This is a genomic window from Streptomyces sp. NPDC052043, from assembly GCF_044548235.1.
In the GTDB taxonomy this organism is placed as follows: domain Bacteria; phylum Actinomycetota; class Actinomycetes; order Streptomycetales; family Streptomycetaceae; genus Streptomyces.
In genome coordinates this window covers 1-53,999 of sequence record NZ_JBIUBT010000021.1, presented here as the reverse complement: position 1 = coordinate 53,999, position 53,999 = coordinate 1, and the positions used below count along the sequence as shown (strand labels likewise).

61 protein-coding genes and 5 pseudogenes are annotated in these 53,999 nt (G+C 69.5%); 37 read left to right on the top strand and 29 right to left on the bottom strand.

Translation table 11 applies throughout. From position 1 onward, the window contains the following. The first annotated feature begins 68 nt into the window (after positions 1–68). Both ACIHCX_RS35795 and ACIHCX_RS35790 read left to right on the top strand, forming a co-directional pair. A complete protein-coding gene (locus ACIHCX_RS35795; RefSeq protein ID WP_400037118.1) occupies positions 69–1,856 on the top strand; it encodes a carbamoyltransferase in 1,788 nt (595 codons plus the stop codon). Beyond that, a complete protein-coding gene (locus ACIHCX_RS35790; RefSeq protein ID WP_400037116.1) occupies positions 1,849–2,958 on the top strand; it encodes an LLM class flavin-dependent oxidoreductase in 1,110 nt (369 codons plus the stop codon). Before ACIHCX_RS35795 ends, ACIHCX_RS35790 begins: the two co-directional genes overlap by 8 nt. 16 nt (positions 2,959–2,974) lie before the next feature. Here ACIHCX_RS35790 and ACIHCX_RS35785 read toward each other — a convergent pair whose 3' ends face one another. The 4 genes and pseudogenes from ACIHCX_RS35785 to ACIHCX_RS35770 form a co-directional block, all read right to left on the bottom strand. Further along, positions 2,975–4,882, bottom strand: a complete 1,908-nt coding sequence (locus ACIHCX_RS35785) for a BTAD domain-containing putative transcriptional regulator (protein ID WP_400037114.1) — start codon at positions 4,880–4,882, stop codon at positions 2,975–2,977. A 29-nt stretch (positions 4,883–4,911) separates the two neighbouring features. Then, complete coding sequence (locus tag ACIHCX_RS35780; RefSeq protein WP_400037112.1) at positions 4,912–5,115, bottom strand: hypothetical protein; 204 nt, start codon at positions 5,113–5,115, stop codon at positions 4,912–4,914. After that, a pseudogene (locus ACIHCX_RS35775) lies at positions 5,112–5,573 on the bottom strand (flavin reductase family protein); the annotation flags it as partial. The gene ACIHCX_RS35780 and the pseudogene ACIHCX_RS35775, both read right to left, overlap by 4 nt. A gap of 96 nt (positions 5,574–5,669) precedes the next feature. Continuing rightward, the gene (locus ACIHCX_RS35770) at positions 5,670–6,077 is read right to left on the bottom strand and encodes a hypothetical protein (RefSeq protein ID WP_400037110.1); all 408 of its coding nucleotides are present in this window, start codon (positions 6,075–6,077) and stop codon (positions 5,670–5,672) included. A 58-nt stretch (positions 6,078–6,135) separates the two neighbouring features. Here ACIHCX_RS35770 and ACIHCX_RS35765 point away from each other — a divergent pair, with 58 nt between their 5' ends. Continuing rightward, positions 6,136–6,414: a hypothetical protein gene (locus ACIHCX_RS35765; protein WP_400037108.1), complete on the top strand. Its 279-nt coding sequence runs from the start codon at positions 6,136–6,138 to the stop codon at positions 6,412–6,414. On the opposite strand, the gene ACIHCX_RS35760 is transcribed toward ACIHCX_RS35765, so the two are convergent. From ACIHCX_RS35760 to ACIHCX_RS35750, 3 genes are all read right to left on the bottom strand, one after another. Next, positions 6,390–6,806: an ester cyclase gene (locus ACIHCX_RS35760; RefSeq protein WP_400037106.1), complete on the bottom strand. Its 417-nt coding sequence runs from the start codon at positions 6,804–6,806 to the stop codon at positions 6,390–6,392. The two genes, ACIHCX_RS35765 and ACIHCX_RS35760, sit on opposite strands and share 25 nt — an antisense overlap. A gap of 458 nt (positions 6,807–7,264) precedes the next feature. Then, positions 7,265–7,702 carry an ankyrin repeat domain-containing protein gene (locus ACIHCX_RS35755; protein ID WP_400037104.1) on the bottom strand — a complete coding sequence of 146 codons (438 nt, stop codon included), beginning with the start codon at positions 7,700–7,702 and terminating at the stop codon, positions 7,265–7,267. 60 nt (positions 7,703–7,762) lie between these two features. Continuing rightward, the gene (locus ACIHCX_RS35750; protein ID WP_400037102.1) at positions 7,763–8,170 is read right to left on the bottom strand and encodes a transposase; all 408 of its coding nucleotides are present in this window, start codon (positions 8,168–8,170) and stop codon (positions 7,763–7,765) included. Positions 8,171–8,443: 273 nt separating this feature from the next. Here ACIHCX_RS35750 and ACIHCX_RS35745 point away from each other — a divergent pair, with 273 nt between their 5' ends. Continuing rightward, positions 8,444–9,496 (top strand): PP2C family protein-serine/threonine phosphatase, encoded by a 1,053-nt coding sequence (locus ACIHCX_RS35745; RefSeq protein ID WP_400037100.1) that lies wholly within the window; start codon positions 8,444–8,446, stop codon positions 9,494–9,496. Between the two features lie 161 nt (positions 9,497–9,657). Here ACIHCX_RS35745 and ACIHCX_RS35740 read toward each other — a convergent pair whose 3' ends face one another. Then, positions 9,658–10,218 (bottom strand): TetR family transcriptional regulator, encoded by a 561-nt coding sequence (locus ACIHCX_RS35740; RefSeq protein ID WP_400037098.1) that lies wholly within the window; start codon positions 10,216–10,218, stop codon positions 9,658–9,660. Between the two features lie 58 nt (positions 10,219–10,276). Here ACIHCX_RS35740 and ACIHCX_RS35735 point away from each other — a divergent pair, with 58 nt between their 5' ends. Beyond that, positions 10,277–11,383 carry a saccharopine dehydrogenase NADP-binding domain-containing protein gene (locus ACIHCX_RS35735; protein WP_400037096.1) on the top strand — a complete coding sequence of 369 codons (1,107 nt, stop codon included), beginning with the start codon at positions 10,277–10,279 and terminating at the stop codon, positions 11,381–11,383. A gap of 407 nt (positions 11,384–11,790) precedes the next feature. Then, a complete protein-coding gene (locus ACIHCX_RS35730) occupies positions 11,791–12,642 on the top strand; it encodes a PhzF family phenazine biosynthesis protein (protein ID WP_400037094.1) in 852 nt (283 codons plus the stop codon). Between the two features lie 37 nt (positions 12,643–12,679). On the opposite strand, the gene ACIHCX_RS35725 is transcribed toward ACIHCX_RS35730, so the two are convergent. Continuing rightward, positions 12,680–13,117, bottom strand: a complete 438-nt coding sequence (locus ACIHCX_RS35725; RefSeq protein WP_400037092.1) for an Lrp/AsnC family transcriptional regulator — start codon at positions 13,115–13,117, stop codon at positions 12,680–12,682. A 155-nt stretch (positions 13,118–13,272) separates the two neighbouring features. Here ACIHCX_RS35725 and ACIHCX_RS35720 point away from each other — a divergent pair, with 155 nt between their 5' ends. The 12 genes from ACIHCX_RS35720 to ACIHCX_RS35665 all read left to right on the top strand — a co-directional run bounded on the left by ACIHCX_RS35720 (position 13,273) and on the right by ACIHCX_RS35665 (position 22,607). Continuing rightward, the gene (locus ACIHCX_RS35720; RefSeq protein WP_400037090.1) at positions 13,273–14,457 is read left to right on the top strand and encodes a trans-sulfuration enzyme family protein; all 1,185 of its coding nucleotides are present in this window, start codon (positions 13,273–13,275) and stop codon (positions 14,455–14,457) included. Between the two features lie 113 nt (positions 14,458–14,570). Further along, complete coding sequence (locus ACIHCX_RS35715; protein ID WP_400037088.1) at positions 14,571–15,854, top strand: amidohydrolase family protein; 1,284 nt, start codon at positions 14,571–14,573, stop codon at positions 15,852–15,854. Positions 15,855–16,134: 280 nt separating this feature from the next. Further along, positions 16,135–16,485, top strand: coding sequence for a hypothetical protein (locus ACIHCX_RS35710; protein ID WP_400037086.1), 351 nt, complete (start codon positions 16,135–16,137; stop codon positions 16,483–16,485). 164 nt (positions 16,486–16,649) lie between these two features. Then, the gene (locus ACIHCX_RS35705; protein WP_400037084.1) at positions 16,650–17,162 is read left to right on the top strand and encodes a methylated-DNA--[protein]-cysteine S-methyltransferase; all 513 of its coding nucleotides are present in this window, start codon (positions 16,650–16,652) and stop codon (positions 17,160–17,162) included. A gap of 47 nt (positions 17,163–17,209) precedes the next feature. Further along, positions 17,210–17,701 carry an RNA polymerase sigma factor gene (locus tag ACIHCX_RS35700; protein ID WP_400037082.1) on the top strand — a complete coding sequence of 164 codons (492 nt, stop codon included), beginning with the start codon at positions 17,210–17,212 and terminating at the stop codon, positions 17,699–17,701. Further along, positions 17,698–18,309, top strand: coding sequence for a methylated-DNA--[protein]-cysteine S-methyltransferase (locus ACIHCX_RS35695; protein ID WP_400037080.1), 612 nt, complete (start codon positions 17,698–17,700; stop codon positions 18,307–18,309). Before ACIHCX_RS35700 ends, ACIHCX_RS35695 begins: the two co-directional genes overlap by 4 nt. Then, on the top strand, positions 18,306–19,040 hold the full coding sequence (locus ACIHCX_RS35690; RefSeq protein WP_400037078.1) for a 2OG-Fe(II) oxygenase: 735 nt from the start codon (positions 18,306–18,308) through the stop codon (positions 19,038–19,040). Before ACIHCX_RS35695 ends, ACIHCX_RS35690 begins: the two co-directional genes overlap by 4 nt. Continuing rightward, positions 19,037–19,324, top strand: coding sequence for an Ada metal-binding domain-containing protein (locus ACIHCX_RS35685; RefSeq protein ID WP_400037076.1), 288 nt, complete (start codon positions 19,037–19,039; stop codon positions 19,322–19,324). The genes ACIHCX_RS35690 and ACIHCX_RS35685 overlap by 4 nt, the downstream gene beginning before the upstream one ends. Positions 19,325–19,371: 47 nt before the next feature. Further along, complete coding sequence (locus ACIHCX_RS35680; RefSeq protein ID WP_400037074.1) at positions 19,372–19,932, top strand: hypothetical protein; 561 nt, start codon at positions 19,372–19,374, stop codon at positions 19,930–19,932. A gap of 17 nt (positions 19,933–19,949) precedes the next feature. Next, a complete protein-coding gene (locus tag ACIHCX_RS35675; protein ID WP_400037072.1) occupies positions 19,950–20,561 on the top strand; it encodes a DNA-3-methyladenine glycosylase I in 612 nt (203 codons plus the stop codon). Continuing rightward, on the top strand, positions 20,558–21,394 hold the full coding sequence (locus ACIHCX_RS35670) for a DNA-3-methyladenine glycosylase family protein (protein WP_400037070.1): 837 nt from the start codon (positions 20,558–20,560) through the stop codon (positions 21,392–21,394). Before ACIHCX_RS35675 ends, ACIHCX_RS35670 begins: the two co-directional genes overlap by 4 nt. 763 nt (positions 21,395–22,157) lie before the next feature. After that, a complete protein-coding gene (locus ACIHCX_RS35665) occupies positions 22,158–22,607 on the top strand; it encodes an ester cyclase (protein WP_400037068.1) in 450 nt (149 codons plus the stop codon). A 157-nt stretch (positions 22,608–22,764) separates the two neighbouring features. Here the strand turns inward: ACIHCX_RS35665 and ACIHCX_RS35660 are convergent, their stop codons facing one another. Further along, a complete protein-coding gene (locus tag ACIHCX_RS35660; RefSeq protein ID WP_400037066.1) occupies positions 22,765–22,893 on the bottom strand; it encodes a hypothetical protein in 129 nt (42 codons plus the stop codon). Between the two features lie 435 nt (positions 22,894–23,328). Between ACIHCX_RS35660 and ACIHCX_RS35655 the strand changes: the two genes are divergently transcribed. From ACIHCX_RS35655 to ACIHCX_RS35635, 5 genes are all read left to right on the top strand, one after another. Then, entirely contained in the window at positions 23,329–24,417 is a 1,089-nt protein-coding gene (locus ACIHCX_RS35655) for a substrate-binding domain-containing protein (RefSeq protein WP_400037064.1), read from the top strand. Then, on the top strand, positions 24,414–25,586 hold the full coding sequence (locus ACIHCX_RS35650; RefSeq protein ID WP_400037062.1) for a toxic anion resistance protein: 1,173 nt from the start codon (positions 24,414–24,416) through the stop codon (positions 25,584–25,586). Before ACIHCX_RS35655 ends, ACIHCX_RS35650 begins: the two co-directional genes overlap by 4 nt. Beyond that, positions 25,583–27,124, top strand: coding sequence for a substrate-binding domain-containing protein (locus ACIHCX_RS35645; protein WP_400037060.1), 1,542 nt, complete (start codon positions 25,583–25,585; stop codon positions 27,122–27,124). Before ACIHCX_RS35650 ends, ACIHCX_RS35645 begins: the two co-directional genes overlap by 4 nt. Beyond that, positions 27,111–27,713 (top strand): hypothetical protein, encoded by a 603-nt coding sequence (locus ACIHCX_RS35640; RefSeq protein WP_400037058.1) that lies wholly within the window; start codon positions 27,111–27,113, stop codon positions 27,711–27,713. Before ACIHCX_RS35645 ends, ACIHCX_RS35640 begins: the two co-directional genes overlap by 14 nt. A gap of 406 nt (positions 27,714–28,119) precedes the next feature. After that, a complete protein-coding gene (locus ACIHCX_RS35635) occupies positions 28,120–28,803 on the top strand; it encodes a GNAT family N-acetyltransferase (protein WP_400037056.1) in 684 nt (227 codons plus the stop codon). Between the two features lie 128 nt (positions 28,804–28,931). Here ACIHCX_RS35635 and ACIHCX_RS35630 read toward each other — a convergent pair. Continuing rightward, positions 28,932–29,210, bottom strand: a pseudogene (locus tag ACIHCX_RS35630) (transposase); the annotation flags it as partial. Positions 29,211–29,367: 157 nt separating this feature from the next. Between ACIHCX_RS35630 and ACIHCX_RS35625 the strand changes: the two are divergent. Further along, positions 29,368–29,889, top strand: a complete 522-nt coding sequence (locus ACIHCX_RS35625) for a GNAT family N-acetyltransferase (RefSeq protein WP_400037053.1) — start codon at positions 29,368–29,370, stop codon at positions 29,887–29,889. On the opposite strand, the gene ACIHCX_RS35620 is transcribed toward ACIHCX_RS35625, so the two are convergent. The 4 genes from ACIHCX_RS35620 to ACIHCX_RS35605 all read right to left on the bottom strand — a co-directional run bounded on the left by ACIHCX_RS35620 (position 29,886) and on the right by ACIHCX_RS35605 (position 34,902). Beyond that, the gene (locus ACIHCX_RS35620) at positions 29,886–30,986 is read right to left on the bottom strand and encodes an RNA-guided endonuclease InsQ/TnpB family protein (RefSeq protein WP_400037051.1); all 1,101 of its coding nucleotides are present in this window, start codon (positions 30,984–30,986) and stop codon (positions 29,886–29,888) included. The two genes, ACIHCX_RS35625 and ACIHCX_RS35620, sit on opposite strands and share 4 nt — an antisense overlap. Positions 30,987–31,125: 139 nt before the next feature. Further along, a complete protein-coding gene (locus tag ACIHCX_RS35615; protein ID WP_400037049.1) occupies positions 31,126–31,989 on the bottom strand; it encodes an LLM class flavin-dependent oxidoreductase in 864 nt (287 codons plus the stop codon). A 598-nt stretch (positions 31,990–32,587) separates the two neighbouring features. Then, the gene (locus tag ACIHCX_RS35610; protein WP_400037047.1) at positions 32,588–33,277 is read right to left on the bottom strand and encodes a response regulator; all 690 of its coding nucleotides are present in this window, start codon (positions 33,275–33,277) and stop codon (positions 32,588–32,590) included. Next, entirely contained in the window at positions 33,274–34,902 is a 1,629-nt protein-coding gene (locus ACIHCX_RS35605; RefSeq protein ID WP_400037045.1) for an ATP-binding protein, read from the bottom strand. The genes ACIHCX_RS35610 and ACIHCX_RS35605 overlap by 4 nt, the downstream gene beginning before the upstream one ends. A 127-nt stretch (positions 34,903–35,029) precedes the next feature. Between ACIHCX_RS35605 and ACIHCX_RS35600 the strand changes: the two genes are divergently transcribed. Continuing rightward, positions 35,030–36,019 carry a Bug family tripartite tricarboxylate transporter substrate binding protein gene (locus tag ACIHCX_RS35600; protein WP_400037043.1) on the top strand — a complete coding sequence of 330 codons (990 nt, stop codon included), beginning with the start codon at positions 35,030–35,032 and terminating at the stop codon, positions 36,017–36,019. A 98-nt stretch (positions 36,020–36,117) separates the two neighbouring features. Next, positions 36,118–37,557, top strand: coding sequence for a GntP family permease (locus tag ACIHCX_RS35595; protein ID WP_400037041.1), 1,440 nt, complete (start codon positions 36,118–36,120; stop codon positions 37,555–37,557). Positions 37,558–38,248: 691 nt separating this feature from the next. On the opposite strand, the gene ACIHCX_RS35590 is transcribed toward ACIHCX_RS35595, so the two are convergent. Both ACIHCX_RS35590 and ACIHCX_RS35585 read right to left on the bottom strand, forming a co-directional pair. Next, a complete protein-coding gene (locus ACIHCX_RS35590; protein ID WP_400037039.1) occupies positions 38,249–38,569 on the bottom strand; it encodes a hypothetical protein in 321 nt (106 codons plus the stop codon). Then, a complete protein-coding gene (locus ACIHCX_RS35585; RefSeq protein ID WP_400037037.1) occupies positions 38,539–38,880 on the bottom strand; it encodes a DUF2399 domain-containing protein in 342 nt (113 codons plus the stop codon). The genes ACIHCX_RS35590 and ACIHCX_RS35585 overlap by 31 nt, the downstream gene beginning before the upstream one ends. A gap of 154 nt (positions 38,881–39,034) precedes the next feature. On the opposite strand from ACIHCX_RS35585, the gene ACIHCX_RS35580 reads away from it, so the two are divergent. From ACIHCX_RS35580 to ACIHCX_RS35570, 3 genes are all read left to right on the top strand, one after another. Continuing rightward, positions 39,035–39,670 carry an AAA family ATPase gene (locus tag ACIHCX_RS35580; RefSeq protein ID WP_400037035.1) on the top strand — a complete coding sequence of 212 codons (636 nt, stop codon included), beginning with the start codon at positions 39,035–39,037 and terminating at the stop codon, positions 39,668–39,670. A 235-nt stretch (positions 39,671–39,905) separates the two neighbouring features. After that, entirely contained in the window at positions 39,906–40,136 is a 231-nt protein-coding gene (locus ACIHCX_RS35575; protein WP_400037033.1) for a hypothetical protein, read from the top strand. Between the two features lie 202 nt (positions 40,137–40,338). After that, the gene (locus ACIHCX_RS35570; RefSeq protein WP_400037031.1) at positions 40,339–40,839 is read left to right on the top strand and encodes a hypothetical protein; all 501 of its coding nucleotides are present in this window, start codon (positions 40,339–40,341) and stop codon (positions 40,837–40,839) included. 155 nt (positions 40,840–40,994) lie between these two features. Here ACIHCX_RS35570 and ACIHCX_RS35565 read toward each other — a convergent pair whose 3' ends face one another. The 4 genes and pseudogenes from ACIHCX_RS35565 to ACIHCX_RS35550 all read right to left on the bottom strand — a co-directional run bounded on the left by ACIHCX_RS35565 (position 40,995) and on the right by ACIHCX_RS35550 (position 42,832). After that, positions 40,995–41,450, bottom strand: coding sequence for a hemerythrin domain-containing protein (locus ACIHCX_RS35565; protein ID WP_400037029.1), 456 nt, complete (start codon positions 41,448–41,450; stop codon positions 40,995–40,997). Continuing rightward, on the bottom strand, positions 41,440–42,219 hold the full coding sequence (locus ACIHCX_RS35560; protein WP_400037027.1) for an alpha/beta hydrolase: 780 nt from the start codon (positions 42,217–42,219) through the stop codon (positions 41,440–41,442). Before ACIHCX_RS35560 ends, ACIHCX_RS35565 begins: the two co-directional genes overlap by 11 nt. 198 nt (positions 42,220–42,417) lie before the next feature. After that, positions 42,418–42,501 (bottom strand): annotated as a pseudogene (locus tag ACIHCX_RS35555) (IS5/IS1182 family transposase); the annotation flags it as partial. Positions 42,502–42,526: 25 nt separating this feature from the next. After that, positions 42,527–42,832: a hypothetical protein gene (locus ACIHCX_RS35550; RefSeq protein ID WP_400037025.1), complete on the bottom strand. Its 306-nt coding sequence runs from the start codon at positions 42,830–42,832 to the stop codon at positions 42,527–42,529. A 204-nt stretch (positions 42,833–43,036) separates the two neighbouring features. Between ACIHCX_RS35550 and ACIHCX_RS35545 the strand changes: the two are divergent. Next, positions 43,037–43,399: pseudogene (locus ACIHCX_RS35545) on the top strand (transposase family protein); the annotation flags it as partial. Between the two features lie 364 nt (positions 43,400–43,763). On the opposite strand, the gene ACIHCX_RS35540 reads toward ACIHCX_RS35545, so the two are convergent. Together ACIHCX_RS35540 and ACIHCX_RS35535 are read right to left on the bottom strand one after the other, a co-directional pair. Beyond that, a complete protein-coding gene (locus ACIHCX_RS35540) occupies positions 43,764–43,946 on the bottom strand; it encodes a hypothetical protein (protein WP_400037216.1) in 183 nt (60 codons plus the stop codon). A 73-nt stretch (positions 43,947–44,019) separates the two neighbouring features. After that, positions 44,020–44,085: pseudogene (locus tag ACIHCX_RS35535) on the bottom strand (transcriptional regulator); the annotation flags it as partial. A 225-nt stretch (positions 44,086–44,310) separates the two neighbouring features. Here ACIHCX_RS35535 and ACIHCX_RS35530 point away from each other — a divergent pair. Next, a complete protein-coding gene (locus ACIHCX_RS35530) occupies positions 44,311–44,460 on the top strand; it encodes a hypothetical protein (RefSeq protein ID WP_400037214.1) in 150 nt (49 codons plus the stop codon). A gap of 189 nt (positions 44,461–44,649) precedes the next feature. Here the strand turns inward: ACIHCX_RS35530 and ACIHCX_RS35525 are convergent, their stop codons facing one another. Continuing rightward, the gene (locus ACIHCX_RS35525; protein ID WP_400037023.1) at positions 44,650–45,228 is read right to left on the bottom strand and encodes a TetR/AcrR family transcriptional regulator; all 579 of its coding nucleotides are present in this window, start codon (positions 45,226–45,228) and stop codon (positions 44,650–44,652) included. A 91-nt stretch (positions 45,229–45,319) separates the two neighbouring features. On the opposite strand from ACIHCX_RS35525, the gene ACIHCX_RS35520 reads away from it, so the two are divergent. The 3 genes from ACIHCX_RS35520 to ACIHCX_RS35510 all read left to right on the top strand — a co-directional run bounded on the left by ACIHCX_RS35520 (position 45,320) and on the right by ACIHCX_RS35510 (position 47,875). Then, complete coding sequence (locus tag ACIHCX_RS35520; protein WP_400037021.1) at positions 45,320–45,766, top strand: anthrone oxygenase family protein; 447 nt, start codon at positions 45,320–45,322, stop codon at positions 45,764–45,766. Positions 45,767–46,087: 321 nt separating this feature from the next. Next, positions 46,088–46,513 (top strand): DUF4267 domain-containing protein, encoded by a 426-nt coding sequence (locus tag ACIHCX_RS35515; RefSeq protein ID WP_400037019.1) that lies wholly within the window; start codon positions 46,088–46,090, stop codon positions 46,511–46,513. Between the two features lie 276 nt (positions 46,514–46,789). Continuing rightward, positions 46,790–47,875 (top strand): recombinase family protein, encoded by a 1,086-nt coding sequence (locus ACIHCX_RS35510; protein WP_400037017.1) that lies wholly within the window; start codon positions 46,790–46,792, stop codon positions 47,873–47,875. 349 nt (positions 47,876–48,224) lie between these two features. Here ACIHCX_RS35510 and ACIHCX_RS35505 read toward each other — a convergent pair whose 3' ends face one another. Both ACIHCX_RS35505 and ACIHCX_RS35500 read right to left on the bottom strand, forming a co-directional pair. Further along, on the bottom strand, positions 48,225–48,887 hold the full coding sequence (locus tag ACIHCX_RS35505) for a response regulator (protein WP_400037015.1): 663 nt from the start codon (positions 48,885–48,887) through the stop codon (positions 48,225–48,227). Continuing rightward, positions 48,884–50,011 carry a sensor histidine kinase gene (locus ACIHCX_RS35500; RefSeq protein ID WP_400037013.1) on the bottom strand — a complete coding sequence of 376 codons (1,128 nt, stop codon included), beginning with the start codon at positions 50,009–50,011 and terminating at the stop codon, positions 48,884–48,886. Before ACIHCX_RS35500 ends, ACIHCX_RS35505 begins: the two co-directional genes overlap by 4 nt. Before the next feature lie 196 nt (positions 50,012–50,207). On the opposite strand from ACIHCX_RS35500, the gene ACIHCX_RS35495 reads away from it, so the two are divergent. Further along, positions 50,208–50,633: a DUF6223 family protein gene (locus ACIHCX_RS35495; protein ID WP_400037011.1), complete on the top strand. Its 426-nt coding sequence runs from the start codon at positions 50,208–50,210 to the stop codon at positions 50,631–50,633. Between the two features lie 82 nt (positions 50,634–50,715). Here ACIHCX_RS35495 and ACIHCX_RS35490 read toward each other — a convergent pair whose 3' ends face one another. Then, the gene (locus ACIHCX_RS35490) at positions 50,716–51,093 is read right to left on the bottom strand and encodes a Tn3 family transposase (protein ID WP_400037210.1); all 378 of its coding nucleotides are present in this window, start codon (positions 51,091–51,093) and stop codon (positions 50,716–50,718) included. Here ACIHCX_RS35490 and ACIHCX_RS35485 point away from each other — a divergent pair. Further along, positions 51,055–51,411, top strand: coding sequence for a hypothetical protein (locus ACIHCX_RS35485; RefSeq protein ID WP_400037009.1), 357 nt, complete (start codon positions 51,055–51,057; stop codon positions 51,409–51,411). The two genes, ACIHCX_RS35490 and ACIHCX_RS35485, sit on opposite strands and share 39 nt — an antisense overlap. 238 nt (positions 51,412–51,649) lie before the next feature. Here ACIHCX_RS35485 and ACIHCX_RS35480 read toward each other — a convergent pair whose 3' ends face one another. Together ACIHCX_RS35480 and ACIHCX_RS35475 are read right to left on the bottom strand one after the other, a co-directional pair. Then, a complete protein-coding gene (locus ACIHCX_RS35480) occupies positions 51,650–52,273 on the bottom strand; it encodes a hypothetical protein (protein ID WP_400037007.1) in 624 nt (207 codons plus the stop codon). Positions 52,274–52,339: 66 nt separating this feature from the next. Beyond that, complete coding sequence (locus ACIHCX_RS35475; RefSeq protein ID WP_400037005.1) at positions 52,340–52,957, bottom strand: NADPH-dependent FMN reductase; 618 nt, start codon at positions 52,955–52,957, stop codon at positions 52,340–52,342. Positions 52,958–53,084: 127 nt separating this feature from the next. On the opposite strand from ACIHCX_RS35475, the gene ACIHCX_RS35470 reads away from it, so the two are divergent. Then, on the top strand, positions 53,085–53,774 hold the full coding sequence (locus ACIHCX_RS35470; protein WP_400037003.1) for a TetR/AcrR family transcriptional regulator: 690 nt from the start codon (positions 53,085–53,087) through the stop codon (positions 53,772–53,774). Positions 53,775–53,999: the final 225 nt, after the last annotated feature.

Sequence of the window (53,999 nt, the reverse complement as noted above, 5' to 3'; positions counted from 1 at the left end):
GCGTGCGCCGCGGCGTGAGAATGGTTGACCGACGGACAACGCCGTGGAGCCGAGGGGATCGTAGACCGGTGATTGTGCTTGGCTACAACGGATTCACCCGGAGTTCCGAACTCTTCGGACGCCTCTACGGGGCGACCGGCGTGGACCGGCACCAGTTGATCGGACACGATGCGGCTGCGGCCCTTCTCATCGACGGCGAAGTGGTGGCCGCGGTGGAGGAGGAGCGGCTCAGCCGCAGCAAGAAGACGTCCGACTTCCCCGTCAACGCGATCCGATGGTGCCTGGAGCACGCCGGGATCGGGCTCGACGACGTCGATGTGTTCGCCTTTCCCTGGCGGTTCACCCCGGAGGTCGCCGACCGGATGATCGCCGAGATCTGCGAGAGCCGCATGCCGGTGGTGGCCAAGTTCGACCAGCTGAGCCGTACGGGCGAGCTGTACGGCCACATGCTCGGCCGGGCCGCCGTGCACAGCGACTTCATGGACCGCATGGACTGTGTGCTGGACCCGAACAGGCTGGTCCTGGTCCCGCACCACACGGCGCACCTCATGTGCGGCGCGTATCTGGCCGGCGTGCGCGACGCGGCCTTCCTCGTCAGCGACGGAAGAGCGGAGACGCAGTCCGCGGTCATGGGCGAGCTGCGCAACGGAACGGTCCGCGTCTTCGAGCAGTGCTCCGTCGACCACCGCAATTCCCTCGCTCTGGCGTACGGAAAGATCACCCGTTACCTGGGATTCGTGCCGAACAACGACGAGTACAAGGTGATGGGTCTGGCCGCCTACGCGCCACCGCCGGCCCGCAATCCACTTCTGACCAATGCGGTTCAACTACGGGACGACGGTTCGTACAGCATTTTCATCCCGGGCGACGAAGGGGCGTACTACGCCTTCTTCGACCGGATATTCGACGGGGACAGCGAAAAGCGCGAGGAGTTCGACTTCCGCGTGAAGGTGGCGGGACTCGCCCAGCACATGGTCGAGGCCGTCACGGCTCACCAGGTCCGCACGCTGGCCGCGGCCACCGAGATGGACACGCTCCTCTTCGAGGGCGGTCTCGCCCTGAACTGCGTCGCCAACACCAAGATGCTTCAGCGGTCGTCCTTCTCGGGCATGGAGGTGGGATTCGGCGCCAGTGACCCGGGCGTCGCCATCGGTGCGGCGGTCCATGTGGGGGGCCTCGACAGCCGCCCGGCGGCCTCGGCGGTCACCCCGTATCTCGGTCCGGGCTACGACGACGCGGAGATCCTCGAAGTCCTCGACCGGTACGCCGACGCCATCGACTGGGTCGAGCTGGGCGAGGACGAGGTCGTGGACAGGACAGCGGAACTGCTGTCCACGAAGACCGTGGTGGCCTGGTTCCAGGGACGCGCGGAGTACGGGCCTCGCGCGCTGGGGAACCGCAGCATTCTCGCCAACCCGCAGTTCCCCGACATCAAGGACATCATCAATCTCCGGGTGAAGCACCGCGAGCCGTTCCGCCCCTTCGCCCCCGTGGTCCTCGCCTCGGAGGCGCCGAACGTCTTCGACCTCGGCAAGAAGAAGTCGTCGCCGCACATGACGTTCGTCTTCCCGGTGCGACCCGAGTACCGCGACCGGATCCCCGGCGCCTGCCATGTCGACGGCACCGCACGCATCCAGACCGTCGACGACGAGCAGAATCCACAACTCGCGGCGCTGCTCCGGGCGTTCTCGGCGCGCACCGGGGTGCCCTGCCTGCTGAACACCTCGTTCAACGTCGCCGGAGAGCCGATCGTCTGCTCACCGGCGGACGCCGTCCGGTGCCTTCTGGACACTGAGATCGACCAGCTGGTGATGGGCCGGTACCTGATCGGCAAGAAGGGCAGGCGAGATGGCTGACGGCCGCGAACCGACCCACCTGGCGGAGCGGGGCACACCGCCACACAACGACCACACCGGAATCCGCGGCCTCGCAGCCGGAAGCGCGCCCGTGCCACTCTCGGTGCTCGACCTCGCCCCCGTGGGCAGCGGCCGGAGCGCGGCCGACTCGCTGCGCACCGGCGTGCGACTCGCCCGGCTCGCCGAACGCCGCGGCTTCCACCGCTACTGGGTCGCCGAGCACCACGCGATGGCGGACATCGCCTCGTCGTCACCCGCGGTCATCCTGGCCCACCTCGCCGCGCACACGCGCAGACTGCGCCTCGGCTCGGGCGGCGTGATGCTGCCCAACCACGCGCCCCTGATCGTGGCCGAGCAGTTCGGCACCCTGGAGGCGCTGGCACCCGGCCGCATCGATCTGGGAGTCGGACGGGCCGCCGGCACGGACGCCGCGACCACGGCCGCGCTGGCCCGCAGCGACGATGCGGAGGACTTCCCCCAACTTCTCCGCACGCTCCTGCACTTCCTCGACGACGACGTTCCCGAGGGCCACCCCCACGCCGGAGTACACGCCGTGCCGGGGCGCGCGCAGGGCCTCGACTCCCGCCCGCCCGTCTGGATCCTGGGCGCCTCCGAGAACAGTGCGCGCCTGGCCGGCCGGCTCGGTCTGCCGTACGCCTTCGCCCACCACTTCTTCGCCCGGCGCACCGTCGCGGCACTCGACACCTACCGCGCGTGCTTCCGACCCTCCGCGCTCCTGGACAAGCCCTGCACGCTGATCTCCGTTCCCGTTCTCGCGGCGGACGATGTCAGGGAAGCGCGCAGGCAGTTGCGCACGTCGGCGCTCGCCATGTTCCGACGGCGAACCACCGGGCGCTCCGCTCCGATCCCGACACCCGAGGAGGCCGAGGCACACCGGTTCAGCACGGAGGACGAGGAGCTGCTGCGAGCCCGGTGGGAGGTCGTCGTGCACGGCGCCGCCGACGAAGTGCGCGCGGGACTGGACCACCTGCAGAAGACCACCGGCGCGGACGAACTCATGATCACGACCAGCGCACACGCCGGTGAGACACGACTGCGGTCCTACGAACTCGTCGCCGACGCCTACGGAATGCCGGCCTGACGTCGGCGGCAGGGGATCAGGCGGCGCGTTCGGGTGCGAGGCCGCCAGGGACCTGGCCGGTCAGGGGCTGGGACAGCAGGCGCGCGTACTGCCAGACCAACACGTCCATGCGGAAGTGGTTGATGCCATCCACATGGACCAGGTGCTCGGCGAACAGGGCGTCGAACATGTCCGACACCCGCGCTCGGGTCAGCCCCGTCAGCCGTTCCACGGCCGTGAGGGAGGCGGCCGGGCCGGGAAGCGAGCCGAGGGTGGCGAAGAAGGCCGCGGTCTCGGGCTCCAGCCGCTGCACGGACAGGGAGAGCGAGCGCTCCATGGACGAGGCGCGGTCGTCGGCGAGTACCAGGCAGCCCAGCGGGTTGCCACTGCGCAGCGCCTGCGCGTGGTCGGCGATGCGGCACTCCGGGTGCATCACCAGGTTGGCGGCGGCGATGCGCAGTGCGAGCGGGGAGCAGTCGCACAGGGCGGCGATCTCAGCTGTGGCCTGGGGCTCCGCCTCGGTGCGGTGGTCCCCGACGAGGCGGCGGAGCACCTGGTGCGCGTCGTGGGCGAGCAGCGGTCCGAGCTGGAGCATCGCCGCACCGGCCGTCACCAGTAGACCGCCGAGCCGGTTGCGGCTGGTGACCAGGGCGAGGGAGCCCGGCTCAGCAGGCAGCAGCGGCAGCACCTGCTGGGCAGAGACCGCGTTGTCGAGTACGAGCAGGGTCCGCCGGCCCGCGAACTCGCTCCGGTACAGCGCCGTCAGTTCGGCCAGGCCCCCGGGCATCCGGTCGGTGGAGAGGCCGTACTGGGACATCAGGCTCCGCAGGGCCTCGGCCGTGGTGACCGCGGGCCGGCTTCCGTAGCCCTGCAGATCGAGGACCGCCAGTCCGTCCCGGTAGTCACCGCGGTACCGCCGGGCCCACTCCAGGGCGAGCGCCGTCTTGCCGTTGCCGGCGCTGCCCACGATCGCGATGGTGCGGGCATCGTCATGCACACTCCGCGCCAGCGTCGACATCCTGTGCAGTTCCGCCGCCCGCCCGGTGAACCCGCCCGTCGAGGGCAGGTTGCGCGGTCCGGGTGTGGCCGCCCGCGCCACGATCCGGTCGTCCCCGCCGCCCGCCGTCGTGACGACCGTCTCCCGCCACCGGTCGCCGACCAGGTCACGCGGGAACTCCTCGGGCGTGCGGTCGGCCTGCAGGATCCTCTCGTGCGCGCGGCGCAGGTCGGACCCGGGGGCCAGCCCGAGTTCGCCGGCCAGGCGGGCCCGCGTCTCGTCGTAGACGCCCAGCGCCTCGCAGCGGTGCCCGGCGCGGTACAGCGCCCACATGCGCAGCACGGCGAGCCGCTCGTGGTGCGGGTATTCCCGTACCAGCTGGGCCAGTTCCTCCAGCAGGCTGTCGTGCTGACCGAGCACCAGCCGGGCCTCGGCGCGTAATGTGACCGCCGACAGGTACATCTCGTCGAGCCCGATCCCCAGGCGGTACACCAGCTCCGTCGACGCGTCGCTGCCGAGGACCGGGCCCCGCCACTCGTCGAGGGCGCGGTCGAGGAGCGCGATGCACTCGCCGGCGCTGGAGGCCCGACGGGCCCGGTGCACGAGGGAACGGAACCGGTGCACGTCGACGGACCGTGGATCACCCTGCAGTGCGTACCCGGCACCGTCGCTGGTCAGGGCCGGGCCCCGTTCCCCACCCCCGATCTTCTGCAGCAGGCCGCGCAGTCGGGAGACATGCGCCTGAAGACTGGCGCGGGCACTGGCCGGTACCGACTCCGCAGGCCACAGCAGTTCGATCAGCCGGCCCGTCGGAACAATGTGCCCCATGTCGAGGAGAAGAAGGCCGAGGAGCAGCCGCTCCCGGCGTCGCCCGACCTTCAGTTGTACGTCGCCGACTCGGACCGTGATGCGTCCCAGCACTCGGAAGTGGAAGTCCGTCGCTAACATGGCGTGATCATGAATCATTGGGCAATGCTTTACAAGTGCACAGAGTTGCTCAAGTGCCCAGTTGTGCGGTGAAGTTGACGCTCGGCCGCCTCTTCGGCGCACCGCTGCGTCGGCGGGTGACGGCGGCGAGGAAACCCGCAGAAGGCGCGGTCCGAGCCCGCCAGCACGATCCACGATGCCTCGGTCTCCTCGTCGGCGCGGCGCAGTTCCTCGACGATCGTCGTCCGGGTCATCGGCTCTCGCTCCTTGCGTCGTTGGTCAGCGGGCGGAACGAGCCGAGCCTGCCCTGGAAGGAGAGCAGGGGCCGCTGAGCCGAGTCGGCGTCCAGCGCCCGGACCCGGCCCACGACGAGGTGACGGTCGCCGGTGTCGGTGATCTGATCGATGTCGCAGTCGATCCAGGCGAGGGCGGCGCCGAGGGCCGGGGCGCCCGACGGTGCCTCGTGCCAGTCGAGACCCTCGAAGCGCCGGTCGGCCTGGCCTGCGAAGCGAGCGCAGTACTCGCGGTGCTGATCGGCGAGGACGTTGACGCAGAGACTGCCGAAGTCACGGATCGCCGGGAAGGTGCCGGAGGACTTGGTCGGGAAGAAGCCGACGAGCGTCGGTTCGAGCGAGATCGAGGTGAAGGTTCCGATCGTCATGCTGACCGGGGCGCCCTCCGGCGTGCGTGCGGTGATGACGCAGACACCCGTGGGGTGGTGGCCGAGGACGCGGCGGAACGTTCGGACGTAACGGTCGTGGCTTCGTGCGAGGAATGAATCGCGGTCATGAGAGTGCTCCGTTCCGGCTCACACGTGGACGGGCAGCGGGCCGTCGGCGCCGAGCAGCAACTTGCCGTAGACGTCGTTGGCGATGCCGGGAGTCGCGTGGTCGTGGCTGCCCGCCACGCCGACATCCTGGAAAATCCGGGCCAGCGTGTTGGTCTCCATGAAGCTGCTGGAGCCCGCCGCCTTGAGCAGGGCGTCCACGGCCTCCTGGACGAGGGTGACGATGTGGCCGACGTCATTGCGGACCCGGGCCCGGGCCAGTGTTCCGAGGTACTCCCCGCGCAGGGGGGCCTTGTCGATGTCTCGGCAGGACCGGTGCGCGAGCAGTTCGGCGCGTCGTTCTTCGACATGGCCTGTCCGACGGTGACCTGGTGCACGGGGGAATTGCGGCTCTCCGCGTACGTAGCCCGCATGCCGATCGGGAACCACGACCGCTCGATCGATCCGCGCCCTTGGACTTGACGACGTGGTGAAGCCGGTCGCTTCCTTGGCCACACGGCGTCGCGCCGTCAAGGCGATCGGTGAGGACGCGACCGCCTGGGGCGTGGCCGCGGGACGAAGGATGGCGGCCTACATCCTCGACACGCTCACAGACTGGCCCGGTGACCTGCCTCCGTCGCTGCGTGTGACAGTGGGCCGTGCAGCCGTCGGCATCGACGGTTTCCGCACCACGCACGAGCAGGCGGTCGCCGCCCGGCGCATGGCCCGGCTCGGCGCGACCGAACGGCCCGCTCGCAGCGGTCACACGTCGGCCAGGCCAAGTTGATGCAGCATGCCGAGTTCGTCGCTGCTGCCCCAACGTTCGACGAGTTTGCCGTCGCTGTCGAAGCGGCTGATCTGCATGCCTCGGTAGTGCACCTTCTTGCCGGTCGCCGGTTGCCCCCTCAGCGGTCCCAGCTGAGTGCCGGTGATGGTGTAGGCGAAAGCCAACTCGTCGTCGGTAGCCACCAGATGCTCCACCTCGACGCGCAAGTCGGGAAAGGCCTCTCGCAACTCGCCGAACATGGTCTTGAATCCATCGGGCCCTGGCGCCTGTCCTGGGGCCGGGTCATGGTCGATCGAGTCGGGTGCGACGATCTCGTCGAGGGCGTCGAGATTGCCGGTGACGACGGCCTCTGCGAAAGCAGTCTGTGCGGCGATGTTTGTTTGCTGAGACATAGGCACTCCTGACGCGCGTGTCGCCACCGACCTGTCCGTCGACTGCGAAGTCCACGCACGTACGCCGTATTTCGACCGTACACCGCCCATACGCCACCGGCATGTCTAGGCAGCAAGCCGCCGGAGCAGCCGCTCTCCATCGGAGGCATCGTCTGCATGCGTGGGAAGGAAGCGCAAGATCCGCAAGGAGCTCGAGCTCCGGCCGACGTCCACGGATGACTGTGAGGATGCCGGTGGAGCCGCCCGAGGCGGTCCGACCCGCCAACTGACCGACGTGCAGGCTGCTGCCTTGTTGATGAAATCTCGGCCGACTCGGGTGGTGCCGCCCTACGCGCGGCCGGTCGGGCGTTTGTGACCTCATAGGAGACCGGCCAAAGGTCCCGTCACAGCACTAGCTAGGGCCTGCTGCGAAAGTGACTCCTGAGACCTGGCCGGATCGCTAATGGCGAACGGCGGTGCTACGTGGTTCCCCCCTTGGTGGGGGCTGCTCCCGCTGTGGTGAGAAGATCGACAGTGTCGGGGTGGGGGCCGCTGCTCGCCCAGTCCAGGGGGGACCAGCCTGCACCCTGATCCTCACGAAGGCTCGGGTCGGCGCCGTATGCCAACAGCTCGCGCACCGCTTCGGTGTAGCCCCAACATGCGGCCGCGCACAACGGCGTGCCCTCCGAGCCAAGTCCGCTGCTCTCGGTGTCAGGGGAGGCCCCGGCCGCCAAGAGCAGGCGGGCGATCTCTGGTTGTCCGTTCACGGATGCTGTGTACAGCGGGGTGGCGCCCTCACTGTCTCCTCGCTCCGGATCGGCTCCAGCCCGTAGTACCGCCTTCACGCGGACGGTGTCACCCACCAAAATTGCTCCGAAGAGATGATGGGAGAGCTTCTTCCGCCGCCGCTGGTTCATGGGTGCCGAGGTTAGCGACCAGGTACGTGGCGAGGCCAGTGACAGCCATTCGTTGATCCCTCACTCCACCGCGTGACGCTCGCGGTAGTCGACCTGGTCGAACTTCGGTGGCCGGCCACCGAGGGAACCACGCTTCTTGCGGTTGCGGACCTGGTCGGCCTTCTCCGGGATCGTGCAACCGATGCCGCGTCTGCGTAGATAGGCGCGGTTCTCACGCGAGCCGTAGGCCCTATCGGCACGGACCCTCTCCGGCCGGGTACGGGGTCGGCCTGGGCCAATCCGCGGCACCCGGATCGCCTCCAAGACTGGCTGAAACTGGGGGCTGTCATGCCGATGGCCAGCGGTGACGAGCAGCGACAGTGGCTTCCGCCCCTGCTCGACCGCCAAGTGGAGCTTGGTGGTCAGCCCGCTGCGCGGCCTCCGCGATGTGCCCGCGCACGGTCTCGTCGATGCCGGGCTGCGGGTCACTGACGGGCACCGACGACCTTCTGCATACCTTTTGCATCAATCCTGTCACCAAGCGACACGGTGACCTGGTGACACCTACGCGTCACCACCGCTCACCGGGTTGTTCGTAGGCTAAGGGCCAACCGCGATAAAATTGATCCACATCGGCGGCCTGGCCTCCGTACTCGGGCTGCTGTTCGACTCGTGCGACCGCTCGGGAGCGGCATGATGGCGAGGTCTCCTGAGGAACGCGTTGTCACGCACGGTACTGGTGCGCGGGGCAGGTTGCTGCCCATGCTGCCTGCTCTGCTGCTGTTCATCGGCCTGTTGATCGGCCTCTGCACACCCCGCGAAGTCAGGCCGGACGCCTTCCTCGCCACGGCCATGGTTGCTGCCGCCGCGCTGTTGCCCCTGTGGGGGACCCTGCTCACCGGAGTGGGCGCGTGCGCCATCTCTGTCGGCCTGATGGCGGACTTCAACGCGCTGCGGGATGTGACCGCCTACTCCGAGCTGGCCACCCTCGCGGCGATCGCGGCATTCGCCGTCTTCTTCAACCGCCTGCTTGGCCGACGCGCCCGTCAGCTGGTTCAGGTCCGCTCAGTGGCCGAGACCGCCCAGCTGGCAGTGCTGCATCCAGTACCGCCACACCTCGGGCACGTCACGCTCGAGAGCCTGTACCTGGCCGCCGCGTCAGAAGCCCAGATCGGTGGCGACCTGTACGAGGCGATACGCACCCCGCACGGCGTACGGCTGCTCATCGGTGACGTACGCGGCAAGGGCCTGCTCGCGATCCAGATGGCCGCGACGCTGCTCAGCGCCTTCCGCGAGGCCGCCCACGACGCGCCCGACCTGCCCCACCTCGCGCGCCGCCTGGAAACGAGCGTGAGCCGCCATACTTCCCAGTACCCGGGAGTCCCGGGCTCGGAGATCGCTGAACGCTTCATCACCGCTCTCCTCGCCGAGATCCCGGACGATGAACCAGTCGTCCGGACCGTCACCTGCGGCCACCCGCCCCCGCTGCTGCTGCACCGCGGCGAGGTCCGGGAGTTGCAGCCCGCTGCTCCCTCGCCGCCGCTCAACCTGGGCATGCTGGTGAGCGACGGGTACCACGTCGACCTCGCCCCCTTCGGCCCCGGAGACCGGCTCCTGCTGTACACCGACGGGGTCACGGAGACCCGCGACCACTCCGGCACGTTCTACCCCCTCACCGAACGCATCCGCTCATGGAACGGCGAGGCGCCCCACCAGCTCCTCGACCATCTCCACCGCGACCTGATCACCTACAGCGGCGGAGAACTCGACGACGACATCGCTGCCCTCCTCGCCCAACGGCGCCCGAGCCTCTGAGCTTGGCGTTCAACCTCGCGGGGCTTGGTGTTCCTTGATCGATTCGGTGCGCTTGCCGGGCGGGCAGCTGATGCACCCGGCGGCTGTCACTGGCCGTCGACGCCATCGACGCCGAGCCCGGGGCGAGACGCTTGTGGAGCGCACGCTCGCACAGCGGGATCTCAGGCGAACTCGTCCCGCAGGGCGGTGAACGCGTCGCGGAGGATCGCGGTGAGCGCCCGGCCGTCGTCCCGACCGAGCCAGTCCTCGACAGACACGCGCAGCATGACGATCCCGACCTGGGCCAGAAGGGCGGCACGCACCGGCTCGATCCCGCGCGTCACGAACGCGACGCGCGACGCCTCAGTCAGGTCGGCCCATTTGCGCAGTTCGCGCTCCCTCAGTCCGTCGTCGGAGCGCACGACTTCACGCAGGGCTCGCAGTTCCTCTCGCCGCCCCTCGAAGCGCGACGCGGCCACCTCCGCCAGGCCCTCCGCAATGATCCGCATCGGGGCCCACGACGCCGGGGCCTCGGCAATCATGTCGGCCGCCCAGGCCGCGATCTCGCCGCCGCCGAACAGCACCTCGCGCTTGTCGGAAAAGTGGCGATAGAACGTTCGAGTGGTCAGCCCTGCCCTGGCTGTAATTTCCGGGACCGTCGTCGCCGTGAAACCTCGCTCCAGAAACAGCTCGATCGCAGCGCGCTCGAGCCGTTCGCGCGCATCGTCCGCCCATCTGCTCACTTCAAGCATCCTACGCGACGACACGTCGTGTCATCGGATGCTACCGTGACGACACGGCATGTCATCACTTGGATGGGAAATGCTTATGCCCGAGGTTTGGATCCTGGGTGGCACGGGCCGCAGCGGCCGTGTCATAGCGACGGAGCTGCTGCGCCGGAACATCACGCCCACACTGGTCGGGCGAGACGCCGTTCGGCTTCGGAAGGCCGCCGAGAAACTGCCGGGCGAGGTCCGCACCGTCGTCGCCGAGTCGGTCGACGCGAGCGCGACACAGATCCGGCGGCGGACACCGGACGTAGTGATCAACACGATCGGACCGTTCGTCACCACCGCCGAGCCGATCGTGCGGGCCTGCCTGCCCGCCACCCACTACATCGACCTGGCCAACGATGTCGCCACTGCCACCAGACTGCTGCTCCTGCAGGACGAGGTCCGAGCCGCTGGACCCACCGTGGTCACAGGCTCGGGCTTCGGCGCGACCGCTACGGAGAGCCTGGTGGTCAAGCTCTGCGAGAACCACCCGACACCCCAACACGTGCGCGTCGACATGATCCCCTCGCTCGAAATCGAGGCCGGGCCGCTCGGCGAGGCCCTTGCCGCCTCCATGACGGAAGGCCTTCCTGGCGTTCCAGGCGGGCGGCGGTTCGGCGGACGCCGCTACAGCGACGGCCGCCTGTCCCCCATGCGGCTCGGCGGCGAACCACGCACCCTGTCCCTGCCGGACGGCTCACGGGTCACCTCGGTGGGCGTACCACTCGGCGAGCTCGTGGCCGCCCAACGCGCCAGCGGTGCACCATCGGTGGTCTCCGGCAGCACCGAACTGCCGTCCTCTCCGATCATGCGGGCAATCGTTCCGCTGGCTGCCCAGCTGATGGCCATCAAGCCGCTGCGGACCTTCGCCACCCGACGACTGGCAGCAGTCGAGATCAAGCCGCGACCTCGCCCGCGCGAGCACTCCTGGGCGCACGCGGTCGTGGAGTGGGCGGATGGCAGCACACGTACGGGGTGGCTGCGGATCGAGGATGCCCAAACGTTCACCGGGACAGTGCCGGCCGAAGTGACCCGCCGCCTGCTGGCCGGTGAAGGCCGGCCAGGCGTGCATTTTCCCGCGGCTCTCTTCGGCCCTTCGCTGGCCGAAGACTGCGGCGGAACGTACCTGGTTTGATGCCGGGCGAGACCGCGCACCGGACCGCTTCTGCAGCGGCGCCGACCACGAGCGCCCTTCCACTGCCCTGACGTCACACCAGGTCACGAGTGCGGCTGGAGTAATTCAAGCGGGAGAACGTCCGCCGCTACTTCAAGCCGTCTCCTGAGGCTATCTCGGAGCTGACCAGCCTGCTCGCCCCCGGCGATACGCGCCTGACCCTGCATCAAGCCGGCTTGCGGCTATACGCCTGTTCGCATCATCTCAACCCTTGTCCTCGGCACTTCGACGCCTACCCGCGCGGCGGCAATGCAGTCCACCGGGTGGCAACCGGCCCTGTCGCCGGGTGGCGGACACCCTGTGGGATGGGTGGGCCCGCACCTGCACACGCGGTCCGCCCCGCCCTGACGCCGCGAAAGGCTCCTGTTGTGACGACCACCCCGCGCACCCGCCCATTCATGCAGATCGACGTGTTCTCCTTCCAGCCCTTCCGCGGCAATCCGGTCGCGGTCGTGCTGGACGGCACCGATGTGACCGATGATCAGATGCAGGCCCTGGCACGCTGGACGAACCTGTCCGAGACCACGTTCGTGCTGCCGCCCAGCACGGACGAGGCGGACTACGGGCTGCGGATCTTCACCCCCCAGGGCGAGCTGCCGTTCGCCGGACACCCCACCCTCGGCTCCGCCAAGGCCTGGTTGGAGGCCGGAGGCGTGCCCCAGCACGCCGGTCGGATCGTGCAGGAGTGCGCCGCGGGCCTAGTCACCATCCGCCACCGGAACAACGCCCTGTCCTTCGCCGCTCCGCCCCGCGTGCGCGACGGCGCCCTCGACGAAGCGTACCTGGAGCGGATCACGGCGGCGTTCGGCATCACCCGCGAGCAGGTGCTGGCCCACCAGTGGGTCGACAACGGCCCCGGCTGGGCAGTCGTCCAACTGGCCACCGCCCACGAGGTCCTGGACCTGGAGCCCGACCTGTCCCTCATCCCCGACGCGATGGTCGGCGCCATCGGCGCCCACCCCGGCGGCAGCGAGCACCGCTACGAGATGCGCACCTTCGCCCCCGCCGTCGGCGTCCCCGAGGACCCCGCCTGCGGCAGCATGAATGCCGGCGTCGCCCAGTGGCTCACCGCCTCCGGCGCCGCCCCCCGCTCCTACCGCGTCTCCCAGGGCACACGCCTCGGCCGGGCCGCCAGCATCGGCATCACCGCCGAGGCGGACGGCACCGTCTGGGTCAGCGGTGATGCCGCCGTCCTGATCCGTGGCACCGTCACCCTGTGACAGCCCATTCGCCTTCCGCACTGGGGGGACGGGGCCTTCACGCGTTGTCGAGGGTCTTCATGATGACGAAGCTGTTGACGGTGGCCACCCCGGGCAGGGAGGCCAGCCGGCCGGCGTGGAAGTCCTCGTAGGCGGCCAGGTCGGCCACCTCCACGTGCAGCAGGTAGTCGAAGCTTCCGGTGATGTGGTGACAGGCCCGCACCTCGGCCAGCCGCATCACCGCGCTCTCGAAGGCGGCCACGTCCGCCCGGACGTGCCGCACGAGCCGCACCCCCGCGAACACCCGCAGGCCCCGTCCGACCGCGGCCGGGTCCACCACCGCCCGGTAGCCGCGGATCACCCCTGTCTCCTCCAGGTGCCGTACGCGCCGCAGGCACGGCGACGGCGACAGCCCCACCCGGGCGGCGAGCTCACTGTTGCTGATCCGCCCCTCCTGCTCCAGCACGGCCACGATCGCACGATCCACCTCATCCATGGAGGCAGATTATTGCGGTGAACGCCCATCCTGAACAAAGAGATGCTGCCCAGTGGCGCAATTTTCTGCCGACGTTGCCGCCATCCGCGTTCCGGCGACATCTCGCCGCGCCATGCTGGATTCCGACCTACCGAAACAATGCGGAAGGGCCAGCCATGCCGGGAACAACCACCGCCACCGTTCACGCGGACCGCCACGTCCACCCCGACCGCGCCGTGGCACCGCCGATCTATCAGACCGCGGCGTTCTCCGCCGCGAGCGGCGAGACGTTCGTCCAAGGCGCGGTCGAACCGCGCGGCAAGGACTTCTACACCCGCTTCGGCAACCCCAACCACGCCCAGGTCGCGGCCGTCGCCGCCGAACTGGAAGGCACCGAGGCGGCAATGGTCACCGCCTCCGGCATGGCCGCGCTCACCACCGCGGTCCTCGCCCTGGTCTCGGCCGGCGACCACGTCATCGGGCAGAAGTCCACCTACGGCGGCACCGCGTCGGTGCTGCTGAACCTGCTCCCGCGCCTCGGGGTCTCGACGACCCTGGTCGACCAGCGCGACCCGGAGGCGTTCGAGCGGGCCCTGACTCCCCAGACCCGCCTGGTCCTGGTGGAGACGCCCAGCAACCCCCTGCTGCAGATCACCGACCTGCGGGCCGTCGCCGACCTGGCCCGCGCCCACGGCGTGCTCACCCTCGCCGACAACACCTTCGCCACCCCGCTCAACCAGCGCCCCGCCGAGCACGGCATCGACGTCGTCTGGCACAGCGCCACCAAGTACCTCAACGGGCACTCCGACGTCTCCGCAGGCGTGCTGGCCGGCCCCGCCGAGGTCCTGGACCGCATCTGGGACACCAGCCTGCTCACCGGCGCCACCCTCGGCCCCATCGACGCCTGGCTGCTGCTGCGCGGCATACGCACCCTGCCTCTGCGCATGCCCCGGCACAACGCCAACGGCCAGGCCCTCGCCGAGGCCCTGAGCGAGCACCCCGCCGTCACTCGCGTCCACTACCCCGGCCTCGCGGCCCACCCTCAGCACAAGCTGGCCGCCGACCAGATGACCGGCTTCGGCGGCGTGCTCAGCGTCGAGTTCACCGGCGGCTTCGACATGGCCGACGCCTTCCTCGGCCTGCTCCACTACCCGGTGCGCTCCGCCAGCCTCGGCGGCGTCGAATCGCTCGCCGTGCACCCGGCGTCCATGTGGCGCGGCATGCTCAGCGACCAGCAGATCACCGAAGCCGTCCCCCCGGGCCTGGTCCGGCTGGCCGCCGGCACCGAGGACACCGCCGACCTGGTCGCCGACGCCCTCGCCGCGGCCGACGCCGTCCTCGCCCAAGCCCACCGCGCCTGACCGTCGCCGCGCCCGGGTCCCGCGCGCCCGGCCAACCTGCGGCCCGGTCTGCGCGGCGTTCCCCGCGGTCTGGAAGCAGGACTCGAACACGCATGTGCAAGGAGTGTTACCCCATGAAGATCCTCATCTCCGGCGGGACCGTCCTGACCATGGACCCCGCGCTCGGCGGCCTTGCACGCGGCGACGTCCTCGTCGACGACGGGAAGATCGTCGACGTGGCCGCCCGCATCGACACGGCCGACGCGGAGGTCATCGACGCCACCGACCGGATCGTGATGCCCGGCTTCGTCGACAACCACCGCCACTCCTGGCAGACCGCGTTCCGCGGCGCCGGCGCCGACTGGACGTTCCCCGAGTGGGCCCAGGCCATGCACCGCACGGTCAAGCCCCACTACACCCCCGAGGACGTCTACATCGGTACCCTCCTCGGTCGGCTGGAGGCCCTGCACTCCGGCGTCACCACCATGCTCGACTGGTACCACGTCGCCCGGACCCACGCCCACGAGGACGCCGCCGTCGCCGCCCTCACCGACGCCCCCGGGCGCTCCGTCTTCTGCCTCGGCGCAGGATGGGGCAGCAGCGCGGACGTCGACGACGACATCCGCCGCGTGCGCGCCCACCTGACCGGCGGCCGCATCGACATGGCCCTCGGCCTGCGCGGCCCCGCAGCCACCGGCATCGACACCGTCGCCCGTGAGGTGAAGCTCGCCGACGAACTCGGCCTGCGCATCAGCCTCCACATCGAAGCGCCCGGCGTGATCGCCGAACTGCGCGAGCACGGCCTGCTGCGCGACACCCTCACCGGCGTGCACGCCAACGGCATCGGCGAAGAGGAATTGCGGATGCTCGCCGACGCCGGCGGCTCCATCTCCATCAGCCCCGACGTCGAGTTGAAGATGGGCTTCGGAGCGCCGATGACCGGCCTCGCGCTCGCCGCCGGACTGCGCCCCACCCTGTCCATCGACGACGTCCCCTCCGCGGGCGGCGACATGTTCTCCACCATGCGCACCGCCTTCGCCGCCCAGCGCGGCCTCGACGGCGCCCTGCGCTCTCGCGACCTGCTGGACTTCGCCACGGTCGACGCCGCCGCCTCCCTCGGTCTCCAGGCCCGCACCGGCACCCTCACTCCCGGCAAGGACGCCGACCTGATCCTGCTGCGCACCGACGACCTGACCGTGTTCCCCGTCACCGACCCCGCCGGGACTGTCGTCAGCGCCGGCCACCCCGGCCTGGTCGACACCGTCCTGGCCGCCGGCCGCATCATCAAGCGCGACGGCGCCCTGCTCGGCGTGGACCTGACCGCCCTGCGCACCCGCCTCCTCGAATCCCGCGACCGGATCGCCGCCGCTGCCGGAATCCCGCTCGACGGCACCTGGCACCCCCAGCCCGCAGCCTGACCCGGCCCCGGCAACCCGCCGCCTCCGCTGCGGCCGCCCCGTCGCGGCGCCGCTTCCACCCTTGCCGCCCGCCTGGCCGACCACGGTCCGCCGCGCCCCGCTCCCGTCGGCCCGCGTGGTTCCGCGGGCCTGGACGGTCCCGCGCACCAGCAGCAGCCCGGAGGGGAAGCCGCGGACGATCCCAGGGATCTCACGGATCCGCTCCCCGTGGCGTCTACCGATCGTGGACCGCCGAGAACCTCTCGTAGGTCTGCGTTCCAGCTACAGGGGAGGATTCGTAATGATTGGCAATGTCGAAGTTGTCGCGGGCACTCTTTCGACGGTCGTCTTCGTGGCATCTACGTTGCCTATGCTCGTGAAGGCAGTGCGTACCCGCGATCTCGCCTCGTACAGCGGGGGAAATCTCATACTCAGCAACACGGGGAACCTCCTCTACGGCGTCTACGTCGTCAGCCTTCCGGTCGGACCGGCATGGGCTCTCTACGCATTCAATTTGTCCGTGAGCGCGACCATGCTGGTTCTCTGGCTCCGCTACAAGGCCGCGGATCGAGCCCTCAACCGCGTGACGGAGCTCGGTGTGTCCTTTGTCGGCGCCGACTGGCGCGGCTCGTACGGCTCGTACGGCTCGTGAGCGTACGGGGCAGTGAGTCCGGGGCTCCCCGTCGTCAGCGTCCCGTACACGGTGCACGTGTCCTGCCCAGTCCTGCGGCTGCGGCTGCGGCCGGCCGATCTCGTCGTCCGATCTCACGTTCGTACCTCGGCGAGCGTCTCCAGTACGAGACGGAAGGAATCGACATGAACACCAAGCACATCGTGGTCGCCACCGAGCTCGGCCCTGTCACGATCGTTGCCTCGGACGATGCGGTCACGGGTCTGTACTTCGCCCACCACGTCCGTCGCCCCGCGCAGGAGACGTTCGGCACCGAGGTCCCGCTGGCGACGGATGCGCTGCTCGCGGAGGCTGCCGTGCAGCTGAACGACTACCTCGGGGGCGGGCGGCGCGGCTTCGACCTGCCGTTCGATGCGGCCGGCAGCGAGTTCCAGCACCGGGTGTGGGCCGCAGTGGCGGCGATCCCGTTCGGGGAGACCACCACGTATGGCGCGATCGCGGAGCAGCTGGGTGACAAGTCCCTCGCGTACCAGGTCGGCCAGGCCGTGGGGGCGAACCCGCTGTGTGTCTTCGTGCCCTGCCACCGTGTTGTCGGCGCGGACGGCAGCCTCACCGGCTATGCCGGGGGGCTGAAGCGGAAGCGGGCGCTGCTGGAGCATGAGGAGCCCGTACAGGCCGCCGCCGGACGACTCTTCTGAACGGATCTCACGACTGTGACCCTTCCAGCGTCTTCAGCGAGATGAACATGAAACAGCCGTTCGAATCAGTGGTGGCGTGCCACGGGGTCACCGTTCTGCGTGTCTGCCGTTCGCTCCTCGGAGTGGACGACGCGGACGATGCGTGGTCGGAGACGTTCCTCGCCGCGATGCGTGCCTATCCGGAGCTTCCGGAGACGGCGAACGTCGAGGCGTGGCTCGTGACCATCGCGCGCCACAAGGCCATCGATGTCCACCGTGCCGCGAAGCGGAATCCGCTGGCGGTACAGGAGCTTCCCGAGGCCCCGACCGACTTGGGCGTCCCCGGTGTCGAGGACACCGACCTGTGGGAGTTCGTCGACCGGCTGCCCGAGAAGCAGCGGCAGGCGATCACCTACCGATATCTCGTCGGGATGTCGTACGCGGAGATCGCGGCGATCCTCGGCGGGAGCGTCGACGCGGCCCGAAGGGCATCCGCCGACGGCATGAAGAAGCTCAGAAACACCTATCCGGGCGCGACCTCGAAAGGAGAAAGATCATGAGTGACATCCGTAACGACGGCACCCTCGCTGCCCTGTCGGCGCCCATCGACCCGGAGAAGCTGGCGATGCTGCACCAGCGGCTGGAAGCCGCCGCCCAGGCAGAGGGCCTCGTGGACGTCGCCTACACGACGGTCGACAGCCCGGTCGGGAAGCTGCTGCTCGCGGCGACCCCGAAAGGACTCGTCCGCGTCGCCTACGCCCGCGAGAACCACGACCAGGTACTCGAAGCCCTCGCCGCAAAGCTCAGCCCGCGCATCCTGCGCGCGCCGAAGCAACTCGATGAGGTCGCCCGCGAGCTCGACGAGTACTTCGACCACCGCCGACAGCAGTTCGACCTGCCGCTGGATCTGTCGCTCTCCCGCGGATTCCGCCAGCTCGTGCAGAAGCACCTGCCACAGATCGGCTACGGGCAGACCCGCAGCTACAAGGAGATGGCCGAGATGGTCGGCAGCCCCAAGGCCGTCCGCGCCGTCGGCACCGCCTGCGCCACCAACCCGCTCCCGGTCGTCGTGCCATGCCACCGCGTGCTCCGCACCGACGGCACCCTCGGCGGCTACATCGGCGGCCTCGAGGCCAAGACGGCCCTGCTCAATCTGGAGGCGGCATGAGAACCAAGAGCACCCGACCGGCCGACCTCTGGCGCGACCGCGTCGATTCGGCCGACTGGTCGGCAGTGACCGACGAGGTGAACGAGTACGGCGGGGCACTCCTGCCCCAGCTGCTCGAGCCCGAGGAGACACGGGAGATCCGCGGCCTCTACGAGAGCAACGACCTGTTCCGCAGCACGATCAACATGGGCCGCCACCGGTTCGGAGAGGGCGAGTACAAATACTTCCGTGCTCCCTACCCAGAACCGATCGAACGGCTGAAGCAGGCGCTTTACCCGCGGCTGCTGCCGATCGCCCGCGACTGGTGGACCAAGCTCCGCCGGCCCGCTCCCTGGCCGGACACGCTGGATGAGTGGCTGCAGATGTGCCACGACGCCGGGCAGACCAAGTCCACCGCCATCCTGCTCAAGTACACCGAGAAGGACTGGAACGCCCTGCACCGCGACCTCTACGGAGACCTCGTGTTCCCGCTGCAGGTCGTCATCAACCTGAACGAACCCGGCGTCGACCACACCGGCGGCGAGTTCCTGCTTCTGGAACAGCGGCCGCGGGCACAGTCGCGCGGCACGGCGACCCTGCTGCCGCACGGGCACGGCTACGTGTTCACCACCCGGGACCGCCCGGTGCGATCCACGCGCGGCTGGTCGGCCGCCCCGGTCCGGCACGGCGTCTCCGCGATCCGCTCGGGCGAGCGGCACACGCTCGCCCTCGTCTTCCACGACGCCGCATGAACACCGCGAAGAGCTTCACACTCACCGGAAGCGACGGCCGCCCCTACGCCTCGCCCGTCAAAGGCGACTGGGGCGGCCACCGCGGCGGAAAGATCTACGGACGCCTCGACTGCCCGGCCGCGCTGCGCGCGCTCGCCCGCGGCGGCTATGCGAAGGACCGCGTCTTCTTCACCGACGAGCAGACCGCTCTCGCGGCCGGCTACCGCCCGTGCGGAGCCTGCTGCAAGGACCGCTACCAGGCGTGGAAGAGCGCCAAGGAGAAAGGCCAGCCATGGAAACCCTGACCAGTCCGCTCCTGCGCAGCACACGCCCGGCATCGCAGTGCGAAACCATGATCACCGAAGCAGAGGTGAGCGCGCTCGTCGCCCTGGCGCGCTCCCGAGGCGCGCAGACGGCTGCGATCGGATCGGGCCGCGACCCGCTCGCCCACGAGTCCATGCGTGCGATAGCGGAGGCATGGGAGCGCGCAGGAGGCGAGATGGCGCGGGAACTCACCTGGCCCGAGACCGCAGCCTCGTGGCTGCGACAGGCCACACGGTTCGCCGCCGCCGAGGCAGACCTGTGGATCATGCACGGCCCGCCCCTCGGATGGGCGCAGATGACCCGGCGACTGCTGTGGTCCACGCCGTGGCAGCCGGCCCACACGCTCCTGACCGGAGCCGTCTCCGACCGCCGCACGCTCGACCTCGTCGGGCGCCACAACCTGCCCGGAATCTCCGGCGTCACGCGCGACGGCGACACCTGGCAGCTCGGACCCGACGACCACGGCGGAGCCTCCCGGCTCGCCTACCACGGCGTCACCCGCGTCCACCCGTTCACCGCTCCGGACGGCTGCGGCCTGGACAGCGGACGGATCAACATCACCATGCGCATGACCGGCCTCACCGACTGACAAGGACCCCGAACCAGATGAACGAACTGCTCGAAGACCCTGGCGTCGTGATCGGGGAGGACGGCCTCGCCCGACCCGCATGGGCATCTGCCGACCCGCTCCTGCGTGACTACTACGACACGGAGTGGGGGATGCCGGTCACCGACGAACGCGGAGTCTTCGAGCGCGTCTCGCTCGAAGGATTCCAGGCAGGACTGTCCTGGGCCACGATCCTGCGCAAGCGCCCCGCATTCCGCGACGCGTTCGACGGCTTCGACCCCGACACCATCGCCGATTACGACGACCAGGACGTCGAACGGCTCCTGGCCGACACCGGCATCGTCCGCAACCGCCAGAAGATCCTCGCCACCATCCGCAACGCGCGAGCGACGATCGAACTCCGGGAAGACAGGGGACTCTCCGCGCTGATCTGGTCGTTCCAGCCCGAGACCACGCCCAAGCCGCGGGTCTTCGAGGACATCCCGACCACCTCGCCGGAGTCGGTGGCGCTGTCGAAGGAACTGCGTCGGCGCGGCTTCGCATTCGTCGGCCCGACCACGATGTTCGCCCTCATGGAGGCGATCGGGATCATCGACACGCACCTGCTCGGCTCCCACCGGCGCGGCACCTCCGGCATCTGGCCCGCATGAGCATCATCCGCATCGACGCGCGAGGCCCCTTCCACCACACGGCCGCACTCGCGCTGCTCGCCGCCCACGCCATCCCCGGCACGGAAGAGGTCGATGGCACGCGCTACCGGCGCGTCCTCGCCGTCGAGGACGAGCACACCGTCGTCACGCTCGACCTGAACCGCCACGGCATGACCGCCTCGTTCGAGCCCCCGATCAGTGACCGTGAAACGGCCGCGGCCATGGTCCGCGCCTGGTTCGACCTGGACACCGACACGGCCGCCATCGACAGGGCCCTGGCGCAGGACCCGCGACGGGCAGGGCTGGTCAGACGCCGGCCGGCACTGCGACTCATTCGCTACCCCGACGAGTTCGAAGCCGTCGCCGCGACCGTGATCGGCCAGCAGGTCTCCCTGGCAGCAGCACGCACCTTCGCCGGCCGACTCGTCACTGCCTGCGGACACAAGATCGACGACCTCCACGCCTTCCCGGATGCCACGACCCTCGCACAGCGCGACGCCGACGAGATCCAGAAGCACGCGGGCCTGACACGCGCCCGCACACGAACCCTCCACGAGGTGGCCGTGAGGTGGGCGGACGGCCCCGTACTGCAAGGGCTTCCCGCCGACGAAGCCCGTCAGGTCCTCCTCACCATCCCCGGCATCGGGCCCTGGACCGCCGACTACCTGCTGGTGCGGGCGCTGCAGCACCCGGACACCTTCGTTCCCGGCGACCTCGTCGCACGCCGCGCCCTCGGACTCGAACAGAAGGCCGCCGCCGAACGATCAGCAGCCTGGGACCCGTACCGTTCCTACGCGCTCCTGCACCTGGGGACGGACGCCGCGTACCTGTGATCTCACGGATCAGCGAGGCAGAGCGTCTTCCCGTCGTCCGGCGATGGCCCAGGCATGCCTGCGAGCGCAGCGCCCCGCGCCCGCGGCACCGCGACGACCGGGGCGCGGGTGGAACCATGAAACAGATCCTCTATGCCCTCGACGGCCTGTTCGTCGGAGCAGATCCGTTCGCCGCCCCGCGGCTGCAACTCACCACGCTCAGCGAGAACGGCGCAGGCCCCACCGAAAGGGACCGCTCGACAAGCTCACCTGGATCCACCCCATGGTCCGGCACTGCGTACTGGGAACCATGATGAAGACATACGCCCTCGGCCGTGCCGCAGACGCCGGCGCCACCCGGATCTGGGGGAACAGCGACCCGGGATCGTCGAGGTACTTCCGCACGCTCGGGGTCCTGCCGGCCTGACGACCTCACGGATCGCCACCGCGAGCCGTTTTCAAGGCGTCGGAGCCTCGCTCCGACGGTACCCACGGCCGGACCGCGCCCGAGGGCCGCGGGTACCACTGCGTCTCAGCCTGCCGGAGGTACTGACGACGGCATCGCGACCTGTGACGCCAAGGAAGCCGGACACATCGCGCTCTGGACCCCGGACGAGGCGGACTCAGAGATCTTCCACATGAGTCTCGCGCTGGTCGCCGACTGGCGAAGACGCGCCCCGGAAGTCCGCGGTCCGGATCTCACGTTCTGCCCGGGCCCGGCGTCTTCCACATGTCGGAGACCACCACCGTCAACCGACCAGCCACACGAGAGAAGGAGCACACCATGTCGGTCGAAAAGAACAAGGCCATCGTCGGGCGCTGGTTCACGGAGTTCTGGGGCAGTGACTTCAACCCCGCTGTCATCGACGAGCTCGCCGCCCCCGACATCCGCTTCCACTACTCGCTGCACGAGCCCATGAACGGGCGCGACGAGGTGCGCGAGTTCGCGACCCGGTTCCGCACCGCGTTCCCGGACCTCAACTTCTGGGGCACCGCCGACCTCATCGCCGAGGGCGACTACGTCGTCGGCCAGTGGGAGGGCGGCGGCACTCACACCGGGCCGATCGTCTTCGATGACCTGCCCATCGGATCCGTCCCTGCGGCCTCCGGCAAGACGATGCGGTTCACCGGCACTACCGTCCTCAAGGTCGTCGACGGGCTCATCGTCGAGGAGATCGGCCTCGACGACGGCGTGAAGGTCCTCCAGCAGCTCGGGATCATCCCGGCCGAGTAAAGCGCTGCCGCACAAGCGTCGTCTACGACCCCTCCTCAGGGGCGTCCATGGCGGCTGTAGTTTCATCTCAGGCATTGAGGCTTTTCCAGCATCAGGCTGGAAAAGCCTCAATGTGAGCTGTCGGACGTACCAGTGAGTTTGCGTAAGTCCTCGGGGGTCACCTGGTGTTGAGCCAGGCCTCGAAGAACAGTGAGAACTGGTTCAATGCCTTCTTCCAGTGTGCCGCGACGTGGTTGACACCGCTGGCCTTGGGAGCGATCAGTTCACGCGCCGCGAGGTAGAGCACCTTCGGCGCGGCCTGCTCCTCCGATCTCGTCGTCGATCCTCACCTGGGGTGTGGTCAAGAGGGTCTCCAAGTCGGGCGTCACTACCGGATGTTGGAGGTCGTCGTCTGGTCCGCGGGCCAAGAGTCCCGAAGTTCTGGCGGCGTCGCGCGAGGACTCAGCGGCGGCGATCCTGACGGCGGAACGGATGGACGCGCACACCGCCGCCCTGGCCGAGCCGCGGGAACCGGTCACCTCCGGCTGACGGCTCTCACCGCCTCGCCGGGAGGCTCCGACCGGCCACACGGGTCCGCGCCCGCCGACCGTTCCGGCTCGCTCCGGCCCAGGGGTGCGGCTTCCGGAACGCTTCATTCCTGTTGCATACCGGGATCGGCCTGTCACCTTCCCTTCACCCGGGCGCAGGGGGAATGTCGGGTTCCGGGAGCACGCTCCCGGGCGTGAGACGTATCGCAGGAATAGTCCTGGCGGTGCTGCTGATCGGCGGAGTGGTGACCGCCGTCGTCGCAGGCCGTGAAGGACAGGACACGAGCACGGCAACGAAGACCGTGCGTGGCGTGATCGGATCGGAGAAGTCGGACTTCTTCGCCGACCCCGCCGTGGTGAAGGCCCTCGCAGCCAAGGGCTACACCGTCAGGACCGAGACCTCCGGGTCCTGGGCCATGGAGGGGCTCGACCTCGCGGGGTACGACTTCGCCTTCCCCTCCAGCCAGGCCCCGGCCGACGCGCTCGCCGCCAAGTACCACGTGCAGAAGCCCCTGCCGCGGCCGTTCTACTCGCCGCTGGTCGTCGTGGCGCACCGCAACGCCGCCGAGGTGCTGGCCGCGAACGGGCTCGCCGGTCTGGACCGGCACCGCGGCACGCTGCACACGGCCCGCTACCTCGACGCCGCCACGCACGACCGGACCTGGCAGCAGCTCAAGGGGGCCCAGCGGCACGGCGAACTGACCGGCACGCTCTACATCGCCAGCACCGACCCGGAGACCTCCAACTCCGGCGCCCTCTACCTCGCCGCGGCCTCGTATGTCGCGGGCGGCGGGCGGGTGGCGGCGAGCAAGGCCGACATCGAGCACACCGCGCCCCTGATGCACAAGCTGATCAGCGTCCAGGGGGCGCAACAGCCCAGTTCGGACGCCGCGTTCCGGGACTTCGTCAGCGGTGTCGGCAATCCGCTCGTCCTCGTCTACGAGTCCCAGGTGGCGGCGCTGCTGACCGACGGCCAGGGCCTGGACGACCTCACCGTCCTCTACCCGGACACCACCGTCAACAGCGACCACACCGTCGTGCCCCTCACCCCGGCCGGCCGTGACCTCGGCGATCTGCTGAGCACCGACCCGACCTTGCGCCGGCTGGCCGTCCGGCACGGATTCCGGCCGCAGGGCGACACCGCCGAGTTCACGGCGGCGACCGCCTCCCACACCTCGTACCTCAACCAGAAGCTGACCGGTGTCCGGCAGGCGCCCGTGCCCACCTCCGCGGTGCTGCACGAGATGGCGCGCCGGGCCCGGGGCCAAGGGGAAAACACGTGACCGACAACGACACCTTCACCCTCACCCCGCCGGAGCCCGTCGCCCCGGTCCCGCGCGAGAAGGCGGGCGGGGTGGTACCGCTCGACGACTCCGTACACGCGGACATGGCCAGGAAGGCCGCCGACTATGTCACGGGGCTCGCCGGTCTGGACGCCCGCTCCCCCGAGTTCGCCGGCAAGGTCGGGGAGATCACCGCGCTGGGCGCGAGCGAGATGCGCAGCGCGTCCGCCCAGTCCAACCGGATGCTGGAGCGCTCGGTCCGGACCCTGCCCGGCAAGGGCGACGACGCCCAGTCCCGGGTCGGCACCTCGCTCGTCGAACTGAGGCGGGTGGTGGAGGACCTGGACCCCCGTGATCTTCCGGCCGGCCGCGGGCGGCGGTTCCTCTCCAGGCTGCCCGGCGGCAACCGGCTCCGCGACCACCTCGCCAAGTACGCCTCCGCGCAGGGGACGCTGAACAGGATCGTGGGCTCGCTGCGCGGCGGCCAGGACGAGCTGCGCCGCGACAACGCCGCCCTCCAGACCGAACGCGTCCGTCTCTGGGAGACCATGGGCAGGCTCCAGGAGTACGTCGTGCTCACCGAGGCCCTGGACACGGCCGTCGAGCGGCACATCGCGGACGCCGAGGCGGCCGACCCCGCCCAGGCCGACGCCCTCCGCGCCGATGTGCTCTTCCCGGTCCGCCAGAAGCACCAGGACCTGCTGACCCAGCTCGCGGTGTGCGCACAGGGCTATCTCGCCATGGACGTGGTGCGCCGCAACAACGACGAACTGATCAAGGGCGTCGACCGGGCGGCCACCACCACTGTCTCCGCCCTGCGCATCTCGGTGATGCTGGCCTCCGCCCTCGACAACCAGCGCAAGGTCGTCGACCAGGTCAACGCCCTGCGCGGGACCACGGAGGACCTCATCCGCGGCAACGCCGAGATGCTCGCCACCCAGAGCGGGGAGATCCAGCGGATCGCCGCCGACCCGGCGGTCGGCGCGGAGACCCTGCGCTCGGCCTTCCAGCAGATCTACCGCACCCTCGACGCCATCGACACCTACAAGGTCCAGGCGACGGAGACCATGGCCGCGACGGTGGAGTCCCTCACCACCGAACTCCAGCACGCGAGCGCCTATCTGGAGCGCAGCCGCTCCCAGGGTGCGCTGGAGGGCGGTTCCGCATGAGGCTGCGTCTTGGCGGACCGACCGTGCTCGCCGGGCTCGCCGTCCTGCTCACGGCGTGCACGACGACCCCCGAGCCCCGGGACACGGACGCCCCCCGGCCCGGCACCCTTCGGGTGCTCGCCTCCAGCGAGCTCGCCGACATGACCCCGGTCCTCGACGAGGTCCGCAAGAGTACCGGCATCACGGTCCGTCCCACCTATACGGGCACCCTGGACGCCGTGGACCAGCTCGCCGAGGGCACGGTGGACGGCCGCTACGACGCGCTGTGGCTCTCCTCCGACGACTATCTGCGGCTGCACCCCGAGGCGGCGAAGAAGGTCGTCTCCGAGACCCCGGTGATGTCCAGTCCGGTCGCCCTCGGCGTCAAGCCCGCGACCGTGAGCGCGCTCCACTGGAAGCCCGACGACGTCACCTGGTCACAGGTCGAGCAGGCGGTGCGGGACGGCAGGCTGACCTATGGCATGACCGACCCGGCCCGCTCCAACTCCGGGTTCTCCACACTGATCGCGGTGGCCTCCGCGCTCTCCGGCGCCCAATCCGCGCTCACCGACGCGGATGTCGCCAAGGCCGCCCCGAGGCTGAAGGAGTTCTTCAAGGGACAGAAGCTGACCTCGGGGTCCTCCGGGTGGCTGGCCTCCGCCTACACCCGCCGCGGCGACGTCGACGCGCTGCTCAACTACGAGTCCGTGCTCCAGGGCATCCCGGGGCTCACGGTGATCCGCCCCCGCGACGGCGTGGTCACCGCCGACTACCCGCTCTCCTCCCTCTCCTCGACGAGCCAGGCCACCCGCGAGGACGTCCGCCGGCTCGTCGAGGCCCTGCGCGCCCCGGCGGTGCAGCGGCTGATCACCGAACGTACCCATCGCCGTCCGGTGGTCGCGTCCGTGTCCCCGGCCGCGGGGCTCGACACCGGCCGGCGCCGCGAACTCCCCTTCCCGGGCACCCGGTCCGTGGCCGACGGCCTGCTCGGGGCGTACGAGAACACGCTGCGCCGCCCCTCCCGCACCGTCTACGTCCTGGACACCTCCGGCTCGATGGCCGGCGACCGTCTCGATCGGCTCAAGAAGGCCCTCACGGGCCTGACCGGCGACTTCCGCGCCCGGGAGGAGGTCACCCTGATGGCGTTCGGGTCCGCGGTGAAGTCCGTACGGACCCATGTGGTCGATCCGTCCGATCCGCGGCAGGGGGCGGACGCCATCCGCGCGGACACCGAGGCGCTGACCGCCGGCGGCGGCACCGCCCTCTACACCTCCCTGGAGAAGGCGTACGAGCACCTCGGGACGGACCGTGACGCGTTCACCTCGATCGTGCTGATGACGGACGGCGAGAACACCACCGGGGCCGAGGCCGTCGACTTCGACGCCTTCTACCGACGGCTGGACGCCCACCAGCGCGACATCCCCGTCTTCCCCATCCTCTTCGGCGACTCCGACCGCACGGAGCTGGAACACATCGCCGAACTGACCGGCGGCCGTCTCTTCGACGCCCAGAAGGGCTCGCTGGACGGAGCCTTCGAGGAGATCCGTGGCTACCAGTAGGGCGCTCGGCTATCTCGAGTCGCGCAAGAACATCGCCGGCAGCGCCTCCGGGATCGTCGGACTCGCGCTCACCTTCACCGGGGTCGCGGGCCCCTACTGGCCCGTCGTGGTGGCCGGTCTGTACGGCGCGGGCGCGCTGATCGCCCCGCCGGAGCGCCCGTCGGTGCCCGACTTTCCCGATGCGTCGGCCCAGCTGGACGAACTCCGGGCCGACTTCGGGACGCTGCGCGCCTATCTGGCGGATGTGGAGCTGCCGCCCGCCGCCTCCGGCCGCCTCACCGAACTGACCGAACTGCTGACGGCGCTGCTCGATCCCGGCTGGGTCGCCGATGTCCTCGTCCAGGATCCGGAGGCCGTGCACACGCTGTCGCGGGCCGTGCGGCAGGACGTCCCGGAGGCCGTCGACACATTCGTACGGACCCGCTGGTGGAGCCGGCTGACCCCCGGGCAGGAGCCGCCGGAGCGCCATCTGGAGAGACAGCTGTCCCTGCTGCACGAGGAGGCGGACCGGCTGGCCTCGGCGCTGCGCGAGACGGAGGCACGGCGGCAGGAGACCCATACGCGGTATCTGGAGGACCGCTCGAAGTGACATCGGGCCGGGGCCCCGCACCCTCGTGTGCGGGGCCCCGGCCCGTCGGCGTCAGCCCAGGTGCGGCACCAGCGCGCGATACTCGTCCCACAGCTCCTTCGGGGTGTGGTCGCCGAAGGTGTTGGAGGCGCCGTTCGCGCCGAGAGAGGCTGAGCCGCTCCCATGCCATCCTGACCAGGTGAACGGACCCGGGATCCACATCAAGTTTGCCCCCGAGCTGGGGCTCTTCATGCCTTGGGTTTCCGGCGCGAGGAGCACGTGGCCGACTGACGCTTCTCTTGCTCACTGCCACCTATGCCGGTTTCAGATCGACCGGCAAATGGAGGCCGGTGTCGCCTGGCGGCGGCGGACGACGAGGGATGGTTATTCGCCCGTCCACCGGTTGCAGTCATGCTCTAATCACCGGATGACGAAGATCGAATCAGAGCTGATACGACGTTGGCTGAACGGCTGGACCGTGGCTCGCCACCTGCCCGAGGCCGAGCCGGTCGAGTCCGCCGGGGACGGCCTGCGGTCCAAGTGCGACCAACCCGGCCGCGAGGTCGAGGTGTTCGCGCTGCGTGCGGACGAGGAGCCCGAGTCCTTGGCACGGCTGGCGGCAGCCGTCGCCGCCGCGAGGCAGATCACCTGGCTCACGGTACCTACGCTGCGCCCCGGCACCGTCGAAGCCGTCGTCGGCGCCGCCGGACTGGAGGTGCTCCACCGGTCCGAGTGGTTCATGACGACCGATCTGGCCGAGCACCCGCAGTACGCGCCGGCCGCGCCGTACAAGCGCGAGGTCCGCACGGAGGGACCAGTCACGGTCGTCTCCCTCCATGACTCCTCCGGAGAGGTGGCGGCGCGTGGCACCATCGCCGTGGTCGGTGCTGATGCGGTCGCCGATCGCATCGAGACGGACGCGGCGCACCGGCGACGCGGCCTGGGCCGCGCCATGATGAGCGCTCTGGCGGAGGCCGCCGTGGCCCAGGGCGCCCGTACCGGTCTTCTCATCGCCAGCGAGGAAGGCCAGCGCCTCTACTCCTCCCTCGGCTGGCGCCACGAAGCCGACGTCCTGATCGCCCGGGGGCCGGTGGCTCCCTCCAACCGGTAGGACTCGCTCACGCTGGCCGATCCGCCCTTACGCACGGCGCACTCCCCGAGCTTGGGGACACGGCCCAGCCGCGCCGCGGCGGCGATCTCGGCCTCGATCCGCTCCTCCTTGTCGACCAGGCGGCCTTAGCTCGTCGCCTTGTGCTTGGAGGCGTTCGCTTCGAACTTGGTGCCGTCCAGGACAACGCGGCCCCCCTTGACCATGCCGAGTTTCTGCGCGAGGTGCAGCGACTGGGTGAACAGGTCCGCGAGGGCGTCCAGGTGGCGGCGGCGAGACCGCGAGATCGAGCGGAAGTCTGAGGCCTGGCCGGCGGCCAGGAACCGGAACGCGATGTCGTCGGCGCACTTGCGCTCGATCGCCCGCGAGGAGCACACCCCGGTGGTGTAGCCGTAGATCAGCAGGCGCACCGGCTGCTGCTTTTCCACAGGCTCGACCTCGAACAGCCCATCCCACCGCGCATGCTGCGATTCTTCCGTACCTGCGATCCTCAACCGGAGGTGGGGCGCTGACCGGTCGGATAATCCAAGTGCGGTCTGGCCGCCCCGCGTGATACTCCTGCCTGCCATGGGCGATCTTGTGACAGCGCGGCTCGTGCTTCATCCGATGACCGTCAGCGAGGCTGAGGAAGTGGTGGCGGGCAAGTCGCACAGCGGTGCCCGATGGGCGCCCGGGTACCCCACCGATGGGGATGTGTCCGCCGCCAGGCGCTTCCTGGGCACCTGCGCGAACACCGGTGATCCCCAGCCGTTCGGCAACTATGAGATCCGTCGCCGTGAGGACGGTCAGGCGATCGGCGGCCTGGGCTTCCACGGACCTGCGGACGAGAACGGCAGCGTCACGATCGGCTACGGCCTCATCCCGTCAGCGCGAGGCAAGGGATACGCCTCCGAAGCCCTCCGCGGACTGCTGCTGTTCGCGCGGGCACGCGGTGTCACCTGCGTGAAAGGCGACGCCGACCACGACAACATCGCGTCCCAGCACGTCATGACGGCAGCCGGCATGCGGCCGGCCGGACAAGATGAACGCGTCAGGTACTTCAAGATCGCCTGGACTGACACGACGGCGAATACTGACCCACACTCCTAGCTTCGGGTCCTCCTCCCCCCGACGTGGAGGTGTCCCGCAGCCACCCGCCCGCCCACGCCGCCTCTCAACGCGCAGGTCACGGCGTCCGCTGGTCTCTTCCAGGACAACTGTCCTTGGCAGAGCCAAGTGTGTGAAGCAGCCCACCCACCGCAGTCACTCAGCGTGCCTGCGGCTGGGTCGGAGACGCGTCGCCGCAGATCCAGGCCACTCACTTGGCAAGGCCGAGGGAATTGCGATGCCGCATCGTTGAAGATCCAGACCATTCCCGGGCCAGCGATCCCACTGATCCGCAGGTCTTCGAGGACCACCAGGGCGTTCTTCGCGACGATCCGGGCGGCCCGCTGTGCGCAGAAGTCCCCACGCCGGTCCGACACCCGGGACATGATGCGGCCTATGGCCCTGATCGTCTTGTGCCGGTTCGCGCTGCCGCGTTTGGACCGGGTGAGGCGTTGTTGCAGACGCCGGTATCGGACGCTCTCGCCGGCCGTGATGAACGGCCGGTCGTGGAAGTCGCCGTCCGAGGTGACGACGGCGGTCTTAACTCCCCGGTCGATGCCCACGGCGGTACCGGGCATGGCGTGCCGCTCGGGAGCGGCCGCGCGGTCGTCCACGAGGAACGACACAAACCACCGGCCGCCCTTGCGGGACACGGTCGCGGAACGGATCTCACCACCGAGGGGGCGGGACCAGCGGAAGCGGACCCGGCCCAGCTTCGGCAGCTTGACCCGGCCCCACTTGCGTCCCAGCCGCTCCACGCTGATCTGCTGGGCGTCGGGGAACCGGAACGACGGCGACCAACGTGCCTTCGACCGCCACCGCACCGTGAACGTGCCGTGATCCCGGCAGGCCCGGTCCAGATCCTTGAGCGTCTGCTGCAATGCGTGCGACGGTGCCGCCTTCAACCACGGGTGCTCACGCTTGGCGTCGGCCAACTCGGCGCAGTGCGGCACGTAGTTCATCCACGCCCCGCGCCGCCGGTATTCCCGACGCTGCTCCAGGGCTGTGTTCCACACCGACCGGCAGATGCCGCCGAACTCCTCGCACATCTCCTCTTGTTCGGACGAGAGGTCGAGCAGGTAGCGACGACCTGACAGCATGAGAACACCCCCCTGCAACTGGTGCGATCACCATAGTGCGCGCCACTGACAACGCAGAGAACTCCGCCGCTGCGCGGCTCCGCGCCAAGGATGAGCTGACCCCGTCCTGAAGGACGGGGCTTGCGCTCAAGAGATCCGGTCAAATACGCGGCGGGCCTTGCTCGATCCGGCGCAGGATCGGCTCGGCACGTTCCAGGTCATCACCCCAGGGCATACGCTCATCCCACCACGTGACCCCGGCGTCGGCCAGCGGGCCAACAAGGTCACGCCCCGCAGTCCCGGCGGGGCTCATGCCGCCGATGACGATGTCGAACCGCTGGTCCGCGAGCCCGTGCCCCGCGCGGCATGCGCGCAGGAACAGCACCAGTTCCCGGACGTTGCTCACACCCGGTGGCCGCGCGGCCTCAACCCCGGCCATGACCGGGATGGCCCCGTCCCACCGTGCCGCCCGGCGCATCGGTGCCTTGTTCGGCCAGAACCCTCCGACCCAGATCGGCACCCGCGGACGCTGCGCCGGGGTCGGCCGGAAGACCACATCGTCGATCGTGATCTGATTGCCTCGGTAGGTCACCGGCTCCCCGGACCAGAGCAGATCCAGTGCATGCAGGCCCTCGTCCAGGCGCTCGGCGAGCATCCGGGGGTCGGTCGTGTCGCCAAAGCTCCCGTACTCGTCGGCCACGGGAGCACCCAGCCCGGCACCGAGGACCATGCGCCCACCGGTCAGCCGATCCAGGGTGGTTACTTCCCTGGCCAGCTTGGCCGGCCGCCGCCGAGCCACGGGCGTGATCGCGGTGCCCAGCCGGATCCGGCAGGTGGCCAGGGCCGCGGCGGTGAGCAGGATCCAAGGGTCGGCGACTTCCCGGCGCAGGTTCTTCTGCTCGACGACGTGATCCCACACCAGCAGCGCGTCCCATCCGGCCTCCTCTGTCCGACGGGCCGCCTCGGCGAAGACCTCCGGCTCCGCGAACTCGCCGAAGTTCGGAACGCAAACCGAATACTGCATGGCCACACCATGCCACCCGGCGCTTCGGCAGACGAGTCTCGGAGCTGATGTATCGACGTGCGTCCAAGGCCAAGAACTTCCGCCATGCCCCTGCTGTGGGCCAAGTAGATCCGGCAGCGCGCCTGCGCGTCAGCATCCCGCCCTTCGCCGGGCCGCTCCCCCTCCTTGGGGGCGCGCCCCGCCGTCAGCCGATTGCCTTCCTCGTCGTAGACGACGGTCTCTGTCTCGGAGGCGGCCGTACGTATGCATGTTCCCGGATTCGAGCCAGGCACGGTGTACTGCTCATCCTGCACGGCGACGGTGTAAGCCGTGAACGGAGTGCGATCAACCCAGGGCTCCCATACCCACGGGCCTACACCCGCCACAGCAGTCACGATGAGGCCAGCGACTGGCCGCCTCAGTATGCGATGCCGAATGGGCGGTAGCCTCTCTGCTGTCACTCACAGTGGCCGCTGCACTGAAGCTGAGCCAGAATCGAATCTGGTGAACAGAACCAGCCAAGCACTGGCCGCGGTCCGGGCGTCGCCGCTGAAGCAGAAACCCCAGGGCAGTGGCCTGGGGGTAAGTGCAGAGGGTGTTGCGGGCGAGCCTGCCGGGCTCACAAACGCCGGCTGTAGCGGCGCTCCGGGCGTCCCGCACTGCCGTAACGCAGGGACACGTCCGCGCTCCCTGTGGCGTGGAAGTGCTCCAGATAGCGACGGGCGCTGACGCGGGAAATGCCGGTCAGGGCTGCGCACTCCGCGGCGGACAGGGTGCCGTCGGCGTCGCGGAGGGTGCGTTCGATCAGGTCGGCGGTCTCCACGCTCATGCCCTTGGGCAGGGAGCGGGGCAGGGGTGCGATCGCGCCGGCAAGGACGCGGTCGACGTCGGCCTGGCCACGGACGACCGTCGAGTGGAGGCTGGCCCGGCGGGCCGCGTACCGCTCCAGACGCGGTCGTAGATCCTCGTACTCGAAGGGCTTGAGGAGGTAGTCGACCACGCCGTGCCGTACTGCGCCGCGGACCGTGTCGGCCTCGCGCGCCGCGCTGATGACCATGACGTCACAGTCGTGACCATCGGTGCGCAGGCGAGAGACGACGTCCAAGCCGAACACATCCGGCAGATACAGGTCGAGCAGGACCAGGTCAGGGCGGAGTTCACCGACGGCCGAGATCGCTTCTGCTCCGGTGCCCGCCGTCCCCACGACCCCGAACGGCGCGACGCGTTCGACGAAGGTGCGGTGGACCCTCGCCACCATGAAGTCGTCGTCGACCACGAGAACGTCGATCGCTTCCTGCATCTCCTTCATCGGGGTGCCCCTTCCGCCACCATCGAGGCCGGGTGGCTGACCGTCATGCGCGCGGTGAACATGGCCCCGTCGGGGGTGTTGCTCAACGAGATCTCGCCCCCGTGACGTTCGCAGACCAGCCGGGTGAGGGCCAGGCCGATGCCGCGTTCGCCCTCCTGGGCGGCCTTGGTGGTGAAGCCGTGGGCGAAGACCTCGCGTGCAAGTTCCGGCGCGACGCCGGGACCGGAGTCGCGCACCACGATCTCCACACTAGAGGTGTCCTGGCGCAACTCGACCTCCACCCAGGCCTCTTCGGCCGTCGTCGCGGCCGCGTCCACCGCGTTGTCGACCAGGTTGCCCACCACGGTCGCCACATCGGCGGCGTCCTCCGGCGCGAGCCGGTCGAGGGCCGTACTGTCCGAGATGCGCAGCGTGACCCTACGTTCGGCCGCCAGCGAGGACTTCGCCATGAGCAGGGCCGCTACGGCTGTGTCGCGCACCCGGCGGCTGAGCGTGACGTCCAGTGCCTGGCGGCGCTGGTTCAACGCGCGGATGTAGCGGACGACCTCGTCCTGCTCGCCGATCTGGATCAGTCCGGAGATGGTGTGCAACTGGTTGGCAAACTCGTGGGCCTGCGCTCGCAGCAGCTCGGAGGAGCTGCGGAAGGAGCCGATCTCCCGCTCGAGCCGGGCCAGTTCGGTGCGGTCCCGCAGCGTGGTGACAGAGCCGAGCAGGCGGCCGTCCTTGACGACCGCCATCCGGTTCAGCACCAGCACCCGGCTGTTGCGTACGACGACCTGGTCCCGCTCCTCCGTGGCGTCGGTGAGGACATCGCGCAGCCGCCCGTCGACGCCTACGCCGGCCAGGCTCTGGCCCACACAGTCGGCAGGCAGGCCGAGGAGGTGCCGGCCCACCTCGTTCACCAGGGTGATCCGAGCCTGCGGGTCCAGGGCGACCACGCCCTCCGCGATGCCGTACAGCATGGCCTCCCGGTGTTCGGCCAGGCCGGTGATCTCGCGTGGCTCCAGCCCAAGCGTCTGCCTCTTCACCCGCCGGGCCAGCAGCCAGGAGCCGGCCACGCCGAGCCCGCTGGCGATGCCGAGATACGCCAGCAGATACGAGGACGCCCCGCTGAGGCGCTGCCACACCGTGGGGGACGCCTCGCCGATCATTACCGTCCCCAGGTACGATCCGACGTCGCCCTGCGTCGCTCCGAGCACCGGCACCTGGGCCACCAGCTCACGGCTGCCGTCCAGGGTCAGCGAACCGGACCAGCCGCGGGCCTTGGCAGGACCCGCCCCCAGGGGTAGCCGGTCCCCCACCACCGTGGGATTCGTGGAACTGACAACCCGGCCGTCGGCGTCGGCCACCGTCACCGAGGTGATCCCGGACTGCGCCTGCGTGGAGTGCACCAGCGGGGCGAGGGTCTCCTCCGACGCGGACCGCACGAGCTGGCTGCGCACCAGCGGATTGGCGGCCAGTTGCTCGGCCAGTGCGCTGACCCGACGCCCCTCGACTCGGTGGAAGGTTGCCGCCGACTGGGCGAGCGACACTGCGGCCACCGCGACCAGCACGACCACGACGATCGCCAGCTGCAGCACCAGCATCTCGCCCGCGAGGGTATGGCGACGAAACGCGCTGACCACAATGAACTCAATCTCTGTTGCCGACACAACCTGGGCGGCTCGGGCGCCGAGCCGCACAATCATGACGCCAGCCCGGTGAAAGTGGAAGAGCGGGTGGCCGGAGCGTCGATTGTGGAGGAGAGGTGCCATGAAAGGTCTGGTACGCGCAGTTTCCGCTGCATTCACCGCTCTGTCGCTGCTGGTCGTCGGCGGATGCGGAGTTTGGCCGGAGACCGAGGACAGGCCTGCGGACAACCTGCGGATCATGGTCCCCAACACCCCTGGGGGTGGGTACGACACCACGGCCCGGACCATGGCCAGGGTGCTGGAGGAAGCAGGGATCGCCTCCGACGTCCAGGTGTTCAACCTGCCGGGCGCCGGCGGCACGGTCGGTCTGCAACGCATCGTGAACGAGCGGGGCAACGGCGACCTCGCCCTCCAGATGGGCCTCGGCATCGTCGGTGCCTCCCACATCTCGCAGTCGCGGGCGACCCTCGCGCAGACCACGCCGCTGGCCCGGCTGCTGAACGAATCCGGTGCGGTGGTGGTGGCCAAGAACTCGCCGTACCGGACCATCGGTGACCTCGTCGCCGCGTGGCGCAAGAACCCCACAGAGGTGACGGTGGGCGGTGGCTCCTCTGCGGGCGGACCGGATCACCTGCTCCCCATGGAGCTCGCACAAGCGGTCGGCATCGACCCCAGGAAGGTCTCCTACGTTGCCTACGACGGTGGTGGGGGCGATCTGCTCCCCGCGCTGCTCGACGGCAAGGTCGACTTCGCCACCAGCGGCTTCGGGGAGTTCCTCGACCAGATCCAGGCCGGTCAGCTCCGAGTTCTGGCGGTCACCGGCGCGCGGCCGGTGGGAGCCCTGCCCAGTATCCCGACGCTCAAGTCGTCCGGCATCGACCTGGTCTTCGACAACTGGCGGGGAATCGCGGCCCCGCCCGGTATCAGCGACAAGGACCGCAAGGTCTGGATCGACGCGCTGACCGCGCTGCATGACTCCCCCCAGTGGAAGGCCGAACTCGCCCGGCACGGCTGGACTGACGCCTTCGCCACCGGGGACACGTTCGCGGCGTTCCTGGCACAGCAGGACAGGGCCATCAGCCGTCTCGTCACCCAACTCGGGCTGCAGTAAAGGGCGTCCGCCCTCATTCATCCCCTTCGCACGAGCCATCACCTCGGTGCCGCATGCCCGCGTGCACCCCCACCGTCAGGAACCGGAAAGGCCCCCGTATGACCTCGCACACCTGGAAACTGCTGCTGATCCTCGCCGTGGCGATCACCGCACTGATCTATCTCATCAACTCCCGCCTGCGCATCCACCCGTTCGTCGCCCTCATCGTCGTCTCCGTGGCCACCGGCGTGGCCGCCGGTGAACCCGTGAACGAACTGATCGAGTCCATCGAGGACGGAGCCGGCAGCACCCTGGGCGACGTCGGTCTCACGCTCGCCCTCGGCGCGATGCTGGGGCGCCTGCTGTCCGACTCGGGGGCGACCGACGCCATCGCGCACGCCATCCTCGACCGCTCCACGCCACGCCGGCTGCCCTGGCTCGTCACCGCCGCCGCGTTCGTCATCGGCATACCGATGTTCTTCGAGGTCGGTCTGATCGTGCTGCTGCCGCTGATCTTCAGCGTGGCCCGCCGGCTGGAGGACCAGGGCGACACGAAGGGTTCGCCGTACGTCCTGCTCGGCGTGCCGGCCATCGCCGCGCTGTCGACCCTGCACGGCATGCTGCCGCCCCACCCCGGTCCACTGACCGCCATGACCGGACTCCACGCCGACCTCGGACTGACGCTCGGCGTCGGCATCGTCTGCGCCATCCCCACTGTCGTCCTGGCCGGTCCCGTCTATGCCCGCTGGATCGCACCCCGGCTCCCCGAAGTCCGTCCCGACGCCGCGCTGGTGGCCCAGTTCACGGGCGCGGGACGGGGTACTGACGACCGGTCGGCCGCGCTTTCGGCCGGTCCCGGCGCACAGTCGCGCACCGACGTCGACCCCCGTGCCGGCCTGGGCGTCGGCCTCGCGGTGACCGCCGTCCTGATCCCTGTCGGCCTGATGCTGCTGCGCACCCTCGCCGAGACGGTGCTCGACGAAGGTGATGCACTGCGCTCCGCGCTCACCTTCGTCGGCGAACCGCTCGTCGCGATGCTCGCCGGGTTCCTGTTCGCTCTGGGCGTGACCCTCTGGCGCGGGAACGGCACCGGCGAGCAGACCCGCACCTCCATGACGGACAGCCTCAAGTCGATCGCCGCGATCCTGCTCATCATCGGCGGCGGAGGCGCGTTCAAGCAGGTACTCCAGGACTCCGGCATCGGCGACGCCATCGCGTCCGCGGCCAAGGGCGCCCACCTCAACGTCATCGTCCTCGGCTGGCTCATCGCCCTGCTGCTTTCCCTCACCACCGGCTCGGCCACGGTCGGCATCGTCTCCGCCACCGGCATCGTCGCCCCGCTCGTCGGCACCGGCGGGGGCCTTGAGGCATCGCTGCTCGTGGTCGCCATCGGCGCCGGCTCCCTCGGTCTCAACTACGTGAACCACGCCGGGTTCTGGCTGGTCAAGGAGTCGTTCGGGATGGATCTCATACAGGCCACCAGGACCCAGACCGTCGTACAGACACTGGTGAGCGTGATCGGTCTCGGCATGGCCCTGCTGCTCTCCGTCTTCGCCTGACGGTGAGCCCTGCCCGGGCGTCGCCCTGGGCCCCTTCGCGGTCGCCATCGGCCGACTCAAGGCCTCCCCCATCTTGCGCATGGCCAGGACGTCGACCTCCCGGCCGGCGGGGCCGGAGAAGGCGTGCGGGGTGCCACCGCCGGGGCTCCGGCGCGGGGAGCTGTAGGTGAAGGCCGCGTCGCCGACGCCCGAGCAGTGCGGGGCAACTCGGTCGTAGCCTCGGTGTCACGCTCGTCGGGCCGCCGGAGCTTGTCGGCGGCCGCCTGCGCCCACTCGGCGACCTTCTCGCAGACCTTCAGCGAGACCTTCCGGAAGAACTCGCCCACGCGGTTGTCGCTCTTCAGGCGGTCGAAGTGCTCCCCGACCCGGCCCTTGACGGCCTTCCAGGGGTGCGTCCAAGCCCCACGGACTGCTGGAGCCGCTGCCATTCCGGCAGGTCCTTGAGCCCCTCGGCCTGCGTGTCGGTCCCCGCAGGGCGGTGTTCACCGTCTCGGCCTGCTGCTGCGGGTCGGGGGTGTCCGTCTGCTCGCCGGAGAGCTCACCGGTGGCGCCTGCCGTCGGCGGAGGCACCGGCGGCGCGGTGGGCATCGGCGCCGGTGGTGCCTGCGGGGCGGACGCCAGGGCCAGGGGCGGGGCGGCCACCGCCGTCGGCGAGGCCTCCGCGGCGGCGACGGCGGGCATCGGCGACGCGTCAGGTCCTGGTTCGGCGTTGGCTGTGGCGACCGCGCCAACGCGCGACCAGGTCCCTGTGCCACCGCAGCACCGTCTCCGGGCGCACCAGCAGCCGCACCCGGCGCAGCACATCCATCGGCAGCCGGTGCAGCAGCGCCGCAAGGAACGCCCGGTCGGCTGCGTCGAATCGCGGCCTGTGCTTGCCCAGCTGCCGCTCCAGCACCGTGACCTGATGCCGCAGGGCCAGGATCTCGATGTCCTTGTCCCGTTCGCTGACCGGCAGTAGGCGTGGCAGCGCGAGTGCATTGCTCACGCCCAGGTAGGCCAGTCGCAGCAGCATGGGCGATCACGTTGCCGGGCTGATCGGCTGCAGCGCAAGAAGCGTCTTGGAGTGAGCGTCGATCGCGAAGGCCGCCCACCTCCTCCCACCTGCACGGATGAGGTTCGGCAAGGACAGCCTTCTCCGTCGAAGTCGTCGTGGTAGCTGAGAGCGGCGCCGTTGTCCGCGAGCATGCGCAGAAGGTGGATCGCTGTGCTGTTGGGCCAGCCGAACGTACGGACGAGGGGCGGGCAGTCCAGTGCCGAAGCGGTGTAGCGCGAGGGCGCACCGGCAGGAAGCCGTTGGTCGGACGGTTTGGCGGGATCCCACATACCCCAGCGATCAGAACGGCTCAGCCATCCAAAGCGAGCCCGGGAGGTTAGCCCGTACGAATGATTCACCGGCGCCGCAGGGTGAACCGTGCACGGTGACTCCGCGTCAACGGCAGTCGACGCCGCTGGGCCGTTAGCGTCGGCTCCTGTGCCGTTGAGCTATGCATTCGTGAACCTCAAACCCGGGGTGGGGAAGACGACCAGCGCCGTCTGGTTGGCCCACGCGCTGCACGCATCGGGGCTGTCACCGTTGCTAGTGGACAGCGACCCCGCCTCTTCTGCGCTGCGTTGGAGCGAACTTGCGGGCGGTTTTCCCTTCCCTGTGCTCGCCCTTCCGGTGGGCGACGTACACCGGCGGGTGAACGACTTTCTCGACAACCGACGGGCAGTGGTGTTCGACGCCCCGCAGCTGGAAGACCACGCCCACATCGCCCGGGGCGTCATGCGGTACGCGAGCGAGTGGATCGTGCCCGTGACCCCCGCCCCGATCGAACTGGACCGAATGGCGCCCATCGACCGCGAAATGGATGACATGCAGTCCCTGCGCTCCCACCCGGCCCGCGCCGCCGTCTTGCTGAACCGCACGAATCGTCCCGACGCCACGCGTACCGGTCCCGACGCCGACGCCCGCGAAGCCCTCACAGAGCGGGGTTTCGACGTGTTGTCCACGCATATCCCGCGGCTCGACCTGTACTCCCAGTCATTCGGCAGCCCCGTCGAGGTGAAGGGCACGGCGTACATGGATCTCGCCCAGGAGCTCATCAAGATGGCGTCCCGCCAAGTGGTGTAGGGGATCAAGACGAGAAGGCGCAGGTCACGGCGGACATCTAGGGGGTGACCTGCGTCCGAAGTCACGCCTACGAGGATGCCGGCAGTGGCCGCGCGCAGCGAGTCCGGCTTGACGCGCAGCGTCAGATGACCAAGGTCCGCCGATCGGCGAATCGTGGACGTGACCTGCCGATTTCCACGTTGATCCCCTACACCCCGACAGGGGACATGACCCTCATCAACCGTCAGGACAGGGTATGAACCAGCGCAAGAACACCTATCGAGCCGCCCTGCAGCATCGACCTGAGACGACAGCCCCCGCTTCCGCTCCCACCAAAGTCACTCGGCTGGATACCCGCTACGTCAAGGTGATCATCGAACTGGACCTCTCCTTTGCCCGCGCACTCACCGACCGGGCCGGACAACCGCTGTCCGCACTCGTGCGTGCCAGCGAGGCAGTCCTACGACCGCTGAGACAGGACCGTTGACGTGCTCCCTGGCCTAAAGTCCAGGGATTCCAGTCTGGGTCGTCCGACCCTTCCGGGGGCTTCCTGCTTCAACGCGCTGTGCCGGGACTTTCGTCCTGGTCTTACCGGCGCTCCACGAGGCATTTAGCGTCTCCGCCCGTCCGGCGGCGACGATACGGCGTCCTTCGAAGAGGACGTTGCGGGCTGCGTTGTGGTCACGGTCGTGCAGGATGCCGCACTCGCCGCACGCCCACTGTCGGACGTGCAGGGGCTTGGGGCCGTCCCGGAACGGATCCTGAAGGGAGATCTCCCACCCGGCGGCAAGGCCGATCTGAAGACCCTCGCCGCCCTGGCCGGCGTGACCCGCACCGGCTTCTATCCCAAGAAGAACCGCGACGGAACCACCCGGCCCGGCGCCTACCGGCACCTCGCCGAGGAGTTCGAGCGCAGGTTTAACGAACTCCGCGACGCCGGAGAGATCGCCGATCCCCGGATCGCGCAGATTGAACGACTCAAGGCACAAAGTGCCGAGCTCAAAGCGCGCATCGTCACCCGCGACGAGCAGATCGCGCAGCTCACCGAGTTCAGAACCCTGGCGATCTCTCGCCTTGCCGCTCAGCACGACGAGATCGAGCGTCTGCGCAGGCAAGTCACCGACAACGGCGTCGTACGACGGCTGCCAGAAGCCACAAACGACACCGCGCCCTTCGGCTCGTGTAGTTAGGGCCGGTCGCGGTTCGTGACACGGCCCGGTTCACCGCTCCACCGAAACCTCGGCGGTCGCGGTTCAGGACCCGGGCGAGGCGGTGGCGGTTCCGCGCGAACCCCGGTGTGGATTCCCGTTCGCGCCGTCGGCGGGCGGCGCGAACGGGACGCGGCTCAGCCAATCGGGCCGAAGATCTCGGTGCGGTCGAAGTCGGCATCCATGCCGTCCAGCACCGCTCCCAGTTGCTTCTCCTCGTACTTGAAGTGCGTCTCCATGACCGCCTCGATCCAGTCCAGGTGACGGTGTGCCACCTCCGGGTCGGTCGAGTCGGCCACCGCCTTCTGCAACCCACCGATGAGGTGCTCAATCATGTTGTGGTCCTGAGTCAGCTTCGCGACCACCGGCGCCAGGTCGGGTCGCGCCCGTACCAGTTCCGGGAACAGCGAACCGTCCTCGGCGCGATGGTGGCCGGACAGGGCAGCGCAGAACCCGTGGCAGAACAACAGCAGGTCGGTGGCGGCGTCGGCGGGGTCGCCGCCGTCCAGTCCCGCCCGCGCCAGCGCATTGCGCAGCTTGCCGTGCACCCGCTGCAGTTCCCCGCCCCAGGCGGTGACGCGGTCAGTCGGCAAGAACGCCCTCCCGTCGCAGCCAGGCCGCGCACGCGGTCGTCCAGGACGCAGTGTGCGGCTCGCGCGCAATGAACTTATGCGGCTCGCCGCCGTATTCCACGCCGTCGGCCAGGCCGATACCGTGGCTGCCGCCCGGGTAGACGTGCAACTCCACCGGTACCGCGGCCGCCGCCAGCGCCCGGGTCCACTCCAGGGCGTTGGGCAGGCCCGGCGGGTCCTGAGCGGTGGCCCATACGAAGGTCGGGCACACCGACGCGTCCACATGCTTGGCCGGGGATAGCTCGTCCTTGATGGGCAGCAGGTCGCCGAGCAGGTTCTCGACCACCGACGGCGGCAGCAGGTCGAGGTCGGCCAGCGCATAGGCCAGGATCGCGAAGTCCGGTCGGGGCGGGTCGGCGACGCCCTCCTCGATGGACAGGACCCGGCCGGTCATGAGCAGGCCGGCGAGTTGGCCGCCCGCGCTTGATCCGATGACGCCGACCCGGCCGACGTCGAGGCCGTGGTCGCCGTTGCGGATGTGGTCCAACCCGGCCCGGGCGTCTTCGAGCGGGGCCGGGAACCGGTCCGGCAGCAGCCGGTAGGACAGGACGAAGGCGTGGATGCCGAGGCCGGACAGCCAGCGCGCGTAGCCTTCGCCCTCGTGCGGTGGAAGTTCCCGGAAGCCGCCGCCGGGCAGGACGAGGACGGCGGGTCGGGGGCCGAAGAACCGGTCCTCGGCGGGGTAAAGCGTGACCTTCTGTGAAATTGGGGCGGGAATGGCCGTAGCCACCTTTCGATACGACGCCTCCATGCCTGACGATCCATCCGCCACCGGCACGCGACGCTGCCTGGAACTATAACCGCGAGGGCCAGATGGGCGGTTGCGTCGCGCTGCCGCAATGGCGTCAGGGTGAGCGCGCAGTCTCCGAGGACCGCGAGTCGGCGTCATCGCCTCACACTGAGCCTTTTCCAACCTCACGCTGAACCTGGCGAGGTGCAGCGTGAGGACGGCTTTGACCAGGTCTGTGATCTGGTTGGTGCTGCATCGTGGCTGGCGCAGGAGGCGCCAGGACGCATGGTCGTGGGAAGTGCCATCCTCAGCGTGTCTTCAGGCCACGGTCTTCGAGTTCGTCCGCGCACTCCTCTGGTACCCAGACAGTCTTCGCGGTGGCCCTGCCCTTCAAGGGCTCTTCCTGCCGCTCCCGCTCCGCCTCGGCGCGGGCTTGTTCGATGTCGTCGGCGATCGCCTTGCAGTCGACGACGTACGTGCCCGTCGGTACCGGTTCCTCGGTGGGAGATTCCGGCTTGTCCGTGTACGGCCCGGCGTTGAGGGCGGAGGTGGCGGCGATGCCGGCCAGGCACAGCACCGCCCAGACGGCGATGATCCACCGGCGGGCGCTCAAGAGCCGGCCATTCCGACGGCGAGGCCGACGACGGTGAGCATCGCAGTGCGCGCGACCTTCATCAAAGCTCCTTCCTAAAAGGGGCCGGTACAGCGAGCTTCTGCCAACCTGCCGACTTTTCATTGGTCCTGGTCACACCCAACAGCAGAGCTCCTGATAGACGGGTTCACGACCACGATCCCCCATGCTCACCAGGAGTTTCGCGTGCTTGTCTACCCGTCGGCGATTGGTCTGTCCAACACGCACCTGCGCTACCTCACCCGTCAACTGACCGTCTACCGCCGAGAGATCGACTCGCGCCGGCGGCGCCCGGCGCCGGGACGCCAGGCCCTCCTGGTTCTGGCCCATCTGCGCTGCGGCGACACCTACGCACGGCTCGCTGCCGGGTTCGGCATCGGGATCGCCACCGCCTACCGCTACATCACTGAGGCCGTCGGCCTCCTGGCCAACCTCGCCCCTACACTCGCCGAGGCGGTCCGGACGGCCTCGATGAAGGCGTTCGTCCTGCTCGACGGCACGCTGCTGCCCATCGACCGGATCACCGCGGACCGGCCCTTCTACTCCGGCTGTGAGCATGATGGTCGTGCCGTTCCGGCCGTGGCTTGACTCGTACTCCGGCTGGCTGCTTGTGCCTTGTGTTTGATCTGTCGGCCCGGTCGGAGCGGCGCGTACCGGCCCCGGGCCGGCGGAGCGTGTCCCGATAGGGGCCTTGGCCTAGAAGGCACCGTCACAGTCCTGACCGCTCCACCGACCGGCGCTGGCCATCGGCACTGCGTCGTCGAACAGGAGCACCGTGACCACCCTCAGCATGCCCACTGCCTTCCGCACCGTCCAAGCCGCCGAGGCCGCCGCTGCGCCGCGTTCGGTGGTGCTCGGCGTCGATACCCACAAGGACGTGCACGTCGGCGCCGTACTTGACCATGTGGGCGGGCTACTGGACACCGGAGGCGCGGCAGGGCTCGCAGTGCGGGCGGACCTGGTAACGGCGCAAGGCCCGGGTGAACGTCGAGTAGGCGCCCTCGTAGCCCAGTTCCACCACCTCGTCGAACAAGGTCGAGGCCCACAGATGCGGGTCGTCGGCCAGGCGTTGCCGGCAATAGGGCAGGAACGGCACGAACGCGTCCGGGCCCACGCCGCTGGCCGGGGGTTCGCTCGCCGTTCAGATAGGCACGAATCGTCTTGCGATCACGGCCCAGATGCCGTGCGATCGCCGAGATCGTCCACCCCTGACGACGCAGAGCATGAGCGTCCACGTCTTCCTCCCGAGTGAGCAACCGGGCCCCCGAACAGGCCGAACTCCTAGCTCACGCAGGCTCTCCACGACACGCCGACCCCAGTTCGACACGCCGGGAGGATCACACAATGGATGGGGAGATCAAGAGAGCAGGTTTGTCCCACCCCAGAGCGACAAGTGGGGAAATCCAAATATCCCCATCACCCCGCCCGAGGAACGGGAGCATGACGTCCTGGACGAGGACGTGGCCCGGGTCTCCCCGCTGAAGCACGCCAACCTCAACTGCCTGGGCCGCTACAGCTTCGCCGCCCGCCCGCCACGTGAGGGCCTGCGCCCACTGCGTGACCCGGCGACCGTCCACCTCGACGAGGACGACGAGGGCAACGGCGAATGACGCGGCGTTAGGGCGCGTACCGGGGCGTGATCAATGATCATCGCAGATTCCGGGGCGGGTGCCCCTCTGGGGTACGAGGCCCGGCGATCTGCGGCTGCGCCATGTGGGCGCGCGTGACCGGAAGCGATGCCGCGGGCAGGCAGCGGCGGGGCCCGAGGACCCCGGTTGCGTGCCCGCCGGGATGGTGTGTCAGAGCACGGCGAGGCGGTCCGCCAGCAGTTCCACCCTCTGCTCGGTGTCCTCCGGCAGCAGCCGTCCCGCCCGGGTCAGGGTCGCGATCCCGTGCAGGGACGCCCAGAACACCTCGGTGAACAGCCCCGGGTGGACGCCGTCCCCGGCGACCTCGCTGAGGCACTCCAGCAAGGCGGCGAAGGCATCCTTAAGAGGTTCCGGGGTGTCCTCCTGTGCGTACGCCAGGCCGCCGTCGAGCTGGAACAGGGCGTCGTAGACCGCCGGGTTGCGCTCGGCGAAGTCGAGGTAGCCGCGGGCGAGGGCGGTGACCCGGGCGCACGGACCGTCCGCGGCGGCGGTCGCGGCCCGCACCGCGACGGCCAGCTCGGCAGCGCCCTGGAGGGCGACGGCGCCGATGATCTCGCGCTTGCCGCGGAAGTGGCTGTAGAGGACGGGTTGGCTGTACTCGATGCGCTCGGCGAGCCGGCGCGTGGTGACCGCGCCCCAGCCCTGCTGCTCGGCGAGTTCACGGGCCGTCGCCACGATGAGGCGCTCGCGCTCCGCTCGTTCCCGCTGCTTGCGTTCCTGTACCGACATAGTTCGATCCTAGCACCGCTAGACAACGGAGCGGCAGTAGCGCTAGCGTTACCTCGACAGCTAGCAACGCTAGATATCTGGAGGGGCCGTCATGCTCAACGCACTTGAGGTCGTCACCACCGTGGTCGTCGGCCTGATGGTGGGGGTGGAGTTCTCCGTCGCCTTCGTCATCAACCGGATCCTCGACGCCCTCCCCGGCGACGCCGGCCAGCTCGGCCGCAGCCACGGCGGCCGGATGCTCGGCGCCGTGATGCCGTTCTGGTACATCGGCTCGGTCGTCCTCTGCGCGGTCTGGGCCGTCGCCGGCTGGCACCACGAGGGCACCGGCCTGGTCGTCACCGGCGCCGCGCTGCTGATCGTCAGCGTGATCATGTCGCTGCTGGTGCTTGTCCCGATCAACAACCAGGGCAAGACGTGGACCCCCGAGAACCGGCCGGAGGGCTGGAAGGAGCAGATGAACCGCTGGGACCGCTGGCACTACGTCCGCGTCGCCGTCCTCATCGGCGCCTTCACCCTGCTGGTCGCCGCCCTCACCTGATATCAAAGTCGCTCAGACATGCACTGGTTTGCCCCTGTATGTCGACGGCTTTCGCCCCCGTCGGGGTGAGCCCGACAGGGCTTCGGATTTCTGACCCCGCGGGCCGGCCCCGCGCCAGTGGCGCACAACCCCCACCCCCGGGCGGCAGCTGGCAACCGAAAGGCATCCGGGGATGCAGCTGCCGCTCAGATCCCACAACTGCGATCCCGACGAGCTACGCCCCTCGATCAGCCGCGTCCGCGCGGCCTGATCGGGCCCTACACGACTCAGCAAGCTCCACGAAGCTCACCAAGTTGGCGAAGACTCGCAAGGAGAAGAACAATGTCGCTGAAGAAGATCAACACCGTCCTGGCCGCCGCCTTCATCCTCTTCATCCTCTGGTTCGGGATCGAGTTCATCCTGAGCCCTGAGACGACGGCGCCGGGCTTTGGCCTGCCGAGCTGGCCGTCCGGCGACGGCGACGGCTTCCTGATCATCAAGGGAATCCGCGATGTCGTCTTGGCCCTGGTCCTGGGCATCCTGCTGGTGACGGGCCACCGCCGGGCGCTGGGCTGGGTGCTGCTGGTGGAGGCCCTCGCCGCGTACGGCGACATGGCCACCGTGCTGGCCCACCACGGCTCCGTGGCCACCGCGCTCGGCATCCACGGCCTGACCGCGACACTGATGGTGGTCAACGGGCTGCTGATAATGCGCGAGACCCGCAAGGTCGCGGCCGCTCCGGCAACGCCCGCCCCGCAGCCCGCCTAACGCCACCTTGGCGCGTGTCGGTATTCGCCTGTCGGCGCCCGCCGGGAAAGACAGGGCGCACGATTTTCTTCCAGCGGGCGGCGGCCTGGTCCCGTTTCTCCGGGATGGCGCAGCGCGGCCCCCTGCCCCGATTCTCATAAACGGTCCTTTGCCCGAGCAAGATCAAACAGGGCCGTGCGGAACCCACGAAGCGCCAGTTCGGTTCGCAGAACCCGTTCTCACTCAAAGGTGGGTTCGGGGTACTTCTGAGAATCGTTTGTGACAGCATCCACGGTCATGACGGTCCCTCAAGAGGCTTCCGCGAGCGAGGCCGACGACGTCGAGTGCCACCCCTGCCCGCGCTGCAAGGCCGAGCCCGGTTCGCCGTGCCGCTCGCGCTCCGGCGCGGTCGCCGGCACCTACCACACCGGCCGCTTCACCAAGGTGCCCCGGCTCGCCAAGCTCCTGCGCGTGTCCACCCCCGCCGACCGCGGGCCCGGCCAGCCGTGGCGGCCCGGCACCCCCGTCCCGCTCGCCCTCGCGCCCGACACCCCGACCGCCGACATCCGCATCGGCTACGCCCGCTGCTCGACGCTCACCCAGGAACTCCAGTCGCAGCTCGACGCGCTCGCCAAGCACGGCATTCCGCGCGACAAGGTGTTCTCCGAGAAGATCAGCACCCGCGTACGCGTCCGCCCACAGTTCGAGGCCGCCCTTGCACTGGCCCGGCAGATCAAGGGTCATGCCCCGCACTGCCGGGTCATCTTCACCGTGTACGAGATGAAGCGCCTCGGCCGCGACGCGGCCGAACTCACCGCGCTCGCCGACCATCTCACCGCCCACGGCCTGGTCCTGGAGATGCTCGCCGGGCCGCTGCCCGGGATGTATGACCCGAGCGGGCCCGGACGCCTGCTGTTCGCGTTCTTCGCGGCGATGGCGGAGACCGAGCGGGAAAACATCCGGGAGTCGACCCTCGAAGGACTCGACGCGGCGGCCCGCAAGGGCAAGCACGGCGGCCGACCGCCCGTCATCACCGAGGACATGCTGCACACCGTGCTCCGCCGCCGGGCAAACGGCGAGTCGGTCGAGCAGATCCAGCCCGACCTGATCATCCCCACCGGCAAGCGCAAAGGTCAGGCCCCCAGCGTCGCGAGCATCTACCGCGCGCTCGCCGAGCACGAGAAGCAGGAGGCGTACCCCGAGGCCGTCGCGGCGGCCCGCGCCGACTTCGCCGACCTCCAGGACGTCGACGACATCCCCCGCCCCCGCCGAGTCCGCATCCGTCGCCCAGGCGACCCGCTCACAGCCGAAGAAGCCGATCTCCGCCAGCGACTCCAGACCCAGCCTCACCCGAACTCGGAGACCGCCACCCGGGAACCGTGATCGTTCTCAGCGCCAACCGCTGTACCGATGTTCCTCAAGCCCGGTAACGGCGAGGGCGCGTCAGGCGCCAGGGTGGGGAGGTTCCTCGTCGGCGCGGCCGCCGGCTCCGAGGGTCCGCCGCGGTGTGGGGAGCGTCGCCGTGGGAGCTCCGAGCACGCCCCGAGCGCGCAGCTCGGCAGCGTCGGGCAGGTGGATACCAGGGAGTTCGTCGACAAGGGGTGTGACCCAGATACGCGTCAATGGGGCAATGAGTTGATCTTGAAGCCCTGAAGGCGTCCAGGCTCATTCGGTGCTGTCGGCGTCCTCGGCGAGGATCATCGTGGTCAGGCCTGCACCTGGGCCGTGGATGTCAGGAGCTGCGCGGGGCTACCAGGCTGGATTCGTAGGCGAGGACGACGAGCTGAGCGCGGTCACGGGCGTGGACCTTGGTCATGGCCCGGTTGATGTGGGTTTTCGCGGTCGTCGGGCTGATCACCATGTGGTCGGCGATCTCGTCGTTGGACAGGCCCTGCGCGACCAGTGCGACGGCCTCGCGTTCGCGGTTGGTCAGCTCTTCCAGTCCGGTGCCGGCAGTGGCGTTGAGCGGCTGGGCGACGTACCGGTTGATCAGCTTGCGGGTGATGGACGGTGCGAGAAGGGCGTCGCCGCGGGCGGCAACGCGTACGGCGTGTAGGAGGTCTTCCGGCAGGATGTCCTTGACGAGGAATCCGGCGGCGCCGGCGCGCAGCGCGTTGAAGATGTGTTCGTCCATGCCGTAGTTGGTCAGGATGACGACGTGCACCTGGGCCAGGGCCGGGTCTGCGGCGATGAGCCGGGTGGCCTCGATGCCGTCGACGACCGGCATCTGGATATCGATGAGCACGATGTCGGGCAGGTGTTCCTTGACCAGCGCCAGGCCCTCCTTCCCGTCGGCAGCCTCGGCCACCACCTCGATGTCGTCCTCGAGGTCGAGGAGCGCGCGGAAACCGCTGCGAATGAGTGGCTGGTCGTCGATCAGCAGGACCCGGATCACGATGTCTGCTCCACGGGGAGTTCGGCCTGGACGGTGAAGCCGCGCTCGCTGCGGGGTTCGGCGCGCAGTCGCCCGCCGAGAGCGGTGACGCGTTCGCGCATGCCGAGCAGTCCGAGGCCGAGCGTTGGCGCGGTGTCTGGCGTGGCCTTGCCGTCGTCGTCGATGCGTATCGCGAGGGTGTCGGGCCGGTAGTCGATCCGGACCGACGCGGTAGCGGCGGCGGCGTGGCGGGCGATGTTGGTCAGCGACTCCTGAACAATCCGGTAGGCGGTCCGGCCCACCGCGGCCGATACATCGGGCCGCTGTCCTTTGATGGTCAGCGTCGTCTTCAGACCGGTGCTGCCGGCCCGCTCCACCAGCTCCGGGATGTGGTCGAGCCCACGGGACGGTGCGGTGTCGTCGTCGCGCAGTGCTTGAAGGGTCGCGCGCAGTTCGCGAGTCGCCTCACGTCCGGCTTCCTGGATCGCCAGCAGGGTGTGCGGCACCTGCTCGCCGCGCCGACGGGCTAGGTGGACGGCAACTTCGGACTGCACCTTGATGATCGAGATCTGGTGGGTGAGCGCATCATGCAACTCACGTGCGATGTGCAGCCGTTCCTCATCGGCCCGTCGTCGCGCGGTCTCCTCACGGGTGCGCTCGGCTTCGTCCGCCCGCCGCTCGGCCTGCCGCACAGCCTCCCCCGCGGCAAGGGCGGCGATCAGCCAGGCCAACTCCAGGACGCTGCGGGGTCGCGCGAGCGCCTCGCCCGCAGGCCCGTCGTGGAAGACCAGTGCCGTCAGGTTCAGCGCGACCAGCATGGTCACGGACGCCGCCACCGTGATGGCACGGTGCCCGGCGCGCACCGCGCCGTAGACCGCGACCAGGTACGACACGGCGAGCACGTCGAAACCGGCCACCTGATACCCCACCGCGCACAGCCCGGTAACGGCCAGGACGACAAGCGGAGCCCGGCGGAGTGCGGCCAGCGCCAGTCCGCCGGCCGCCAGCAGCGCGTAGCCGAACAGATCGGGTCCCGTGGCGGGGTGCCCCCCGGACCGCCCCGTGCCCAGAAGCAGCGCCGCCACTCCGGCGGCGATCGCCCAGTCTGCGACAGCGGCCGGGACACGGATCCGTCCTTTGACCATGCGCGCACCCTAGCCGGATGTCGCGGCGGGCGAGTCCCGCTCGTGGACGAGCGGCAGGCTACCGCGCACGCGGTAGTTTCGCGGTGCCTGCGGCATCGGCGGTAGCGCAAAGTGTCTGCGTCTGCGGAACGACCGGCGGTGGGTCCGTCGGACATGCTCAGGCCCTGACCAGTCGCAGGACGAGAAGGAGTACCTCATGGCAGTCGGATTTACGCTTGCCGCACCCTCGGCCGCGCACGCCTTGGCCCAGTCGGCCCACGTCGATTCATACACCCTGACCGCCGCGCGATTGTGGGCCTCCTCGGCCGCGCTGCTGGGGCTGGCCGGTGCGGTCATCGGCGGGCTGGCGCTGGCACGTTCCGTCCGCCGCATCGGCAACCGTGGGAAAAGGGGGGCTGTCGTGGCCCTGGCGTCCGGGCTGATCGCCGTGCTTAACGGTGCGCTGAATCTGGCCGTCGCCGACGGTGGTCCCGGCACCGGCAATGGAGTAGTTGGTGGCGCCCTGGCCCTGGTGCTGGGACTGATCGCCATGGTCCTCGGCGGACTGGCTCTGGCCCGCTCCCGCCGCACTGCTGCACCGACTGACCACAGCGAATACGAGCGCACATTCGAGTCTGCCTGAAATCTTCTCTCTGGCAGTGACGAATCCGATATCGGCAACCGATCCTACGCCGGGCGTCGGACCTGGCCAGCGGCAGCCGGCGTCAGGCGGCCGTGCCGAAACCGGCCGTGGACGGGTCCTGCTCGCGCAGCGGGGTGAAGTCGACATCCAGCTCCGTCTCGTACGCCTCGGGCTGGATGCCGAGCTCATGCGTGCTGTACTCGCCGAACCGATTGATGTGCTCGGTCAGGTACGGCGAGATGTGGGTCAGGTCCTCCAGGGTGATCTCCCACCCCTCTTCCAGCAGCTGGCGGACGATCTCGGCGATGTCCAGGGCGTTGTGGAAGATCACCGCGTTCGTGAGCAGAGCGTTGAACTTCATCGCCTTCTCCTGCTCGACGGGGGCATTGTCGGCGATGACGCCGCGGTTGCCGAAGCCACGGTGACGGGCCTCGAGACGCGCCTCCGCCTGGTCGAGGATCTGCCCGGCCTCGGCGGCGAACCGCTGTCCTCGGGTGGGCTGGCCGGTGGCCTGCTCGCGATCAAGGCGCGCGGCAAGTCCATGGGCCTCGGTCCCCGCCTTGGCGGCAACGGCCTCGGCATCGGCGGCGAGCCGGTCGCCCTCGGCGATCCTCCGGTTCAGCTCCTGCGGGGAGAGCGTGCCGTAGACGCCGGTCCGCCAGGACGGGACTGCGCGTTCCTCGGCGCCGGCCTTCAGCAGTGCGAGCAGCTGCTCGGCCCTCTCCTCGGCCCGCCGTGCCTGATCCTCGCGCTGGGCCTCGGCCTAGGCCAGTGGTGAAGGAGGGTCACCGACTTCGCATGCCCGGTCCGCGCCATGCGCGGCTGACGGAGCCTGCGCTCGGACTCCGCACGGACCTCTCCTCAGCGAGGTCAGAGACCATGCCGTCCGGCCGGGACTGCCCCAGGTAGTGGGCGAACGCGTCAATGGCGCGCTCCAGGCACTCCTTCTCAGCGCGGGAGGTCCCGAGCCCACCCATCCACCAGGGAGTGGACGAGGGGGACCCGGACTTGGCGTTCTACCAGCGGATCGTCTGGCCTTCGGGGGTGACATGGATGGTGAACTCTTCCAGCGTCGGGGCGCCGCAGGCGCGCCAGCGGCCCAACTGGTCCTCGGCAGCGTCCCACAAGAGTTCGGGGCCGTCCTGGCGGACGATCCAGTGGCCGTCTTCTTCGCGTAGGGCCGCCCAGGAACCCGAGGCGACGTCGATGAGAACGGTCTCGGCCTGGCCCTCATGTTGCAGGGCGAGCTGCTGTGCGGCAGGTACGGCGGTCTGTACGACGAACCGGGATGTCCAGTCGCTCAGGATGTCGGCTCCGACGATGGCCTTGCGCTCCTCACCTGCGCTGAGGTCGGGCAACAGGCCGAGCGGGGGCGGCGTGTGCGGTCGGGCGAGCATGAAGCTGACCCCGCCGCCGAGGAACGGTCCGGATGCGGTGCCGTCGTCGTGGACGGTGAGCCGGGCGAGCTCCGAGGAGCCCAGCCACCCGCCGATCGTCGCAAGGATCAGGCCGCCGGGCTGGGTCTGTTCGATCCACGCCGCGGGAACGGTGCGCACGCCGCACGTGGCGATGACCCTGTCGTACGGGGCGCCGTCGGGGTGCCCCAGCAGGCCGTCACCGTTGATCAGGGTGGGGTACACGCCGAGCCGGGCGAGCGCTGTCCGCGCCCTGGAGGCAGGGTGGTGGTCGCGGCGCTCATAGTGCCGTCACTTCCCGTACGGGTGCTCGGCGCGGGCGGTGCGCAGCGCGCGGCCCCACCACACCAGCTGATCGACCATGCCCTTGGCGGCGCCTTCGCACACCGCCGTGTCGAGCGGCATGCCGTCCTCGCCCAGCCCGGACCAGGGGCCGTGCAGGCTGACGGAGTCGCGCACGGTCATGGCGTGCAACTCGGCGAAGACCTGCCGCAGCTGTTCGACAGCGCGAAGCCCGCCGCCCAGCCCGCCATACGAGACAAAGCCGACCGGCTTGGCCTGCCACTGGGTGTAGTGCCAGTCGATGAGGTTCTTCAGCGAGGCCGGAAAGCTGTGGTTGTACTCGGGGGTGACGACCACAAAGGCATCGGCGGCCTCCAGCCGCGGGCTGACGTCGGCGAGCGCGGCGCCGGTCTGCGGGGCGGGGGCGGGGATGCCGTCCCATCCGGGCATGGACACCGGCAGGGCCAGGTCGGCGACGTCGACGACGTCCAACTCGATGTCGGTGCGGTGACCGACGTGGCCGGTGAACCAGTCGGTGACGGAAGGGCCGAGGCGGCCGCCGCGGGCGCTTCCGACGATGACGGCGACACGGAGAGCGGAGTCGTTGGTGGGCATGGTGTCGGACATGGTGGATCCCCTTGGTTCCCTCGTTGCGGGTCGCGGGCTGCGGCCACGGCGGATAAACTACAACGCACGTTGTTAGAAGTGCAACGTGCGTTGTAGTTACCTTGGTGAACATGCGAAAGGAGCGTCGGTGACCAGTACGAACGCCAATGAGAAGACGGCGAAAACGGCCCCACCGCGGCGGGGCCGAGCGAACAAGGCGGTAGCGATCGCGCAGGCCGCGTGCGAGGTCTTCGGGCGGGATGGCTACTCCCGCGCCAGCATCGACGCGATCGCCGCCGAGGCCGACGCCTCCACCCGCACCCTCTACAACCACTTCCCGGGCGGGAAGGAGGAGCTGTTCCGCACCGTGGTGCAGTGGAGTTCGGGTCAGGTACGGGACGAGCAGCTCGCGCTGCTGCACAAGTACCTGGACCTGGAGCGCCTGCCGCGCCCCGAGGACCTGGAGCGCGACCTACTCGCCCTCGCCCGCGCCTGGATCGGCCTGATGACGGACTTCCGCAACCATTTCTCACTGGTCCGGCACATCTTCGCGGAGGCTGGGCACGTCCCGGCCGAGGTCCTGGACGCCTGGCGGGAGGCCGGGCCGCGCGCGGTGGGGCGCGAATTCAGCTCCGTCATGGCTGTGTTGGATGGCCATGGCCTGATCGATGCGCACGGCGACCCGGCCCAGGCTGCCGCGCACTTCATGACGCTCACCTCGACTGACATCGTGCATCGGTCCTACTGGGGCGTGAACCCGCTCCCGCGGGAGGAAACCGACCGGCTCACGACAGCCGGGGTTCGAGCCTTCCTACGGGCGTACGGCTCCGCAGGCTGAGTGAGAGCCGGGCCTCGTCCAGGACCGCATCCTGCGCCTGTGCGCTGTCGGCGAGCAACCGCTGCGCGAGCCGAGTCGGCAACCAGCCGACCTGCGCCGACCCGGGTCCCGCCCCTGCCGATCATGTGACTTAGGGCGTGCAGATCTTTAACTCGTCTTTTTGACCTTGGTTTGGGTGGGGTCGGAGGTAAGGAACGCGGCCACGTCGGCGGGTGTACAGAACCG

Coding starts and splice junctions, on each gene's coding strand:
- ACIHCX_RS35790 (WP_400037116.1), top strand. CDS start 1,849: ATGGCTGACGGCCGCGAACCGACCCACCTGGCGGAGCGGGGCACACCG.
- ACIHCX_RS35515 (WP_400037019.1), top strand. CDS start 46,088: ATGTCGCTGAAGAAGATCAACACCGTCCTGGCCGCCGCCTTCATCCTC.
- ACIHCX_RS35520 (WP_400037021.1), top strand. CDS start 45,320: ATGCTCAACGCACTTGAGGTCGTCACCACCGTGGTCGTCGGCCTGATG.
- ACIHCX_RS35700 (WP_400037082.1), top strand. CDS start 17,210: ATGAAACAGCCGTTCGAATCAGTGGTGGCGTGCCACGGGGTCACCGTT.
- ACIHCX_RS35610 (WP_400037047.1), bottom strand. CDS start 33,277: ATGAAGGAGATGCAGGAAGCGATCGACGTTCTCGTGGTCGACGACGAC.
- ACIHCX_RS35710 (WP_400037086.1), top strand. CDS start 16,135: ATGATTGGCAATGTCGAAGTTGTCGCGGGCACTCTTTCGACGGTCGTC.
- ACIHCX_RS35475 (WP_400037005.1), bottom strand. CDS start 52,957: ATGTCCGACACCATGCCCACCAACGACTCCGCTCTCCGTGTCGCCGTC.
- ACIHCX_RS35595 (WP_400037041.1), top strand. CDS start 36,118: ATGACCTCGCACACCTGGAAACTGCTGCTGATCCTCGCCGTGGCGATC.
- ACIHCX_RS35680 (WP_400037074.1), top strand. CDS start 19,372: ATGATCACCGAAGCAGAGGTGAGCGCGCTCGTCGCCCTGGCGCGCTCC.
- ACIHCX_RS35645 (WP_400037060.1), top strand. CDS start 25,583: ATGAGGCTGCGTCTTGGCGGACCGACCGTGCTCGCCGGGCTCGCCGTC.
- ACIHCX_RS35635 (WP_400037056.1), top strand. CDS start 28,120: ATGACGAAGATCGAATCAGAGCTGATACGACGTTGGCTGAACGGCTGG.
- ACIHCX_RS35620 (WP_400037051.1), bottom strand. CDS start 30,986: ATGCTGTCAGGTCGTCGCTACCTGCTCGACCTCTCGTCCGAACAAGAG.
- ACIHCX_RS35665 (WP_400037068.1), top strand. CDS start 22,158: ATGTCGGTCGAAAAGAACAAGGCCATCGTCGGGCGCTGGTTCACGGAG.
- ACIHCX_RS35585 (WP_400037037.1), bottom strand. CDS start 38,880: ATGTGGGATCCCGCCAAACCGTCCGACCAACGGCTTCCTGCCGGTGCG.
- ACIHCX_RS35685 (WP_400037076.1), top strand. CDS start 19,037: ATGAACACCGCGAAGAGCTTCACACTCACCGGAAGCGACGGCCGCCCC.
- ACIHCX_RS35725 (WP_400037092.1), bottom strand. CDS start 13,117: ATGGATGAGGTGGATCGTGCGATCGTGGCCGTGCTGGAGCAGGAGGGG.
- ACIHCX_RS35675 (WP_400037072.1), top strand. CDS start 19,950: ATGAACGAACTGCTCGAAGACCCTGGCGTCGTGATCGGGGAGGACGGC.
- ACIHCX_RS35785 (WP_400037114.1), bottom strand. CDS start 4,882: ATGTTAGCGACGGACTTCCACTTCCGAGTGCTGGGACGCATCACGGTC.
- ACIHCX_RS35625 (WP_400037053.1), top strand. CDS start 29,368: ATGGGCGATCTTGTGACAGCGCGGCTCGTGCTTCATCCGATGACCGTC.
- ACIHCX_RS35500 (WP_400037013.1), bottom strand. CDS start 50,011: ATGGTCAAAGGACGGATCCGTGTCCCGGCCGCTGTCGCAGACTGGGCG.
- ACIHCX_RS35760 (WP_400037106.1), bottom strand. CDS start 6,806: ATGTCTCAGCAAACAAACATCGCCGCACAGACTGCTTTCGCAGAGGCC.
- ACIHCX_RS35690 (WP_400037078.1), top strand. CDS start 18,306: ATGAGAACCAAGAGCACCCGACCGGCCGACCTCTGGCGCGACCGCGTC.
- ACIHCX_RS35755 (WP_400037104.1), bottom strand. CDS start 7,702: ATGAACCAGCGGCGGCGGAAGAAGCTCTCCCATCATCTCTTCGGAGCA.
- ACIHCX_RS35510 (WP_400037017.1), top strand. CDS start 46,790: ATGACGGTCCCTCAAGAGGCTTCCGCGAGCGAGGCCGACGACGTCGAG.
- ACIHCX_RS35525 (WP_400037023.1), bottom strand. CDS start 45,228: ATGTCGGTACAGGAACGCAAGCAGCGGGAACGAGCGGAGCGCGAGCGC.
- ACIHCX_RS35715 (WP_400037088.1), top strand. CDS start 14,571: ATGAAGATCCTCATCTCCGGCGGGACCGTCCTGACCATGGACCCCGCG.
- ACIHCX_RS35705 (WP_400037084.1), top strand. CDS start 16,650: ATGAACACCAAGCACATCGTGGTCGCCACCGAGCTCGGCCCTGTCACG.
- ACIHCX_RS35780 (WP_400037112.1), bottom strand. CDS start 5,115: ATGACCCGGACGACGATCGTCGAGGAACTGCGCCGCGCCGACGAGGAG.
- ACIHCX_RS35745 (WP_400037100.1), top strand. CDS start 8,444: ATGCTGCCTGCTCTGCTGCTGTTCATCGGCCTGTTGATCGGCCTCTGC.
- ACIHCX_RS35670 (WP_400037070.1), top strand. CDS start 20,558: ATGAGCATCATCCGCATCGACGCGCGAGGCCCCTTCCACCACACGGCC.
- ACIHCX_RS35615 (WP_400037049.1), bottom strand. CDS start 31,989: ATGCAGTATTCGGTTTGCGTTCCGAACTTCGGCGAGTTCGCGGAGCCG.
- ACIHCX_RS35600 (WP_400037043.1), top strand. CDS start 35,030: ATGAAAGGTCTGGTACGCGCAGTTTCCGCTGCATTCACCGCTCTGTCG.
- ACIHCX_RS35495 (WP_400037011.1), top strand. CDS start 50,208: ATGGCAGTCGGATTTACGCTTGCCGCACCCTCGGCCGCGCACGCCTTG.
- ACIHCX_RS35575 (WP_400037033.1), top strand. CDS start 39,906: ATGAACCAGCGCAAGAACACCTATCGAGCCGCCCTGCAGCATCGACCT.
- ACIHCX_RS35590 (WP_400037039.1), bottom strand. CDS start 38,569: ATGCTGCTGCGACTGGCCTACCTGGGCGTGAGCAATGCACTCGCGCTG.
- ACIHCX_RS35735 (WP_400037096.1), top strand. CDS start 10,277: ATGTCATCACTTGGATGGGAAATGCTTATGCCCGAGGTTTGGATCCTG.
- ACIHCX_RS35720 (WP_400037090.1), top strand. CDS start 13,273: ATGCCGGGAACAACCACCGCCACCGTTCACGCGGACCGCCACGTCCAC.
- ACIHCX_RS35695 (WP_400037080.1), top strand. CDS start 17,698: ATGAGTGACATCCGTAACGACGGCACCCTCGCTGCCCTGTCGGCGCCC.